General features: G+C 44.1%; 55 protein-coding genes (1 of these 55 only partly in view). 30 read left to right on the plus strand and 25 right to left on the minus strand.

What is annotated here, in order from left to right:
* Positions 1–8 precede the first annotated feature (8 nt).
* The 3 genes from ACYFDN_RS17620 to ACYFDN_RS17630 form a co-directional block, all read right to left on the minus strand.
* Complete coding sequence (locus ACYFDN_RS17620; RefSeq protein WP_483512129.1) at positions 9–575, minus strand: NapC/NirT family cytochrome c; 567 nt, start codon at positions 573–575, stop codon at positions 9–11.
* Between the two features lie 49 nt (positions 576–624).
* Positions 625–2,091, minus strand: coding sequence for a multiheme c-type cytochrome (locus ACYFDN_RS17625; protein ID WP_152781855.1), 1,467 nt, complete (start codon positions 2,089–2,091; stop codon positions 625–627).
* 114 nt (positions 2,092–2,205) lie between these two features.
* Positions 2,206–2,631 carry an NUDIX hydrolase gene (locus ACYFDN_RS17630; RefSeq protein ID WP_483512130.1) on the minus strand — a complete coding sequence of 142 codons (426 nt, stop codon included), beginning with the start codon at positions 2,629–2,631 and terminating at the stop codon, positions 2,206–2,208.
* A gap of 414 nt (positions 2,632–3,045) precedes the next feature.
* Between ACYFDN_RS17630 and ACYFDN_RS17635 the strand changes: the two genes are divergently transcribed.
* Together ACYFDN_RS17635 and ACYFDN_RS17640 are read left to right on the plus strand one after the other, a co-directional pair.
* Complete coding sequence (locus tag ACYFDN_RS17635; protein WP_483512131.1) at positions 3,046–4,161, plus strand: phosphoserine transaminase; 1,116 nt, start codon at positions 3,046–3,048, stop codon at positions 4,159–4,161.
* 81 nt (positions 4,162–4,242) lie between these two features.
* Positions 4,243–5,421 carry a 3-phosphoglycerate dehydrogenase family protein gene (locus tag ACYFDN_RS17640; protein WP_016402651.1) on the plus strand — a complete coding sequence of 393 codons (1,179 nt, stop codon included), beginning with the start codon at positions 4,243–4,245 and terminating at the stop codon, positions 5,419–5,421.
* Here ACYFDN_RS17640 and ACYFDN_RS17645 read toward each other — a convergent pair.
* Together ACYFDN_RS17645 and ACYFDN_RS17650 are read right to left on the minus strand one after the other, a co-directional pair.
* Complete coding sequence (locus ACYFDN_RS17645) at positions 5,418–6,131, minus strand: trimeric intracellular cation channel family protein (RefSeq protein WP_483512132.1); 714 nt, start codon at positions 6,129–6,131, stop codon at positions 5,418–5,420. The genes ACYFDN_RS17640 and ACYFDN_RS17645 overlap by 4 nt on opposite strands.
* Before the next feature lie 50 nt (positions 6,132–6,181).
* Positions 6,182–6,886 (minus strand): autoinducer binding domain-containing protein, encoded by a 705-nt coding sequence (locus ACYFDN_RS17650; RefSeq protein WP_016402653.1) that lies wholly within the window; start codon positions 6,884–6,886, stop codon positions 6,182–6,184.
* A 154-nt stretch (positions 6,887–7,040) separates the two neighbouring features.
* On the opposite strand from ACYFDN_RS17650, the gene ACYFDN_RS17655 reads away from it, so the two are divergent.
* A complete protein-coding gene (locus ACYFDN_RS17655) occupies positions 7,041–7,487 on the plus strand; it encodes a DUF4902 domain-containing protein (RefSeq protein WP_338624754.1) in 447 nt (148 codons plus the stop codon).
* Here the strand turns inward: ACYFDN_RS17655 and ACYFDN_RS17660 are convergent.
* Positions 7,484–8,035 (minus strand): acyl-homoserine-lactone synthase, encoded by a 552-nt coding sequence (locus ACYFDN_RS17660; protein ID WP_483512134.1) that lies wholly within the window; start codon positions 8,033–8,035, stop codon positions 7,484–7,486. The two genes, ACYFDN_RS17655 and ACYFDN_RS17660, sit on opposite strands and share 4 nt — an antisense overlap.
* Before the next feature lie 207 nt (positions 8,036–8,242).
* A complete protein-coding gene (locus tag ACYFDN_RS17665; protein WP_483512136.1) occupies positions 8,243–8,689 on the minus strand; it encodes a DUF6942 family protein in 447 nt (148 codons plus the stop codon).
* A 120-nt stretch (positions 8,690–8,809) separates the two neighbouring features.
* Between ACYFDN_RS17665 and olsF the strand changes: the two genes are divergently transcribed.
* Positions 8,810–10,555, plus strand: a complete 1,746-nt coding sequence (gene olsF / locus ACYFDN_RS17670; RefSeq protein ID WP_483512137.1) for a bifunctional ornithine lipid synthase OlsF — start codon at positions 8,810–8,812, stop codon at positions 10,553–10,555.
* A 7-nt stretch (positions 10,556–10,562) separates the two neighbouring features.
* Here olsF and ACYFDN_RS17675 read toward each other — a convergent pair whose 3' ends face one another.
* Entirely contained in the window at positions 10,563–11,723 is a 1,161-nt protein-coding gene (locus ACYFDN_RS17675) for an aminotransferase-like domain-containing protein (RefSeq protein WP_483512139.1), read from the minus strand.
* 135 nt (positions 11,724–11,858) lie between these two features.
* Between ACYFDN_RS17675 and ACYFDN_RS17680 the strand changes: the two genes are divergently transcribed.
* The 3 genes from ACYFDN_RS17680 to ACYFDN_RS17690 all read left to right on the plus strand — a co-directional run bounded on the left by ACYFDN_RS17680 (position 11,859) and on the right by ACYFDN_RS17690 (position 15,778).
* Positions 11,859–12,752, plus strand: coding sequence for an AraC family transcriptional regulator (locus ACYFDN_RS17680; protein WP_483512141.1), 894 nt, complete (start codon positions 11,859–11,861; stop codon positions 12,750–12,752).
* Between the two features lie 182 nt (positions 12,753–12,934).
* Positions 12,935–14,851 carry a methyl-accepting chemotaxis protein gene (locus tag ACYFDN_RS17685; protein ID WP_483512142.1) on the plus strand — a complete coding sequence of 639 codons (1,917 nt, stop codon included), beginning with the start codon at positions 12,935–12,937 and terminating at the stop codon, positions 14,849–14,851.
* Positions 14,852–14,941: 90 nt separating this feature from the next.
* Positions 14,942–15,778, plus strand: a complete 837-nt coding sequence (locus ACYFDN_RS17690) for a CvfB family protein (protein WP_483512144.1) — start codon at positions 14,942–14,944, stop codon at positions 15,776–15,778.
* 100 nt (positions 15,779–15,878) lie between these two features.
* Here ACYFDN_RS17690 and ACYFDN_RS17695 read toward each other — a convergent pair whose 3' ends face one another.
* The 4 genes from ACYFDN_RS17695 to sigZ form a co-directional block, all read right to left on the minus strand.
* Complete coding sequence (locus ACYFDN_RS17695) at positions 15,879–16,574, minus strand: hypothetical protein (RefSeq protein ID WP_483512146.1); 696 nt, start codon at positions 16,572–16,574, stop codon at positions 15,879–15,881.
* Positions 16,575–16,804: 230 nt separating this feature from the next.
* Positions 16,805–17,980 carry a MalY/PatB family protein gene (locus tag ACYFDN_RS17700; RefSeq protein WP_483512148.1) on the minus strand — a complete coding sequence of 392 codons (1,176 nt, stop codon included), beginning with the start codon at positions 17,978–17,980 and terminating at the stop codon, positions 16,805–16,807.
* Between the two features lie 70 nt (positions 17,981–18,050).
* Positions 18,051–19,541, minus strand: a complete 1,491-nt coding sequence (locus tag ACYFDN_RS17705) for a glutathione synthase (protein ID WP_483512150.1) — start codon at positions 19,539–19,541, stop codon at positions 18,051–18,053.
* A 72-nt stretch (positions 19,542–19,613) separates the two neighbouring features.
* The gene (gene sigZ / locus ACYFDN_RS17710) at positions 19,614–20,153 is read right to left on the minus strand and encodes an RNA polymerase sigma factor SigZ (RefSeq protein WP_338624775.1); all 540 of its coding nucleotides are present in this window, start codon (positions 20,151–20,153) and stop codon (positions 19,614–19,616) included.
* Between the two features lie 201 nt (positions 20,154–20,354).
* On the opposite strand from sigZ, the gene ACYFDN_RS17715 reads away from it, so the two are divergent.
* The gene (locus ACYFDN_RS17715; protein WP_483512151.1) at positions 20,355–21,254 is read left to right on the plus strand and encodes a carbohydrate kinase family protein; all 900 of its coding nucleotides are present in this window, start codon (positions 20,355–20,357) and stop codon (positions 21,252–21,254) included.
* Between the two features lie 84 nt (positions 21,255–21,338).
* Here the strand turns inward: ACYFDN_RS17715 and ACYFDN_RS17720 are convergent, their stop codons facing one another.
* The 5 genes from ACYFDN_RS17720 to lhgO all read right to left on the minus strand — a co-directional run bounded on the left by ACYFDN_RS17720 (position 21,339) and on the right by lhgO (position 26,274).
* Positions 21,339–22,313, minus strand: coding sequence for a DUF4382 domain-containing protein (locus ACYFDN_RS17720; protein ID WP_483512152.1), 975 nt, complete (start codon positions 22,311–22,313; stop codon positions 21,339–21,341).
* A gap of 209 nt (positions 22,314–22,522) precedes the next feature.
* Positions 22,523–23,482: a YbgA family protein gene (locus ACYFDN_RS17725; RefSeq protein WP_483512154.1), complete on the minus strand. Its 960-nt coding sequence runs from the start codon at positions 23,480–23,482 to the stop codon at positions 22,523–22,525.
* Positions 23,483–23,555: 73 nt separating this feature from the next.
* Complete coding sequence (locus ACYFDN_RS17730; protein ID WP_483512155.1) at positions 23,556–24,353, minus strand: S1/P1 nuclease; 798 nt, start codon at positions 24,351–24,353, stop codon at positions 23,556–23,558.
* Positions 24,354–24,370: 17 nt separating this feature from the next.
* Entirely contained in the window at positions 24,371–24,844 is a 474-nt protein-coding gene (locus tag ACYFDN_RS17735; protein WP_016402672.1) for a peroxiredoxin, read from the minus strand.
* 224 nt (positions 24,845–25,068) lie between these two features.
* The gene (lhgO, locus tag ACYFDN_RS17740) at positions 25,069–26,274 is read right to left on the minus strand and encodes an L-2-hydroxyglutarate oxidase (RefSeq protein ID WP_483512156.1); all 1,206 of its coding nucleotides are present in this window, start codon (positions 26,272–26,274) and stop codon (positions 25,069–25,071) included.
* Positions 26,275–26,428: 154 nt separating this feature from the next.
* On the opposite strand from lhgO, the gene ACYFDN_RS17745 reads away from it, so the two are divergent.
* From ACYFDN_RS17745 to ACYFDN_RS17765, 5 genes are all read left to right on the plus strand, one after another.
* Positions 26,429–27,187 carry a sulfite exporter TauE/SafE family protein gene (locus ACYFDN_RS17745; protein ID WP_483512157.1) on the plus strand — a complete coding sequence of 253 codons (759 nt, stop codon included), beginning with the start codon at positions 26,429–26,431 and terminating at the stop codon, positions 27,185–27,187.
* Between the two features lie 31 nt (positions 27,188–27,218).
* The gene (locus ACYFDN_RS17750) at positions 27,219–27,758 is read left to right on the plus strand and encodes a lipocalin family protein (protein ID WP_483512158.1); all 540 of its coding nucleotides are present in this window, start codon (positions 27,219–27,221) and stop codon (positions 27,756–27,758) included.
* A 24-nt stretch (positions 27,759–27,782) separates the two neighbouring features.
* Complete coding sequence (locus ACYFDN_RS17755; protein ID WP_483512159.1) at positions 27,783–28,520, plus strand: ferredoxin--NADP reductase; 738 nt, start codon at positions 27,783–27,785, stop codon at positions 28,518–28,520.
* Positions 28,521–28,762: 242 nt separating this feature from the next.
* On the plus strand, positions 28,763–29,503 hold the full coding sequence (gene xdp1 / locus ACYFDN_RS17760) for an exosortase-dependent surface protein XDP1 (RefSeq protein WP_483512161.1): 741 nt from the start codon (positions 28,763–28,765) through the stop codon (positions 29,501–29,503).
* A gap of 146 nt (positions 29,504–29,649) precedes the next feature.
* On the plus strand, positions 29,650–32,442 hold the full coding sequence (locus ACYFDN_RS17765) for a tetratricopeptide repeat protein (RefSeq protein WP_483512162.1): 2,793 nt from the start codon (positions 29,650–29,652) through the stop codon (positions 32,440–32,442).
* A 54-nt stretch (positions 32,443–32,496) separates the two neighbouring features.
* Here the strand turns inward: ACYFDN_RS17765 and ettA are convergent, their stop codons facing one another.
* Positions 32,497–34,161 (minus strand): energy-dependent translational throttle protein EttA, encoded by a 1,665-nt coding sequence (ettA, locus tag ACYFDN_RS17770; protein ID WP_472588898.1) that lies wholly within the window; start codon positions 34,159–34,161, stop codon positions 32,497–32,499.
* 273 nt (positions 34,162–34,434) lie between these two features.
* On the opposite strand from ettA, the gene ACYFDN_RS17775 reads away from it, so the two are divergent.
* Positions 34,435–35,346, plus strand: a complete 912-nt coding sequence (locus ACYFDN_RS17775; protein ID WP_483512164.1) for a L,D-transpeptidase family protein — start codon at positions 34,435–34,437, stop codon at positions 35,344–35,346.
* Positions 35,347–35,392: 46 nt separating this feature from the next.
* Here ACYFDN_RS17775 and ACYFDN_RS17780 read toward each other — a convergent pair whose 3' ends face one another.
* Entirely contained in the window at positions 35,393–35,659 is a 267-nt protein-coding gene (locus tag ACYFDN_RS17780) for an Lpp/OprI family alanine-zipper lipoprotein (protein WP_016402681.1), read from the minus strand.
* Between the two features lie 248 nt (positions 35,660–35,907).
* Positions 35,908–36,903, minus strand: coding sequence for a ChaN family lipoprotein (locus tag ACYFDN_RS17785; protein WP_483512166.1), 996 nt, complete (start codon positions 36,901–36,903; stop codon positions 35,908–35,910).
* A 303-nt stretch (positions 36,904–37,206) separates the two neighbouring features.
* On the opposite strand from ACYFDN_RS17785, the gene glyA reads away from it, so the two are divergent.
* Positions 37,207–38,460 carry a serine hydroxymethyltransferase gene (gene glyA / locus ACYFDN_RS17790; RefSeq protein WP_016402684.1) on the plus strand — a complete coding sequence of 418 codons (1,254 nt, stop codon included), beginning with the start codon at positions 37,207–37,209 and terminating at the stop codon, positions 38,458–38,460.
* Between the two features lie 617 nt (positions 38,461–39,077).
* On the opposite strand, the gene ACYFDN_RS17795 is transcribed toward glyA, so the two are convergent.
* Both ACYFDN_RS17795 and ACYFDN_RS17800 read right to left on the minus strand, forming a co-directional pair.
* A complete protein-coding gene (locus ACYFDN_RS17795; protein WP_483512167.1) occupies positions 39,078–39,410 on the minus strand; it encodes a ribbon-helix-helix domain-containing protein in 333 nt (110 codons plus the stop codon).
* Positions 39,411–39,484: 74 nt separating this feature from the next.
* On the minus strand, positions 39,485–40,045 hold the full coding sequence (locus tag ACYFDN_RS17800) for a DJ-1/PfpI family protein (protein WP_483512168.1): 561 nt from the start codon (positions 40,043–40,045) through the stop codon (positions 39,485–39,487).
* 354 nt (positions 40,046–40,399) lie between these two features.
* On the opposite strand from ACYFDN_RS17800, the gene nrdR reads away from it, so the two are divergent.
* The 14 genes from nrdR to ACYFDN_RS17870 all read left to right on the plus strand — a co-directional run bounded on the left by nrdR (position 40,400) and on the right by ACYFDN_RS17870 (position 53,923).
* On the plus strand, positions 40,400–40,849 hold the full coding sequence (nrdR, locus tag ACYFDN_RS17805; RefSeq protein ID WP_016402688.1) for a transcriptional regulator NrdR: 450 nt from the start codon (positions 40,400–40,402) through the stop codon (positions 40,847–40,849).
* Positions 40,850–41,983: a bifunctional diaminohydroxyphosphoribosylaminopyrimidine deaminase/5-amino-6-(5-phosphoribosylamino)uracil reductase RibD gene (ribD, locus tag ACYFDN_RS17810; RefSeq protein WP_483512169.1), complete on the plus strand. Its 1,134-nt coding sequence runs from the start codon at positions 40,850–40,852 to the stop codon at positions 41,981–41,983.
* On the plus strand, positions 41,983–42,639 hold the full coding sequence (locus tag ACYFDN_RS17815; RefSeq protein WP_016402690.1) for a riboflavin synthase: 657 nt from the start codon (positions 41,983–41,985) through the stop codon (positions 42,637–42,639). The genes ribD and ACYFDN_RS17815 overlap by 1 nt, the downstream gene beginning before the upstream one ends.
* Before the next feature lie 64 nt (positions 42,640–42,703).
* On the plus strand, positions 42,704–43,816 hold the full coding sequence (gene ribBA, locus ACYFDN_RS17820) for a bifunctional 3,4-dihydroxy-2-butanone-4-phosphate synthase/GTP cyclohydrolase II (RefSeq protein ID WP_483512171.1): 1,113 nt from the start codon (positions 42,704–42,706) through the stop codon (positions 43,814–43,816).
* Positions 43,817–43,919: 103 nt separating this feature from the next.
* A complete protein-coding gene (gene ribH / locus ACYFDN_RS17825) occupies positions 43,920–44,390 on the plus strand; it encodes a 6,7-dimethyl-8-ribityllumazine synthase (protein WP_016402692.1) in 471 nt (156 codons plus the stop codon).
* 15 nt (positions 44,391–44,405) lie between these two features.
* Positions 44,406–44,822, plus strand: coding sequence for a transcription antitermination factor NusB (nusB, locus tag ACYFDN_RS17830; RefSeq protein WP_016402693.1), 417 nt, complete (start codon positions 44,406–44,408; stop codon positions 44,820–44,822).
* 4 nt (positions 44,823–44,826) lie between these two features.
* Positions 44,827–45,804 carry a thiamine-phosphate kinase gene (gene thiL / locus ACYFDN_RS17835; protein ID WP_483512173.1) on the plus strand — a complete coding sequence of 326 codons (978 nt, stop codon included), beginning with the start codon at positions 44,827–44,829 and terminating at the stop codon, positions 45,802–45,804.
* A gap of 24 nt (positions 45,805–45,828) precedes the next feature.
* A complete protein-coding gene (locus ACYFDN_RS17840) occupies positions 45,829–46,308 on the plus strand; it encodes a phosphatidylglycerophosphatase A family protein (protein WP_483512174.1) in 480 nt (159 codons plus the stop codon).
* A 390-nt stretch (positions 46,309–46,698) separates the two neighbouring features.
* A complete protein-coding gene (locus ACYFDN_RS17845; RefSeq protein WP_152781802.1) occupies positions 46,699–48,288 on the plus strand; it encodes an ABC transporter substrate-binding protein in 1,590 nt (529 codons plus the stop codon).
* Positions 48,289–48,346: 58 nt separating this feature from the next.
* Positions 48,347–49,357, plus strand: coding sequence for an ABC transporter permease subunit (locus ACYFDN_RS17850; RefSeq protein WP_016402697.1), 1,011 nt, complete (start codon positions 48,347–48,349; stop codon positions 49,355–49,357).
* Positions 49,358–49,370: 13 nt separating this feature from the next.
* Positions 49,371–50,273, plus strand: a complete 903-nt coding sequence (gene dppC / locus ACYFDN_RS17855; protein WP_483512175.1) for a dipeptide ABC transporter permease DppC — start codon at positions 49,371–49,373, stop codon at positions 50,271–50,273.
* Between the two features lie 10 nt (positions 50,274–50,283).
* On the plus strand, positions 50,284–51,264 hold the full coding sequence (gene dppD / locus ACYFDN_RS17860; protein WP_483512177.1) for a dipeptide ABC transporter ATP-binding protein: 981 nt from the start codon (positions 50,284–50,286) through the stop codon (positions 51,262–51,264).
* A complete protein-coding gene (locus tag ACYFDN_RS17865; protein WP_483512178.1) occupies positions 51,261–52,295 on the plus strand; it encodes a peptide ABC transporter ATP-binding protein in 1,035 nt (344 codons plus the stop codon). The genes dppD and ACYFDN_RS17865 overlap by 4 nt, the downstream gene beginning before the upstream one ends.
* A gap of 98 nt (positions 52,296–52,393) precedes the next feature.
* Positions 52,394–53,923: an ABC transporter substrate-binding protein gene (locus tag ACYFDN_RS17870; RefSeq protein ID WP_483512180.1), complete on the plus strand. Its 1,530-nt coding sequence runs from the start codon at positions 52,394–52,396 to the stop codon at positions 53,921–53,923.
* A gap of 4 nt (positions 53,924–53,927) precedes the next feature.
* On the opposite strand, the gene dxs is transcribed toward ACYFDN_RS17870, so the two are convergent.
* From dxs to ACYFDN_RS17885, 3 genes are read right to left on the minus strand one after another with little or no spacing between them, the layout of a single operon-like run.
* Entirely contained in the window at positions 53,928–55,796 is a 1,869-nt protein-coding gene (gene dxs / locus ACYFDN_RS17875) for a 1-deoxy-D-xylulose-5-phosphate synthase (protein ID WP_016402702.1), read from the minus strand.
* A gap of 34 nt (positions 55,797–55,830) precedes the next feature.
* Positions 55,831–56,718, minus strand: a complete 888-nt coding sequence (gene ispA / locus ACYFDN_RS17880; RefSeq protein WP_483512181.1) for a (2E,6E)-farnesyl diphosphate synthase — start codon at positions 56,716–56,718, stop codon at positions 55,831–55,833.
* Positions 56,715–56,960, minus strand: a complete 246-nt coding sequence (locus ACYFDN_RS17885; protein WP_483512182.1) for an exodeoxyribonuclease VII small subunit — start codon at positions 56,958–56,960, stop codon at positions 56,715–56,717. The genes ispA and ACYFDN_RS17885 overlap by 4 nt, the downstream gene beginning before the upstream one ends.
* 223 nt (positions 56,961–57,183) lie before the next feature.
* Between ACYFDN_RS17885 and pomA the strand changes: the two genes are divergently transcribed.
* Positions 57,184–57,308, plus strand: the start of a protein-coding gene (pomA, locus tag ACYFDN_RS17890) for a flagellar motor protein PomA (protein ID WP_221074381.1). Its footprint extends 640 nt past the window's final position; the window shows 125 of its 765 coding nt (coding positions 1–125); its start codon is at positions 57,184–57,186; the stop codon falls past the right edge of the window.

Raw genomic sequence — 57,308 nt, forward strand, 5'->3', positions numbered from 1 at the left:
TAAAGGTCTTATTCGATTACGATCCGCTTGTGGGTTAAGCCTTGGTGGCAGTCTACGCAGGTTTCTCCGCGGGCGGCTATTTGCTGGTGATTTAATCGCGCGCGCTGTGGTTGTTTGCTTAAATCAAAGTTGTCACCTTGGTGGCAGTGTCGGCAGTTGGCTGAGTCATTGGCTTGCATATCACGCCAAACGGTTTCAGCAAGGGCTGGCCGGTGCTCTTCGAAATTTTCCTTGGTTATGGTGCCTACCATCATGTGATAAATATCGGCGGTGGCGGCAATTTTTACCTGTAGCATTTCAAAGTATGGGTGTGGTACGTGGCAGTCGGCACAGGTGGCGGCGATGTTGCTGCCGTCGCCGTAGTGACTCGATGCCTTGTACTCTTGCACAATAGTGTCCATTTTAAGGTGGCAACTAAAACAAAACTCGTTAGTACTGGATAGTACTAAGCTGCCTTGCACAGTTGCTAAACCGAACACTAATACAAATACACCAATGGGTATCCCAACAATGAGTGGCTTTTTAAGCCAAGCCCATAGCTTTTGCCACCGAGTCTTCTGCTGGTTATTTGTCATATCAGCATCCTCTTTTAAAAGAGGGGAGCATTACTGCTCCCATCGGTGGCTATTTGCTTTCGCTTAAGTAACGGGCTTTAAAGGCCGCTTGTGCTTCTTTTCTGGCTTTTTTAACTTCTTCCGGTTCGTTGCCACTAAACCAAGCGTGTTCTGGGCGGTCTAGTATTTCGGCAAGAACAGCGCGGGCTTTTTCTGCACCCTCGGTATTGCCGTTGTGTTCGGCTTTTTCTACCACTTCTAGGAATTGTGGAACTAACTCTATGTAGAAGCGTTCTGCGACTTCATACATGCCGTGCCATTGCACGTAGTCTGGTGCTTGCATGGCAGCGCCGTGACGAGCTCTGCGTCCTTCGTGGTGCCATAAGTAGAACCAGGTCCATTCTATCTCTTCATCAAAGCCAGTTTCGGTTAGCATTTTTTCACTCTTCAACACATCCATTAAGTCTTTACCTGGACGGGCGAATTTGTCGTTGTATAAAACAACCAGTGAATCAAATTGTTGGTAGAAATTGTCGATCATCGACTTAGTATGGCAAGACTCACAGACGTTCTTCATGTCGTCGCGGCGTGCTTCCCAAGACTTAACTTCTTTACCTTGGGCCTTCGCTTTAGCATCAATTTTTTCCGAGATTGCTGGGCGCAATGTCCATGAAATGCGGTTGCCAACATCATGGGTGACAGGCAGTTCGCGAGTAGCTGACATATGACAAGTGGCACAGGTTGGCGCGGCGTCGTAATCTTCGCCAACAATCCACTTGGCCGAGTCCAGATTCATCCGATCAACGTTGGCGTAGAAGTTAATGCCGTGTTTAGACTCTTCGTAAACCTCTTTTTGAGGGTGGTCTGGACCTAGGTGACACTTACCACAGGCTTCTGGTCTGCGCGCTTGCACCATCGAGAATTCGTGACGTTGGTGACAAGCTGTACAAGCGCCAACCGAGCCATCTGGGTTAATTCGTCCAATGCCGGTGTTGGGCCACGTAGTGGGGTCTAAATCACCGTTTTCCAGCACTTTCACCTCTGAACCGTGACACTGCCAGCAGCCATTAACCGCAGCGGGAGACTGGCCATTAAAGGTGAGTGCTCCTTCCACTACCTCTGCGAGGAAGTTATCTAGTGAGCCAATGATCTGCCCAGCTTTTGCGTGGTGGCTTTTAGCGAACTCGTCAACTTCTTGAGTATGGCAATTAGCACAATCGGTAGGTGAAACAATCACCGAGATGGTGTGTCCTTCGTGAGTGATGGCGTCTTTGTCTTCAGGGTTTGCTTGGTGACATTCGTAGCACCCTACGTTGGCTCCGTAGTGTTTCGAACGGCCCCATTGTGCATAAATTGATGGGTTTTTGTCTTTGTGACATCCGGCACACTCGGCGCTTTCTTGGCTGAGCTGCTTGAATGGTTTTAGCACTAAGGCTTTGGGTTCCGCATTACTTGAAAATGACAGTATTAAACACAGCGCCGCTGCCAAGGTGAGTATTGCGGTAATAACACTAGAACTACGGGGATGGTTATCCATATTTGTACCCTCTTTTTGCTTCCTGCTAGAAGTTCTTGTTGTTCGCTTTTTGAGCAAATTAACCATAGTAAAAATATGGTTAAGAGGGTATGTTCTACATCAACTTTATGTGATTTATTTGTAAATAGGGTTGATAGTTTGTTGAGAAAGCTGTTTAAGTCCTTGCTTTACCGAGGTAAAAGCTATTTTGTCTAAAGGAAGGTTTTTTAGATTGTGCCATTGCCAGCCTGCCACATCATCTCTTGCTTGTGGTGATATTTTGTTGTCTAGCAAGTAAACAAAAAAGCTGTCGCAAGTATGATAAAGCACTTGGTTGTAGGTATATTGATTAGCAAATGAGCCAAAGTAGCTAAATTTTTCGGTGGCTAGTTCAAGCCCAAGTTCTTCATTTAGCTCTCGTTGTAAGCCCTGTTCTAAGCTTTCACCATATTCGATGAATCCACCCGGTAAGTCCCAGTAGCCTTTTTGCGGAGCAATGGCACGCTCTACCAGTAATAGTTCTCCTTTATAAATGAGTAAGGCGCCAGCGGTAGAAGCCATATTGTGAAAGTAGCTAAATTGGCATTGTTCACAAGCCCATTGTTTAACATCGACTTGCTTGAATGTAGTACTGGAGCATTGAGGGCAATAAGTAAGGGCTGGCAAGCTATGTTCGCTTTTTGAAGTTGGGACTTTGTTAAATACTACCCAGCTTTAGGTCTTAAATGAAGTCAAGGATTTGGGCCTTAGTGTTATATGGTGGATTAGTATCTCTATTTAGTTTTAAGCGTTGCTCACCTCTACATATGCTCTGCAATTATCTTGATAATTAGACTATTTACCTTTGTTTGTATTGAAGTTTTCACCAGCGTTTAAAATTGGTGTCAGGTCATTTTATGGTCTAGCTCTCTCGCATATACTGCTTTTAGATATTATTCAATTGCCTAGTTAGGCAGCTACTTACAAGGATCGTTAATGAAACCGCAGTTAAAACCCAATTGCCCAAACTTTTCATCTGGGCCTTGTGCAAAACGTCCGGGCTACGCGCTTAGCCAGCTGAACATTGATGCGCTTGGTCGCTCTCATCGCAGTAAAATTGGTAAAGCTCAACTAGGCGAAGCGATTCAACTTACCGAGCAATTATTGGAGTTACCAGAAGGTTACCGAGTGGGCATTGTTCCAGGCTCTGACACGGGAGCGATGGAAATGGTGATGTGGTCGCTTTTAGGTCCTAAGCCACTAGATATTTTTAGTTGGGAGTCGTTTGGTAAAGGGTGGTTCACCGACGTGAGCAAGCAGCTAAAGCTTGAGCAAGTTAATCACTACAGCAGCGATTACGGCCAGCTACCAGACATGAACCAAGCTAACCCTGATAATGATTGTATTTTTACTTGGAACGGCACTACATCTGGTGTAGCCGTGCCAAATGGTGATTGGATAAGTTCGCAACGCAGTGGTTTAACTATTTGTGATGCCACTTCCGCAGTATTTGCCATGCCCATGCCTTGGGAAAAGCTTGATGTTGTGACTTACAGCTGGCAAAAGGCTCTGGGCGGTGAGGGTGCTCACGGGGTGATTATTCTTAGCCCACGAGCAGTAGCACGATTAGAGAGCCACCAACCAAGCTGGCCAATGCCTAAAGTATTTCGATTAACCCAAGGAGGGAAACTCATTGAAGGTATATTCAAAGGCGAAACGATTAACACGCCGTCGATGTTATGTGTGGCGGACTATATCGACGCCCTCAAATGGGTTCAATCGTTGGGCGGAGTCTCGGCAAGCATCAGCAAATCCCAACAAAACCTCGAAGTCATAAAACAGTTTGTTGCCGACAACACATGGATCAACTTCTTGGCTAAGCAGCCTGAAACCCTATCAAATACCAGTGTTTGTTTAACTTTAGATGCTTCAGCTGATCAGGTTAAAACCATTATCGGTCTGTTAGACCAAGAGCAGGTTGCTTTTGACATAGGTGCTTATCGAGATGCTCCTGCAGGCTTGCGCATTTGGTGTGGCGCCACTGTAGAGAAAGAAGATCTAGAGCGCTTTATGCCTTGGTTAGCTTGGGCTTATAAGCAGGTGTGCCTATAAGTTTGTAAAGATTTTAATATTCTATTTTCGTGCTGCAGTTTGTCACGAAAACACCGTAATTGTTGTTTAGGGAGAAGCTGTATGCCGAATATTCGGACCATTAATAATATTCACCAACAAGGCTTGGCATGTTTTAAGGAGCGTTACCAAGTGGCTGAAGGGCAGGAGGCACCAGATGCCATTATGCTCCGCAGCGCTAATTTACATGACTACGATTTTCCAAGTGAAGTTAAAGCCTTAGCGCGTTGTGGTGCGGGGGTAAATAATATTCCCATCCAGCGTTGTAGTGAGCAGGGCATCGTTGTGTTTAATACGCCTGGCGCCAATGCCAACGCCGTAAAAGAGTTAGTCTTGGGGGGAATGCTACTAAGTGCGCGTAACATCGCCGCCGGTTTAAGCTTTATTGAAGGCTTGAGCGAAGATATGGATGCAAAAGCTTTACAGCTTAAAGTTGAAGCCGAGAAAAAAGGCTTTGTTGGCTCTGAGCTCACCGGTAAAACGCTAGGAGTAGTTGGCTTAGGTGCTATTGGTGCTGAGGTGGCTCATGCTGCTCTTGGTTTAGGCATGAAGGTGGTTGGTTTTGACCCTGCACTGAGTGTGCAAGCAGCTTGGCGCTTATCTTCAGAAGTTGAGTGTGCTGATGAGCTAAAAGATCTTTTAGCTGCGAGTGATTATGTCACTATTCATGTGCCTGCTAACAAGCATACCCAAGGCTTAATTAATAGCGATAACTTAGCATCTATCAAACAAGGTGCTGTGTTGCTCAACTTTGCACGAGGCAGCATTGTAGACGAAGATGCCTTGCTTACCGCCTTAGCCAAACAGCAGTTATCTCAATATGTTAGCGATTTTCCGAGCCTTGCTTTGCTAAAACATCCTAAGGTACTTAGTTTGCCACACCTAGGCGCAAGCACTAACGAAGCCGAGCAAAACTGCGCCGTAATGGCAGCACGCCAATTAATTGATTTCTTGGAAAATGGCAACATCCATAATTCGGTTAACTTTCCAAACATTAAGTTAAGCAGAACTGAGGGCTACCGTATTGCCTTTGCCAACGACAACGTACCCAAGGTACTAAGTAATGTATTAGCCTTGCTCTCAGACATGGATATCAACGTGATTGATATGCTGAACAAGAGTCGCAATGATATCGCTTACACCTTGATGGACATTGCAACACCAGCCACCACAGAGTTGCTAGAGGCGATTGCCAATGTAGAGCATGTATTCCATGTGAATGCTATTGGTGAACACGCTTAAGATTTATGTTGTTGTTTACGTATTTCCCGGTTTTGTAGCTTGCTAAGTGTGAAGCTGGGAAATCTTAAATCGAGTTCTATAGCCAGTACCCGTAACAGAAAAGCTGCGGCACTAGATAACAAGATATTGTAGACCTCGTTAATACCAAAATGACTTAGCACTACGTAAGATAAGCTTCCCAATAAACACGCTGTTACGTATATTTCAGGCTCAAAAATCACCAGCTTCACTTGTATCATTAAATCGCGAATTGCAGAGCCTAGAGTGGAGCTGATTACCCCCATTAAAATAGCAATAAGCGGCGCTACCTCGTAACTTAAGGCCTTGCTGGTACCCAACACTGCAAACAAGGCGATGCCCGCTGCATCCATCCACAATAAGATTCGGTCAATTTTGATTACCCAATGAGCAAAAAAATAGGTCATCACTGAAGCGACAATACACACCGTGAGGTAGTTAGGATCGGCAATCCAGAAGATTTGATCAGTTCTAAGCAATAAATCGCGAATAGTACCGCCGCCTATGCCAGTGACAATGCCAACAAACACAAAAGCAAGGATGTCTAACTCGCGCTTAGCCGCAGCCAGCGCGCCAGTAAGCGCAAAAACAAATACTGCGATTAAGCCTATTAGGTATAAGGTGGAGTGGAAATCTAAATCAAGAGTCATGCTAGTTAAGGCTGGTGAGAGACAGACTAGATTATAGTGCATATTAGCCCTGAGACTTTGATTTCTAACGTTTGAGCTGCTTTTTTTGGGGCTTAGATTAGCCCCATAAGTGCCGCTTTTACGGTAGCGGCAGTTTTATTAACCACGTCCAACTTACGCATCGCCTGGCTGATGTGAAAGTTTACTGTACGCGCGGTGATATTGAGAATGGTAGCAATTTCATCGGCAGTTTTGCCATCGGCTGTCCATTTCAACATTTCTAGCTCTCGTAAACTTAATTCTGGCATCTCAAGCTTCTCTTCGGTAATTCGAGATGCAAGACCGTGGTGAGTTACTTGGGTTAACCACAGTAATTGATAGCGATAACGCACTAGCTCGGCTGGCGTGAGCATTTCAGAAGAGCGGGCTAGGGTTAACATACCTACTGTGCCATTGGCTTGGCGAGACGATTGCGCCCAGCCATACTCAAGGCCAAAGGCGCGAGCGTCTTCCATTAGCTCTGGCGTTTGGGAGAACACTTGGTCACTCCAAACTATCGGTAGTTGGGACGTCATCCCATGGTGCACCGTAGGATCAACCGCCAAGTAGTTTTTCTCTTGGTAGGTATGTTGCCAAATGGTGGGGTAGTTATTGAGCATTTCGGTGCGAGGAGCAGACAAGGGATAAGGAACTCGCAAGCCATAAGCACAAAAGTCAAACCCTAAAGCGTTGGTGATTTTAGATAATTCTTGGAAAAAGGCCTCACTAGAGCCTTGGGTTTCCAACAAACAGAACTGTTCTTCTAACCAAGCTTCCATGACAGCTTTATCTTCTCCTAGTTATGCAAATACTGCGCATAATCATTTTTCCGTAGAATTACCAGTATAACGCAACTGTTAATGTTGACAATTGATGCTTAGACCTCACAATGCTTTCATTGAGGGGAAGCTCAAATAATTAAAAAATAAAATTATGAAAACACAGGCAAGTGTACAGAATGTAATCGAATCACATCGCTATCAGGTTGTTCCCTGCAGTGATGGTTTGGTGAGGTTGTCAATTGAGCAGCTTAATGTGCTCGCTTTTAGCCATATTATTTCTGGCTTAGACAATATTAGTAGTGAAGAATTTAATAGTGAACAGGCTATTTTCAGTGGCTATACCGAATGGCTATTTGAAAATGTGTGCGCTATCACCCTAGGGTGGGACTGGCATTGGCAATGGCATAACGGCCGGATGCAATGTCGAGTAAAAGGCCTACCACGCAGTAATATTCAGTTGCAAGAAGAGGGCTTTGATGTGAGCCCACGTCGCAATGATGAATTGTTGTTAGAGGCTATTGAAGTGATGGCTTGGCAAGCAACAACGGCGGAAGCGATAAAAAATCGCTACCGCGAATCGCCAATGGTAATGAGTTAAGCAATATCTATGTAGCAGGCAAATAGCGCGTAGCCATTCACAATTTGAGGTGGACCGGCACGGTGGTAGCGAAAACCTGCATTGCGTAGCATTCGCTCTATACCTAGCGGAGAGACAGAGATTAAGCGCTTAGCACCTTGTTTTTTTGCGCACTCAATAGAGGCGGTGAGCAAGGCTAAAGCTTCACTCGACATAAGTTGAGTTGGCGCTTGGTTATGATTATCAAAGTCTACTGCAGCAAAGCGCGAAAGTTCCCAAACGTCGTGTTGCTTGGGACAAGGAAGGCCATTTAATAGCTCTGGAAATACTTCTTCCAGTAGGTAGGGTTTGGTGGTCGGCAATAAACGAGCGCAACCGCTAATATGGTCTTGTTCGTTTTTAGCGATAACATAAACGGTGTCATCGCGATCAAATTGGTCTTGCTCTATGCCATCAGGGGTATCGAGTTCCCAGCCAAGCATTTCTACAAACACTTGATGACGGTAGTTGTTTAGGTGTTGAAATGTAGTTGGTGAAAGTTGTTCTGCAACGCCGTTAACAAAGTCCATTAGCATCTCTCCCTTAGTGATGATGCTATGAGTACAATCCAGTGCGCACTGTTTTTAAACTGTTAAACCTAACAGCTAGCTAAGGACGTAATAATCAGCTATGGCTTTGTTTTTGTTGGATTTATCAATTGAGTCTTAGTTTTTGTTCTAATATAGCTGCTTAAAAAATAAACTTATTATAATTCAGTTGACTAGCTAAATTTTTATTTAACTTTGATGAAGACGCGCCCTACATTCGCTAATCATGCTATTGGGGAATTGTCGGTAGTCTGGGTAAGGGGTAAACAAAATATTTGGCCTTAAATAAATCCATTTTTTTTGATTTATGGCACTTTTTTCTACAAGTGCCGTGTCAAATCGTTGCCAGTTAGCTTTTCCTGCCACCACGTGTATTTGCGCAGATTTGACTAAAACCTGCTTAAAATTAATTTGCTGTTTAAGCAGTAAATCTTGATGCAAATAACTTCGCCAATCTTCATCAGGTGCACAAAGCTTGGCAAAGATAGTTAGCACTTTACGCCAATTATTATTGTTGTTTTCTAGAATAGCCTGGCTTAGTTCAGCGCCCTTTAAATCTTGATGATTATTTGGCAGAGAGGGAATTTGGGTATTGAGATAGAGTACGATTTGCGGATTTTCGCTACCTAATTGCACTTAACAGTCCTTGTTATTTATCCACTTTCTACGTGTGAGAGTGTCATGCAACTGACACAAAATTGTTGCTTCTTTGTCATCTTCTGCTTCTAGCCTAACGGCGAATACAGGGAGAGAGCAATGATTTCAGCACAGCAGGTACTTAATCAACATTACCCCAGCCTAGCACAGCATCCGCGTCGTTATTCCTTGGCTAAATGGTTTTTTTCTAAAGTGTTGTTTGAAGACGAATTCCAAGCCTTTGGTGAAAAGCACCCTCACTTAAAAGGGGTGGCTTTTATCGATCAAGTATTCACCGAGCTTAATGTTAGTTATCGCGTTAGTCAGAATGAGCGAGAGCGCATTCCAAGCGAAGGACGAGTGATCATTGTAGCTAACCATCCAATAGGTTCGATAGATGGCCTTGCTTTGCTGCACTTGGTTAGTCAGGTACGTAAAGACGTTAAAATTGTTGCTAATGAAATTCTCTCCGCCATTAAGCCACTTGACGATTTATTACTGCCAGTAGACAACATGCGGGGCAATAGCCAGCGTAAGCAGCTTAATGCCATTAAAGCGCTATTAGATAAAGAGGGGGCAGTGATTATTTTTCCTGCCGGTGAGGTCTCTCGTTTAAAGGGCGTTAAGGTAAAAGACGGAAAGTGGACCAAGGGCTTTGTGAGCATAGCCAAGAAAACCAACACTCCCTTATTGCCTATTTGCGTAAAGGCTAAAAACAGCAAGTTGTTTTACTTTTGCTCTTTTGTATATAGACCTTTATCTACTTTGTTATTGGTAAAAGAGCTGTTCTTTCATCGTAATAAAGTGTTCTCGATGGTGGTGGGTGAGCAGATCCCAGTAAAGAGTTTTGGTTTAAGTGGTCTAGATCGTTCCACCCAAGCTCAGTTAATCAAAAAGCACCTTTATCGTATTGGCAGTAACAAAAAAGGCCTGTTCCAAACAGAGGCCGCGATTGCTCATCCAGAGCAGCGCCTTGCCTTAAAAAAGGCGATTAAGCAGTTAGAGAAAATAGGCGAGACGCCAGATGGAAAGCAGATTTGCATTTGTTATGGAAACTCTCAACCTTTAGTTTTGTCTGAACTTGGCCGCCTACGAGAGTTAGCCTTTCGCGCCGTAGGTGAGGGCACCGGTCGACGCACCGATACCGACAAATACGACGCAAACTATATGCATCTTATATTGTGGGACGCAGAGCAACTTGAAATTGCCGGAGCTTATCGTTTTGCCGATACTAAACGCTTAATCGAAGATAAGGGAATTGGCGCGCTATATAGCCAATCACTATTCGAATACGATGAGAAAAACTGTGACTTTTTAGCTTCAGGTATTGAGTTAGGGCGCAGCTTTGTGCAACCCAAATATTGGGGCAAACGCAGCTTGGACTACTTGTGGCTGGGTATTGGCGCATTTTTATCTCGCAATCCACATTATCGATACTTGTTTGGCCCAGTGAGCATTAGCGCCGCAATGCCAGAAGCTGGCAGAGACTTGCTGATTCACTTTTATCAAACTTACTTCCCTTCGAACAAAAGCTATGCGCGTTCGCGCCAGCCTTACCAGCTGGCCAAGCAACTAAAAAACAGCATTCATATGTCTTTCAGCGGTGATGATTATAAAGCTGATTTTGCTCAGCTAAAAAGTGCATTGGCAGCAATGGGGACCGCAGTGCCAACGCTTTATAAGCAATACACCGAGTTATGTCACGCCGGTGGGGTTCAGTTCATCGATTTCAATGTCGACCCAGAATTCAACCAGTGTATTGATGGCTTGGTATTGGTTGATTTACATCAGCTAAAAGAAAAGAAAAAAGCCCGCTATATCGACACCCACATTGGTGAAGAGTTGATGTTGGTTGAAGCGAAATAAAGGCGCTCTATTTGAAAGGCGAACACTGTTGCAGTGCCTTTTTTAAGCGGCATACTGCCTGCTCCAGCTGAGGCTCTGTTAAGGCAGTGAAGTTTAGTCTAATTGCTTGGTAGTCTGGTGTATGCTTGCTTGGCCAAAACTCATCACCCGGCACTATTGCTACCTTTTGTCTTAATGCAGCCTCTGCTAAGGACATTGCATTGTGGTGGGGGAGCCTTGCCCAGATAAACATGCCTCCTTGAGGGACATTAAATTCTAAGTTATCGCTAAGTTGCTGCTGCAAAAGCGCTGCTAAGTAGTCTCGCCGAGTTCGGTAAGTATTGGCCAACTTATCCAAGTGCTCAGCAAAAGAAGGGTGGCGAACCGTGGCTAATAGCATCAATTGCATGGGCTGAGCGGAATGTAAATCGCTTGCTTGTTTCACTTTAATTAGCGGTGCGAGTAATGCTTGTTTGGCTCTTACATAGCCTACGCGCATGCCGGGTGTGGTAATTTTTGAAAAAGAGCCGAGATGAAATGCTGCATAACTAGACAGCTCGCTTACCGTGGGAAGTGGCTCACCTTGGTAGCGAAGTTGGCGGTAAGGGGCATCTTCTATAAGTGCGACTTTATATTTGGCTAATAGGCTGGCAACGGCCTTTCGTTTGCTAAGGCTCCAACAGTGGCCGCTAGGGTTTTGAAAATCTGGCACAGCATAAAAAAGCTTTATTTTGTAGTTAGCTAGCTGTTGCTCTAGCTGGGCTAAATTGGGTCCGTCAGCTTCTGCTATCACGGTATGTATCTCGGCTTCTGCTAAATCAAAAACCTGCAAGGCGCCTAAATAACTAGGGGCTTCACACAAGACTTTATCCCCTGGGTTTAAGTAACTTCGAGCGATTAAATCCAAAGCTTGTTGTGAGCCTGTAGTAATTAATACCTCCTCCGCGGCGCTGTTATCTTTTAGTAGCCATTGGCGAAGTGCAGTTAAGCCTTCGGTGGCACCATATTGAAAGATGCTAGGTGATTGAGCCAACTCATCAGCTGCTTGCTTTAAAATATCTAGCGGAAACAATTCTGCATCGGGTAAACCGCCAGCAAGAGAGAGCATATCAGCTTGCTGAGTCACCTTTAAAATGTTGCGTATATATGATGGTTTAGTTTGTTTAACTCGTTTGCTCACCGCTAACATGGCCATTTACCTACTTAGTAAAAACTGCTGACTATCATTGCAGAAGCTGCTGTGGCAATGCTTTAGCGTTTATGTGCAATGACTTGTCCATATGTGCTATTTTGAGAAACTGACGGTGGGTCTTCAAGGTATCGAATGTCTTTAAGCACAGATGGAATGCGGGTAAATCGAATCAACGATGCCTTGTACTATATTCACCAACATATCGCGGAGCCCTTAGATGCGAGGCAATTGGCTAAAGTAGCTGCGTATTCCCCCTATCATTTTCATCGTTGTTTTAAGCAAGTGACCGGCGAAAATGTTAATGAGTATATTCGCCGTGCGCGTTTGGAGCGTTGTGCAAATTTATTAATGTTTTCACCCGGCCTCACCATACAAGAAGCATCACAATGTTGTGGTTTTTTGTCACCGGCGTCGTTTTCTCAAGCTTTTAAAAAGCACTTTGCCTGCTCACCTACACAATGGCGAAACCATGGTTATAGTAAGTTTAGTCAAGCTAATTACCAACAGCATTGGAGCGATGACTTACAACAGCGAATCCTAAATGCCAAGGTGCTACAAATGCCTGAGGTTAAGGTGCAGCGCTTGCCTGCCCAACCAGTCGCTTATGTGAGGCACCATGGCTACGGTCGTTCAATTCGCCAAGCCTATGAAAAACTACAAGTTTGGGCTGATAGTCAAGGCGTGGAGTGGCAAGTAAACAAGTTATTAGGTCTGTATCATTCTAATCCTGATATTGTTCCGGCTCCGCTCTGTCACTATGTCGCTTGTTTAGCGGTAGATGGCCCAATAATACGTCGAGGTGGTATTAGTGCCTTAACGATTCCCGAAGGCATGCATGCAACCTTACATGCCGCTGGAGAATATGGGGATTTGTTACCAATATTGCATAAATTTTATATGCAATGGCTGCCCAATAGCGGTTATCGTTTAGGGGATACGCCCGCTTATGTACGCTACTCTCGATGTCAATTTATGGATCCAAATGAACGCTTTGAGTTACAGCTTTGTATACCGATAACATTGTAGTTAAGTTGCTGTAATTGTTATTTTTCATTTATATATCAAATGCTTTGCTATTTTTAACACAGTTATCAATGTAATATTATTGTCATATTTTAGTCATAAAATCTTCGCCCAAATTAGCGCCTAATAGGCCTGTTAGGGATTGCCGCAGAGCTAGTTTTAGCCAATCTGCGAATGGAGTTTTTATGCGAGTATCACGATTCTCTAGACTATCTGCGATAGCATTATTTGCCGTAAGTGCGGTGTTAATTGCAGCCTTATATTTTTCTTTAGTTGAGTTGTCGAGCTCCAATCAGCAGCTACAAAATTATCAATCTCTTAAATCTCAATTTAATAGCCAGCTGGTGGCTAAGGTAAACAATTACTTAAATACCGGTAACGCATTAGAGCTTAGTGAAGCTGAGCGTTTGCTGCTGGAACTGGTAGAGCGCTCCAATCAGCAGCATTTGCCTGGCTTGGCTGAGCTGTTAAATCAGCTACATATTGCCTTGCAAGACCGTTATTTAGCACTGGGCAAACTCAGCGGTAATGAGCAAGGCTTGTTGATAAATGCAGAGCGTGAAATGCTTGGTTGGGCAGACAGTACCGTTGACTACGGCTTAAGCGCTCAAGCAGCCAGTTCTCGTGACTATATTCAACAAGGTACAGAACTTCTTAATGCTTTAGTTAACTTGTCGATGCAGCGAAGCCGCTATTTTGCTGACCCTAGTGCTAACAGCAAATCTGCTTACGACGATGCATTTTTGCGGGTAAACAAACATGCAAAAGCAATTGATGCTTTACCATTGCTGGGGGTGATGAGCGAAGTTGAATTTGATGAGTTTGCCTTAGGCGACCCCGAAGAAGCTGTCGATTTAGCCGAAGAGATAAAGAGCGAGTTAGTAAGTTTAACTCAGCGCTACCCAAGAGAGCTGCAATCGACTAATGCTTTAATCGAACAACGGATGGTATTACGCAGCGCATTAGCGGCCGACATTGAGTTACTTACCCAGCAAATATCTCAAGCAGAGCAGGGTGTTATTAAGCAGCGAGATGGGGTTACTCAAACAGTTAAAATCACCCTATACAGTGTTGCGGGCTTAATTTTGCTAATTGCCATCGTAATGCAAGTTGTGATGCAAAGCACCGTATTAAAACCGCTTCGTGAACTGCGAAATGGCTTTGCCTCACTGGTTGAAAACGGCAGCATCGAGCGATTAAAAGTACGCCGAAATAATACTGAGATTGGCGAAATTGCAACCTTTTTCAACCAGCTATTAGCAAAGCAAGAAGACTTAGAAGAGCTTAAAAACAAGCAGCTATCTGTGGTATCTAATTCACTCGATTCGGTGACTAAACAGGTACGTGAAGTGTACTTAACCTCAGAGCAAACCGATCACCAAGTAGCTGAATCTCAATTGCTGATGGAGCAACTGCGTTCATTAACAGAGCAGCTTAATCAGGTATCTAGTGACGTAGAGCACAATGCCAACGCTACCCAGAGCGCGATGAACGAATCGCAGCAAAATGTAGAACAGGTGATGAATGCCAGTAAGCGCACCAGTACCGCGGTCACCGAAGGGCGAGAATCCCTGGCTACCTTGGTTAAAGCGGTAACTGATGTAAGTGCAATCTTGGATGTTATTCGTAGTATTGCCGAGCAAACTAACTTGCTCGCCCTAAATGCTGCTATTGAGTCAGCCCGAGCCGGTGAACATGGCCGTGGTTTTGCCGTGGTGGCAGATGAAGTTAGAACGCTATCAATGCGCACCCAAACTTCACTAGAAGAAATAACCGGTATTTTGAATCAGCTAAAACAGTCTTCGACTAGCCTAGAGTCAAACATTGGTGGAATAGAAGAAGCCAGTGAACATCAGCAGGCTATTTCTTCTAAGCTTATGGAAACCACTCATCAGGTACGTGAGCAAGCAGAAACTTCTGCTCAAGTGGCACATCAAGCCAGTGAGTATATTCGTGAACAAAGTGAGCATGTAGGTAGCTTCACTTCCAAAATGAGCACGGTGAAAACGCAAGTAGAGTCGGCCTACAAATTAGCGACTAAAATTGAATCGGATGTAAGCCAGCAAGTCTCTACTATTGTTAACGCATTAAAGCCAGCCTAAGCCAATTAAGCCAAGTGCATCTCGGCCTTTGCATGCTATACTCGCGCATTGGCTCATACTGAGCTTATCGAATGTGAAAAGAGAGATAAAATGCTAGAAATTGGACGCCTTAATCAACTAGCCGTGATTGAAATGGCTGACTTAGGTGCCTACCTAGAAGGTGGCGAGTTCGGTGATATTTTGCTTCCAAGCAAAGAGCTGCCTGCTGATTTAAGCATTGGTCAGCAAATAGAGGTATTTGTTTACCGAGATAGCCAAGGTAACCTATTAGCGACCTTACAGAAGCCTTTGGTGCAAGTAGGCGAATGCGCTAACTTGCAGGTGAAGGACATTAACGATGTTGGCATCTTCCTCGATTGGGGCCTAGACAAAGATTTATTTTTGCCTTTCGGTGAGCAACAGCAGCCAATGGAAGTTGATCGTCATTACGTAGTGTATGTCTACTTAGACAATGAGCAACGCATTACCGCCAGCAATAAGCTTGATCGTTACATCGATAAGTCAGACCACAAGTATAAGCGTGGCGACAAAGTTGAGTTATTGGTTGCTGGGCGTACCGAGCTAGGTTACAAAGCCGTGGTAAATAACAAGCACTGGGGCGTACTGTATTACGATCAAGTGTTTAAGCGTATTCGCGCGGGTTATGCTGGTACTGGTTATATTCAAAAAGTACGAGAAGACCAAAAGCTAGACGTAAGTTTAGAGCCCATTGGCATACAAAAAGCCATTGATATTGGCGACACCATTTTAGCTAAGCTTCGCGAAGAGCAAGGCTACCTGGCTTTGAGTGATAAAAGTACCCCGCAAGCCATTTCAGCTATTTTTGGTGTAAGTAAAGGTACCTTTAAAAAAGCGATTGGTAAGCTTTATAAAGAAGGTTTAATCACCATTAGTAAAACTGGCATAGTGTTAAACGACAAAGAATAGTGAACGTTTTTTATTAGCCAGATTAGCCCGCAACTTAGCGGGCTTTTTTGTCGCTGGCATATAGCGTTGAGTGACCGTAATTGTTATACGAAGATGGGTTTTACTTGGGCTCCATGCTAGGCAATGGCTCCTCGTTAGAGATTGTTAAATTGTCTAAATTAATTGTTGCTGAATAAGCGATATTGTCGCGTTGAAATACGATGATTACAGAGTCCTTGCCGACAGTTTTGTACCCATTTACAAAGTCGATATCTTTTAGTAATTCAAGGTATTCTTGGCCATTTGGCTTCGATATAGCCACTGTTTTTAGATCAGATGATGTTAACGAATTATTGTTATTAGTGTCCGACTTAACCACGTAATAAAGAATGGCTTTAGTTTCTTTGGTTTGCTCTGAATAAGAGGTACTTGGTAACTGATGAATGCTTGTAATTAAGTAGTCATTTTTATCAAATAACCAATACTTACTATTTGTTTCCACATTAATGAAGAGGTAGTTTCTGGTTGACGATGCCGACTTGCTGTATGACGCTGTGCTTATATTTTGCTCTGAATAGAGTGGGACCATTATTACGCTAGATCCATTAATGCTTATTAGATTTCCTAGCCGCCACTTTTCTTTATCTTCCTGTGTTTCTTCAATATTAACAATGTTTCTTACGTTTCTATCACGTGTAATGTCTTGGTAGATTGTAATGGCAGCGAATAGGCTTAGCGCTAGACCTACAATTCCAACTAACATAATTACAATGGCATTAAATCGCCATATTTTTTTGAAGAGTTTGCTTTCTTCCATCTTCATTCCTAAGTGAGCTTGCGTCTTTTTTATGTGAATAAAGCTACCACTAAGCTATTAATTAAAAAAGAAAATACTATTTAAACGCTCAGAGCTTTCCTCTCTAGCTGTTTGCCAGTTTGCCAGTTTGCCAGTTTGCCAGTTTGCCAGTTTGCCAGTTTGGCTATTTAGTCATCATAAAGGCAGAGCTTGGTAATTTTAATCGCCGGCCTCTGCCTTTATCTAAATGATTAGCGATATTGGCTAATTGATGTTTTGAGTTGCTGCAGTGACGCTTGGACTTTTTCTAACGGTGAGGCAAAGTTCATCCGATAATAATTTTCGTTTATTTCACCAAACCAGGTGCCGGGTGTTAGCGCGAGTTTAGCATGCTGGCTTAATAGCTCTTTTAATTGCTCTGGGGCTAAGTTTAAGCCGGAGAAATCAAACCATATTTGATTGGTACCTTCGGGTAGAAAGGCTTTAACTTGGGGGAGTTCCTTGGCCATAAATGCCATAATCCAGTTTCTTACTTCTTGGGTATAAGCCAAAAACTCTTCGAACCACTCTTTGCCATGCTGGTAGGCTGCAATGGTGGCATACAAACTAAATGCATTGCCGTGGTCTAGTGACATAGACACCGAGCTTGCTTTGATTTTTTCTCGTAAGGCTTGGTTATCACTATAGATATAGCCATTAGCAATGCTATTTAAGCCAAAGTTTTTAGCGGGGGAGCCAATAATGGTGAGGCTGTTGTCGTAGTTTAACGAGGCCATGCTGGTGAACCTTGCACCTTCAAACACGATGTCAGCATGAACTTCATCACTTATAATCATTACTTGGTACTTTTTGGCAATGGTAACTAACTGTTGCAACTCTTGTTTAGTCCACACTCTACCTACCGGATTATGAGGGTTACATAACAACACCATGCGCACTTTGCCGCTGCTTAGCTGTTGCTCAAAATCTTGGTAATCAAATAGGTAACGATCTCCCTCTAGCTTAAGCGGGCTAGTCACAGCTTTGCGTCCGGCAGATTCAATTAAACGGCGAAATTGGTGGTACACCGGAGTTTGAATTAATACGCCGTCGCCTTCTTGAGTAAAGTCGCGAATTAGCAATGCTATTGCGCTGAGTACCCCTGGAACTTGCACAAAATGATTAGGGTTTAGGTCAAGCTGGTGGCGCTGTTGATTCCAATGAGCAATCGCCTTAAATACGGTTTGTGAATCAAATTCGTAAGAGTATTGCTCACGGTTTACTAATTGCTGCATAGCTTGGCTAATTGGAGAGGCAATGGGGAAATCCATATCGGCTATCCAGTAAGGTGTCAGCTGGTCGCTGCCATAAATTTGCTTTAGCATTTTACTATCATGCTTAATGAATTTGTCGCTAATACCTTGGTGGCTCGGGGTGGTTTGAAACATTAAGTTTTCCATTGATTTAGGTTGATAGTGTTAGGACGCAGCCTTAACCAAAAAGACGCAAGTTTTTAGCTTATGCGTCACTTAATACCAAGGAATCTAAAATACCTTTACCGCTGTGGATCCCGCCTTCGTTCTCACTCGCGGGTTTACTACGAATAAGATAGCCAGCATATCCGTTTAGCGGTGTTGCTGGTTCTTCATCGTAATAAGCACTAAATAAGCCTATCTCGCTCACCAGATCGTCGACGTGGGTTTGAGTGCTATTACGCACTGCGATGGTGGGGACTTCGCGTTCGTGTGGATATAAGCGCTGCATTAAAGCCCAAGCGTCATACTCATGAGGGGCTAACTGTTCAAGTTTATTAGCTATTTCTTCACCAAAAACGCAATGTCCACCACCTTCTCCTTGGTTTTTTAGTACCCATTCTTGCTTATCTGCCTGCCTATTAAACCAGCCGATGGTTGCTTGGTTTATTGGCTTCATATCTGCCAAGACACTTTTGATTAGCTTGGCATCATCTAGGTTTAACCCCCAGCGGGCATAGTCTTCTGCTGGCATGGTTGTTAGGAGCATTTGCATGGTTTTACTGGTGGCGAGTTGCTGGCTAAACGTGGCGTTTACGGCTACTTTGTGTTGCTCGATAAATAGCCTAGTTTGGCTAAGGGTTTCGCAGCAAACTCTTTCGCTGCGTGTTGTTGAGTAGTAGTCAGCGTATTGGTAACCGGCTCTAAGATATACCACATCAATAGCGCCTACGTCCTTTAACAGTAGGCGTTGATTATCGCCGCTGGATAATTGGGTACTAAGTTGCTCGAAGGTGCGCCTTAGGGTGCGAATCCCTTGTTTCTGTAGAGCTAGTTCCAGAAGGTGTTGGTCGTACACATTGTCTTCATTTTCTTGTACCACCATTAAGAAGGTTGGTTTACTCGCTAAACCGTCTAAAGATGCTTGAGCACGTGATTCAAAGCTTGCTTTTATGCTGTTGGCTGCTTTAGCGATCGCAAGGGCGAGCTGCTCAATGGCTTGGTTTTCTGCCGGCGTGGCGTGCTTATTTTCTAGGTAGGTATGGTAAAGCTGAGGCCATTGATTTTGTATAAAAGCATGCAGCTCTGTTGCGCGTTGGCCAAACGGCGCCATGCCTGCAGCAATACCATTAAACTCGATAACTTTTGGACCATGTTGTCGGTCGTCCATAAAATCGGTACGCATTATTAGCAGCGGTTTTCTAGCAGGTGATAAGCGATGTGCTGCGTCACCATGGGCTTGGTGGTGCAGGGCTAACAAACGTTCAAAAAAGGGCTCCGCTTTTGCCATTTTAGCGAGCGACGACTGAAGAAAGTCGTGATCTTCTGACACATTGTTAATTAGCCTTGTAATAAGAGATGTGGCTCTACGTAGGCGTTCGAATACTTCATGCGGCATAGTTATTGGCGCAATACTAAACGGACAATGCCTGGCAGAGTTATCAGCTTGACGAAAAGCTACGCCATGCATAATGGCCCATTCACTTATTTCTTGGATCATTTGAGCTGAAATAATAGGGCGCGTTGTATTGGGCATGTATTCTCCAAAGTACTCGTGGGAACGAGCATTTATTTGTTTGTTAACCGCTTTGTTGCAGACAAACAGCATTTAACATTTACTTGATGAGCTTGTCTTTTTTGGGGAGTAGTCGGTGATGCCCTCTTGTCCTACTTCAAAGTCACAGCAAGCCATCATTTGTTCTCTAAACTTCACTCGGCTTCTTTGTACTCGGCTTTTAGCGCCAGAGAGCGATAAACCGAGCTGTTCGGCGATACTTTGTTGTGAGTAACCTTCTAACTCGGCTAAACGAAGCGGTGTGCCGTATTTTTCGGGCAGTTCATCGATGAGAGGGCGCAGGCACTCTGCTAACTCTTTACGGGCTAGACTACCGCTATCGTGATCTTCTGCGACCAAGTCTTCAGGCAATTCTTCATAGGGTTTCTGCTGGCGATAAAAATCCATAATAGTGTTATGGGCGATACGATATAACCAGCCTTTTAAGCTGCCCTTTGACTTAAGTTGATGCAAATTGCTACTGGCCTTGATGTAAACATCTTGCAAGATGTCATCGACAGCGTGGCTGTCATTTATCCGCTTGCTAACATAGCTTCTAAGCTGGGCTTTGTGGTTTTGCCATTCAGATATCATACAAACAGGGTCTCAAGGTTAAAAATCTTTGATTACTTTTAGTAAGACTAAGCAATTCACTAAAAGACGCAAAACTTTCTGATTTTTATTAAGCCTGCAGGCAACAAAAATTACTTGGGTCGCTCTATTGAGCATTTAAGCTTGTTGTTACTTATTGATGTGTTAGCGTTATTCATCACGCATATTCAATGAGTTAGCTTTATGACACGTATTTTGGTTGCGGGTTTAGTCAATATTGAGACCACCCTAAAAATTGAAGGCTTTCCTCAACACTACTACCCAGTGACTTACCCTTTTGACGGTATTCAAAGCAGTGTGTCTGGGGTGGCATTTAATGTGGCTAAAGCGCTTGCTACCCTGGGTGATGAGGTTGACTTATGCACGCTGCTGGCACCAGATATGGCAGGAAAACAAGTGCAACAAGCCATAGCTCAAATACCGAAAGTTAAACCTTGTATTGAGCTAACTATGCAAGATACACCACAGTCGGTTATTTTGTATGACCCAGAGGGTCGGCGGCAAATACATGTAGACCTGAAAGATATTCAGCAACGCAGATACTCGGAACAAGGCTTTAAGAAACAGCTTATACATAGCGACGCAGTTGTTGCTTGTAACATTAATTTTGCCCGGCCAATTCTAGAGCTGGCTAAGCAAGCTGGCAAACTAATTGCTACCGATGTACATACCCTAGGTAACATTGAAGACGAATATAACCAGCAATTTCTTGCCATGGCCGATGTGCTGTTTTTGAGTGACGAGCAAGTAAGTGGTGACTATCATCAGTTTATTTGGCAGTTGGTGGAGCGTTATCACAACTCGGTTATTGTGATGGGATTAGGCAGCAACGGTGCTTTGCTGTATACCCAACAGGCAAATTCCATTCAACATTTTCCCGCGACAACAACACGACCCGTGCTTAATACTATTGGTGCTGGAGATGCGTTATTTTCATGTTTTTTACATTACTACTTGTTAGAAAATAACCCAGAAAAAGCGCTCAGCCGGGCAATGGTGTTTGCGTCTTACAAAATTGGAGAAGCGGGCGCTGCTTCAGGCTTTTTAAGCCATCAGCAGCTAGAAGACTTGGTTTCTACCTAGCAGCTGAAAATTTAGTGAGGTTAAACTGTAAAAGTGTGATGCACTTACAAGCCTCGGTAAGCTTATAAGTGCATTTCTTGGGGATTAGATGTTTTCTACAAAGTTATATTCAGTTGTTTCGCCTGATACTACAGAGATAGTGGCCTGCTGCTCACTTGGGTCTGCAATCATTACAGCATCATAAATTTCTGGGTCATCATCTATCGCACTACAACTAAACGCCAGTAAATAGTCTGCAGCAGGTAAGTGAGCAAAACTGTAGGAGTATTCACCAGTTTCACTATCTAGTTGAACCATTTTCGAAGCGTAAGGCTGAACGACATTCGCGGGAACCTCGGTGTCTATTTCTGGATCAAACTCATCACCAAGTACAGACTCTTCAGCAATAGGGCTGGTGTAAAGGTAAATAACATTCCCTGTGTCAGCGACACATTCACCTGCAGAGAGAAGGTTTGGGTCTACAGTGCCCGAGACATTGCCAACCGTGGCATTGTCAATAATAGTTACGCCATGAGGTTTTAAGTTGTAGCTAGCGCCGCCAGCGGTGCTCACTAACGATTTTCTCAAGTTGAAGTCGATAGTATAGGCCTGAGTTCCCTCTGTAGTTACTGTAAAGCCACCTAAACGAAGTTTATTACTTGGCGTTTTTAACGGTAGTACGGCATTTGATTCTTCTACTACGTTGCAGTGTTGAGTATCACCATTTTGATTTTGCGGGCATTCGTAGGTGTTAATGATTAACTCGCTGTATTCGCCTACAGGTAACTCTGCATCGCTTAGCACTAACAGGCTGTCACCATTTTGGTAATCAAGTAAGTTGATGCTTATCGGATCGCCATTTTCATCTTCAATTGGTAATTCGATATCATCTTGGTCAGTACGCTGTAAGGTTAACGAAGCGTAGCTTACATTTACTTCTTGGGCGCTATCGACAGGTGCGTCTGCGATGGAAAAGGAGACCAATGCTGTAGTGGGTTGAGTGTCGGAGTCATCGCTACCACAGGCGGTAAGCCCAAGGGTTAACGAGGCAATAAGTGATAGCTTAAATATATTATTCATATTTTTCTCTTGTTAGCGTTTAGTCTAAATTTTGCGTCGTCTAGTTTTAATGTTTCGCCTTTGAGTATAGTTTTTTTGGCGAATGGCGCTAATTTAGCACAGTATTTGCTGGCAATGAGTAACAATATGTAAGTTGAGAATTTATTGATTGGGATAGTTAAAAAAGCCCAATCAGTAATGATTGGGCAAACAATTGCAGTTAGGAAATATTATAAACTGTAACGTAGCTTTAGCTCATTGGGGTGAGGGGCTAGGTAAGCTTGCTTCGCAACATAGTGGTTCGGATGCTCTCGCAAGTAGTGCTGAATAAGGCTAATTGGCACCAGTAAAGGCAATAAACCTTCGCGATATTCATGAATACGTTCGGCCAGTTCTTCACGTTGTTGGGCTGTGATTTCTCGCTTAAAGTAACCTTGCAAGTGTTGTAATACATTACAGTGGTTTTTGCGGCTGCAGTTATGTTTCAAAATTTCCATAAAACCTTTGATATAACTAGCGAAACCTTCTAGGTCTTGATTACTGCTAATGTTGGCTAATAAAGGGCCCAGTTCGCGGTATTTGGCAGGGTGGTGCGCCATCAATAAGTATTTATATTTAGCGTGAAAGTCCTGCACTTTAGCCACGGTAAAACCTTCGTGCTCTATGGTTTTCCATTGGTGATAAGCAAACACGCGATTAACAAAGTTTTCGCGCAGTACGGGGTCATTTAAACGGCCGTCTTCTTCTACTGGCAATAAAGGATAGGCTTTCATTAATTCGGCCGTAAATATACCAACACCGTCTTTGGTAGCGTTGTTTTTAGCCGGTGAATAAACGCTGACTCGTTCCATACCACAGCTAGGAGACTTTGCACATACAACGTAACCGCTATGATGGCTAAGCTGTGGTAAGCGGCGTTTAGCGTATTGTTGCATTTTTTCGGTAACATCAAAGCTGCCGTCACTGGCTTGAATGCTTATAACGTCTTCTTGCTGAACTAAACGAATGGTTTTTCTTGGGGTGCCCATGCCTATAGCCATTTCTGGGCAAGTGGGTTCAAAATCAAAATACTTGGCTAATTCGATGCGACAAAAGCGCGATTGTTTGTGTCCGCCATCGTAGCGCACTTCTTCACCTAATAAGCAGCTACTAATACCTACAGAAATTTTGTCGCTAGAAAATTTATTCATGCTGTCAGCTCCTTCACATTATATTGAGTATAACGTTGCTCAAACAATTAGGATCACTTAGAACATAGCATTTCTATAGCTTGTTATTAAATATATGATTTAGCTTGTCGGCTAAGCGTTTGCCGGCACGAACAATTTGTAGCTCTAAAGTGGGGCGATGTTGGTTTGCGTAGTTATCGGATAAGTTTTTATCGCCAAATTGATAAACAGCCGGTAATAGTTCACGGCTTTGATTTAGCCATTCTTCATAGTGAAAAAGCGGGTCGTTGCTAGGATATTGGCGCTGAAGTTGCTCGGCATATTTGCCCAAAGACAGCTTGTTACTATCAAGTAGTTGGCTATCCCACACCCGATGTAGATTTGAGCTTTTTCCATACCAACTAACTGAGACCTTATTACCGCCACGATCGTTTGCGTAACCCACATGCAAGGGTTGATGAATGTCACCGACAAAGTGAATATAAAACTTTAGGGCTTGTTGGCGCTCTAACTTACTTATATTCGGCTGCTTGAGCTGCTGTTCAAAATACTCCAGTTGGCTGAGTACATCTCCTTTGGGGTTTCGCTGGCTTTGCTCAAGTGACTGCCCTTTGGGAATATTAATGTAGTGCCAGGGGCCTGTGTGCTTCCAAGCTTTTTGTTTTCTCGCATAGTCTGCCCATGTTGCAAGTACTACCATACTCTTGCCATCAACTATTTTTTCGATGTGTTTTTGGCTTTGCGGGTCGAGTTGTTGCTGGGCAATATAAGCGATTAGTTGATGCCCTTTCATGCCAAAGGCGAAACAGCTTTGAGACAGTGAGAATAGGCAGATAAAAACAATACTAAATCGCACTGCCACTAGATGTTGAGCATTTAGACGACTTAGCATTGCTAGTTTATTGATGTTTATAGTTGACTAAGAACATGTTCGGCCTTGCTCACCTCAAAGGATTTAGGTGGTTCTACATTTAGCTGAGTAACCGTTAAGTTATCAATTATCATTGCGTAGCGCTGCGAACGTACCCCGCCAAAACTGGCGGTGTCCATATCTAAGCCTAGTGCTTTAGTAAAACTGGCATCGCCATCGCCCAACATCAGTATATTTTCTGCGTTTTGCGCTTCGCCCCATGCTTGCATAACAAAGGCATCATTTACTGATACACAGGCAATAAGATCTACGCCTTTGGCTTTTATTTCGTCAGCCAGTACCACGTATCCGGGGAGGTGGGCTTCAGAACAAGTGGGGGTAAACGCACCGGGTACTGCAAATAGAACCACTTTTTTGCCCGCAAACAGCTCATGGCTGGTGTGATTCTGCATACCTTGTTGATTAAGTTCGGCTAATGGGGTGTCTGGAATAACTTGCCCTAGTTCTATCATTTTGCACTTCCTAGTGAGTAGTAAAACCAAGCTATTGCTTGCTTAGACGTCTTAGCCTAGGAGGGAAAGGAGCTTAGTGCAAGTGGCGTAGCAAATAACAACTTCAAGCTTTGCACTAAGGTGTTTAAGCTCAGTTTGTTGATAAGAGATAGCCAAGCTTAATGCCGCTTAAACTAAAAAGAGCAGCCGATTGGCTACCCTTGTTAATAGCTAAGCTTAGTGACTTACTTCAATGGACTTAAATCTTGCTCTAGCTTATCGCAAATATACCTGCCAATTGGGAAAGCGGAAGTGGCCGCGGGTGAGGGCGCATTACATACGTGTAAGCTACGCGGGCTGCTTGCAAATAAAAAGTCGTGAACCAAGGTTCCATTTCTTAACACTGCTTGAGCCCGAATGCCGCTAGGATAAGGGCGAAGGTCATGAATGTTTAAGCTAGGGCAGTATTTTCTTACCCGCTGCAGATAACCTGATTTAAACATGGAGTCTTTGGTTTCGCTGAGACCGCTACGAAAATGCTGTTTAGCCACTTTCCAAAAACCCTTGAAACCGAGCATTTCTTTGGTGTCGGCAAGGTTAAAGGACCCCTTGTTGTAACCCTCTCTGGACCAACCTTGTACGGCGTTGGGGCCTACCGTCACGCTGCCATCTATCATCTTAGTAAGATGAACACCTAAAAATGGTAAATCAGGGTTAGGGATGGGGTAAATAAGGTGTTTAATTAGTTGGTTATGACGAGGTTGTAATTGATAGTATTCGCCTCGATAAGGAACAATTTGAAAGTCGATATCTAGCTTAAGCATGTTGCATAGGCGGTCGGCCATCAGCCCTCCGCAGGCAATAAGGTATTGGCTACTGATTTGACCATGCTGCGTATCAATCAATATCTTATCGGTTTGTTCGCTCAATCCTGTTACTTGGTGAGACAGCAAAATTTCGCCGCCCGCTTGTTGAAATAACTCGGCCAGTTTTTGGCAGATTTGAGGATAACTAACGATGCCGGTGTCTTTTACTTGCAAAGCACCTAAGCCAACGATGTTAGGTTCTATTTCCTGCAGTTGTTTGGCGTTAAGCGGTTTTACCTTAATGCCATTCTGCTCACAGCGTGTGGCGAGCGCCTGCATATCACTCAATTCTTGTTGATTAGTGGCCACGAGTAGCTTGCCGCATTGCAAGTAAGGAATGTCGTGCTGTTGGCAAAAGCTGATGGTGTCTAATAAACCCTGCTTACAGAATTCGGCTTTTAGGCTGCCTGGCTGATAGTAAACGCCAGCATGAATTACGCCGCTGTTATGGCCTGTTTGATGAAAGGCGAGTGAAGATTCTTTTTCTAGCAGCACTACTTTGACGCTAGGTTTTCGCTTAATCAGTTCTAAAGCGCTGGCAAGGCCTACGATGCCTCCCCCAATAATGCTGTAATCGTAGTTCACTGAACCATTCCTTTTACTACTTATATCCATATAACGTTAAGCTTAATTCTGGCATAGAAAAATTTCAGCTTAGACTAAAGATAAAAATCTGCTACTGAATAAAGCTTGCGTCAGTGATAAGGTCAAACTTACCAAAGGGCTAATGAGGCGCTAAATGGATTTCACAATTTATCATGGATTTTTGTTACTCACAGTAGGATTATTTGCCGGAGTTATCAATACCTTGGCGGGAGGGGGATCGAATCTAACACTTCCTGCGTTAATGGTAATGGGGATGCCAGCAGAGGTTGCAAATGCAACCAATAGGGTGGGTATATTTTTGCAGTGTTTAACTGGTGTATTGGGCTTCAAAAAACACGGTAAATTGGATACTGATGATGTCGCCCCTATTTTATGGCCAACCTTAGTGGGTGGTTTGGTTGGCGCAGTAGCGGCCTCTTATGCTCCTTCGTGGATCATTAAATATTTGTTGCTTGGCGCCATGCTGGCGATGGCTGCACTAATGCTAATTAAACCTAGTGTTGTTGCCCCCGAGGCAGGAACTGAAGCGCGTAAAATGAAAGATACTCCCTCGGCTAAATGGAGCTTGGCTATCGCCGGTTTTTACGGCGGCTTTGTACAAGCTGGGGTCGGGTTTATTTTGGTTGCCGCGTTGGCTGGGAGTTTGCGCTACGATTTAGTCAGGGCTAACGCGCTTAAATTAGTATGTACCATTGCTTTTACTAGTGTGGCCTTGGTGGTGTTTATTGCACGGGACCAAGTGTTATGGCTACCAGGGTTGGTATTAGCCATAGGTTACATTATTGGTGCACATTACGCGGTTAAATTTGCCATAAAAGCTGCCGCTAATACGCTTAAATGGTTTTTGTTTGTGATGACCTTAGTAGGCTGCGTAGCCGCATTGTGGTTTTAGATCTTATAGCGGCAATTTAAAGGAAGGTAGTATGCAAAAAGTGTTAATTATCATTGCTATGCTAGCATTGGGTGCTTGCAGTTCTAAGCCTGAAGGGATTGAACCTGTTCAGAATTTCAATTTAGATAAGTACTTAGGCGCTTGGTACGAAATCGCCCGCTTGGATCATTCATTTGAGCGCGGCATGAGTCACGTTACTGCAACTTATACCCTGCGTGATGACGGCAAGGTATCTGTTCTGAATAAAGGCTTTTCCGAGCAAGACCACCAATGGTTTGAAGCAGAAGGTGTGGCGCAGTTTGTTAGTGAGCCTGATGTTGCGCACTTGAAAGTGTCATTCTTTAGGCCATTTTACGGCGCTTACGTGGTGTTTGCTTTAGATGAAAAAGACTATCAATATGCTCTAGTTGCGGGGCCAAACCGAGACTATTTGTGGTTGTTAGCGAGAAGCCCCGAGCTATCTCACGCCATTCGTACCGATTTAGTACATCAAGCTAAAGAGCTTGGATTTGATACTAGCGAACTGATTTTTGTAGAGCACCACGGTGATGTGATAGCGTCAAAAGAGTGAAGGCGTTTTACAACAGGAGCAACTATGTGGACTGAAGGTAAAGTAATTCAACGTATTGATTGGAACGATGAACTGTTTTCTTTACGCATTAAAGCAGAGATAGATCCTTTTGTGGCGGGGCAGTTTATCAAGTTGTCTGAAATGCGAGATGACAAGCGTATTGCCCGTGCTTACTCGCTGGTTAACCCTCCTAACACCGACTATTTAGAAATATTGGCTATTAAGGTGGAAGATGGGCTGTTGTCACCCAATTTACACTTATTGCGAGCTGGCGATAGCATTGAAGTTTCAACTGCGGCAGCAGGGTTTATGGTACTAGACGAAGTCCCTCTCGCTAAGCACCTTTGGTTAATTGGTACGGGCACCGGAATAGGCCCATTTTTCTCAATGTTAGAAACTCCAGAGCCTTGGGAGCGATTCGAGAAAATTGTGCTGGTTTACGGTGTACGAAAAGCTAAGGACATTGCTTATCAAGAGCTGATTGATAAGTACTTAAATGAGCAAGCGGATAAATTTGTCTTTCAAGCCATGGTAACCAGAGAAGATTGCGTCGGCGCACTCAGGGCCAGGATCCCAGCTGCACTGGAAGCGGATCAACTAGAGGATGCAGTAGGGCTTAATCTTAATGCGCAAGACTCCCAGGTGATCATGTGTGGTAATCCGCAAATGATCACTGATGCTCAAAGCATACTTGAGAATAAAGGCTTAAAGAAAAACCTTCGACGAAAGCCAGGACAAGTGACGGTAGAACGCTATTGGTAGTGTGTTTTTTGAGCGTAAATGTTACTCTTTCGTATAGAAGTTTTGTCACTTATTTGATGTATTGATTAGTAATAAGCACAAAATCTCAGCAATTGTTGTCGGTATTTTTTACAATATGACAATAATAATTTAAATCTATTATTTAAGTTGCTGTATATAAAGAGTTATTTATATTGGCTTGCTTTTTGCTTTAATCTGCTCAGTGATATTAAAAATATACATACTGCTATTTTGGGGGCACTGTGTTTAAACAAATTTTATTAGTAGCAAGTTGCGCGGTTTCGTTGTCTGCTTTCGGCTCTACTCAGACTTGGGACTTCAGCACATTTACCGAAAGCGGAAGCGGTGATGGGAATACCTTCAGTGGTAACGGCCTTACTCTTTCAGGCTGGTCTAATACCGACGGCGGCGCTCAGAATATCGAAAGTGGCGAGCTAGATTACGCAAACGGTTATGGTTTAACCTTACAAAACCGTGATGAAGGTGGTGGCTCTCCAGACCATGCAATCGACAGCTACAACAATCGCGATTGGAAGAAAGATTATGACATGGTTTTACTTAGCTTCGATGAAGCAGTAAACCTTGCTGGTTTCTCGTTGGGCTGGGCTAAAGAGGGTCGTAACAGGGAGGCTGATGTAACTGTATTAGCATACTCTGGTAACGATACTCCTACTTTAGCTGGTAGTAACTGGGGAGACGTGGCAAGTGCTTGGTCAACTGAAGCTCAGGTCGACGATGCTAACTCATACGCATATCAATCAATCAGCTCTAGTGCTTCTTCTAAGTACTGGTTAATTGGTGCATACAACCCAATCTTTGGAGATATGGGTTTCTCAACCGCTAACGATGCATTTAAGTTGGCCGGTGTTAAAGCGAATAGCCCTCAAGTACCAGTTACCAGCGTGCCAGAGCCAGGCACAGTCTTAATGTTTGCTGCTGGTTTATTTGGCATCGCATTACGTAGCAGAAAGCGCCAAGTTTAAACCAATACTTCCTTTTCCTGTTTAATCAAAAATACGAAATACTCTGTATTTCGTATTTTTTTGTCTTTTTTTTACTACCTGTTCATTAGATACTGTTTAAGGCTTAATTGACTAGCCCTTGAAGCAACAAGGAATTAGCTTTGATAATGAACAAATCTTTAGTAGCTCTGTGTTTACTGTGCGTAACAAATCTTAGCTTTGCTGATCAGCAGGCTAACGAGTACGAACTCGCCGTTAAAGCCTTTCATAGTGGAGAAGAGAATGAAGCCTTCATCCATTTAAAAAATGCACTAAAAGCTAATCCTGAACACCTTTCCTCAAAGCTACTGCTCGCCAAAGTTTATTTTAACGCAAATAACTTAGGTTCTGCTGAGAAACAGTTAGAAGAGGCTTTAGCCTTAGGGGCCGACATTAACTTGGTGTTGCCATTGCTTGGCAATATTCTAATGTTGCAGGGGAAAACTAACGAACTGCTTGCGTTTGAAGAGCGAATTAATGAGTTCTCTAAGCCGAGTTTGTTTGAGTGGAAGTTATTGCGTGGTCGAATCTATTTGAAAAGTGCTCAACCAGAATTAGCACGTAATGAATTTGAGCAAGCTACTAAACTTATGCCGAATAAGCCAAGTGCGATGAATACCTTGGCAACCTTATATTTAAGGCAAAAAGAATACGTACTTGCAGAGCAGTGGATAGAGCGCTCATTACAAATAGCCAAAAATAATGAGAGAACATGGTTGTTGAAAGGGGATTTAGCAGCGAGTCAGAACAACTTAACCCTCGCCTTGGAACACTATCAAACTGCCTATCAACTTGATCCTCAAGACCCAAAAATCTTGCGAAGTTTAGTGATGACTCACCTTAAACTCAATCAGACTGAGCAAGCTAAACGCTATTTAAAGCAGATCCAAGAACAAACGCCCAATGATCCCACGGCGATATTGATCGGTGCGACTTTGTTTGCCGGTGAAGACAATACCGAAATGGCCGAGCGAGCCTTAGCGGATTTATCTCAAAAGGTCTCAGCTGCAGAAACTGAGGAGCTAACAGACGCAAACAGCTTGCTATTTATTCAGGGGGCGTCGGAATTTATTCTAGAAAACGATGAGAAAGCCCAGCAGTACTTAAGTCAGTACTTGCGTCAAAAGCCCAGTGATCTCGGGGCAACCCGAATGCTGTCTAAGCTCTACCTTCGTAATAATGAGTCCTACAAGCTGCAGTTACTTTTGCAAGATAACTTCGATTACATTATTCGCGATTTAGGCTTGTCGGTTCAACTAGTGTATTTGTACATTGACGCTGGTAGGCTACGTGCGGCTCAACAAGCTTTTGAGCAAATTAGAGCCTACCATAGCGATTCAAATTACATGGTGATTTTGGATGCTGAATTGGCTCGGGCAAGTGGTGAGTCCGAGCGGGCCTTAAGTCTGTTGGAAGAGCTTCCTTTTACCGAGGATAACGCGCCGATAAAGTGGTTACAGTTGAAAGGCGAATTAGCTTTAGAACTGAACAAGTTTGACCAAGCTAGCCCGGTAATTGAGAGTTTAATTGCCAGAAACATAAACAATGCTAATGCGCAAAATTTAATTGCTGCTTATTACATTAAAACTGAACAAGCAGAATTGGCACTGCGTTATCTTGATGAAGTGTTAGCAACCAACCCCAATAATGTAGGTGCTAGCTTTAACAAAGCAGTGGTCTTGAGAGCGCAGGGCAGCACTGAAGAAGCACTACAAATCTTAGACACCTTGTTAGCAGTAAACAAACAGCACACGCCAAGTCACCTTTTGGCTGCTCGCATTCACCTTGAGCAAAAAAACTATCTAGAAGCGACTGAACAGCTTGATAAAGTTTTGCTATACGAACAAGACAATCGCCAGGCGCGCGAGCTAAAACTTGATACGTATATGCAGACAGCACAATGGTCGAATGCCTTAGCCGAAGTTGAGAAGCTAAATCGAGAGTATATTTTGAATGAGCGTTACTTAAGTGCTTATGCTGAAATTCTTATTCGATTAGAGCGATACGAAGACGCAGACTACCCCTTAGGTTTATTGGACAGTATTTGGAAAGAGCAGCCAAATAAGTTAATAGGCTTAGCCAGAATGCAAGCCCAAGCCAAGCAGTTAGCAAATGCTAAGAGTTCTTTATTGAAGTCTCACCAGTTGGCGCCGGAAAATATGTCAACTTTGATCCTGTTAACTAAAGTAGAACTGGAACAAAATGACTTGGAAGCTGCGGAAAAGACGGTGGCGGATTTAGCCAACAAATTTGGTGAAAGTAGCCAGTTATTTCTCCTGCAAGGCGATATTCAAATGCGCAAAAGCCAGAAGGAACAAGCGCAGCAAAAATACAGTAAAGCTGTAGAGTTGAATGCGTTTAATCGAGAGGCGGTAGTGCGTTTGTATCAACTGGCTAAACAAGGCATTGCCGATGATGCTTTTCATCAACAAATGGAAGGTTTAATTACTACTGCTGCAGAGTTGGCTTGGCATAAACGTATTTTGGCTGATAGCTATTTGCACCATAAGCAGCTTGTTAAAGCTCAACAACACTATGAAGACTTACTCGCCTTGCCAGCATTAAAGCAAGATCCGGGTATTTTGAATAATTTAGCAAATATTTACTCTGGCCAAGACTTAGATAAAGCTTATCAAACCGTTGCACAGGTAGTAGAGCAGGGTGCTAAAAACGCCGCTATTTTGGACACTATTGGGTGGATTGAAGTACAGCGTGGCAATGTTGACCAGGGTTTAGTTTACTTACGAGAAGCCTACACAATGAACGCATCAGATGCCGCGATTCGCTATCACTTGGCATTCGCTCTTAGTAAGTTGGGGCGCAAGGCCGAGGCTAAAGCGGAAGCAGAAGCAGCTGTGGAATTAGATCAGCAATTCTCTGAGTATGAAGACGCTAAAGCATTACTGGAGAGCTTAGGCTAATCTCCTTGGAGGAATAAAAAAGGCCACGTAAGTGGCCTTTTTTGTTACTCATACTTAGCTAATACGTTTGTATTTTATGCGGTGAGGCTGAGCGGCTTCTTCACCAATGGTTTCTTTTAACCAAGCTTCGTACTCGGTAAAGTTGCCTGCGTGGAAGTTAACTTGTCCTTCGTCGCGGTAATCTAGAATGTGAGTGGCGATACGGTCTAAGAACCAACGGTCATGCGAGATAACCATGGCACAGCCAGCGAATTCTAAGAGTGCGTTTTCTAGCGCTCGTAGTGTTTCAACATCTAAGTCGTTGGTTGGTTCATCTAGTAGCAGCACGTTGCCACCAGTTTGAAGTAACTTAGCCAAATGCAAACGGCCACGTTCACCACCCGATAGCTCTCCAACACGTTTTTGTTGGTCACCACCTCTAAAGTTGAATCGACCAACATAAGCGCGACTTGGTACTTCGATATTACCAATTTTTAGAATATCGGAACCGCCAGACACTTCTTGCCATACGGTGGCTTTATCATCCATCGCATCACGGAACTGATCCACGCTAGCTATTTGAACGCTTTCGCCAACTTCTACGGTACCTGAGTCTGCTTTCTCTGCTCCGGTAATCATCTTAAATAGAGTCGATTTACCCGCGCCGTTAGGACCAATAATACCTACAATCGCTCCCTTAGGAATGCTAAATGACAGGTCATTAATTAGTACTCGTCCATCATAAGCCTTGCTTAAGTTGTTAACATCAATAACCTTATCACCTAGGCGCTGCGCAGCTGGAATGAATAGCTCGTTGGTTTCATTTCGGCTTTGGAAACTTTGAGTATTAAGCTCTTCAAAGCGAGCCATACGAGATTTACTTTTACTCTGACGGCCTTTCGCATTTGAACGAACCCATTCCAGCTCTTTCTGAATCGATTTCATTCGAGCTTTTTCTTGAGAGGCTTCTTGGTTCAAGCGGTCTTCTTTTTGCTCTAGCCAAGAAGAGTAGTTACCTTCCCATGGAATACCTTCACCGCGGTCTAATTCTAAAATCCAGCCTGCTACGTTATCGAGGAAGTATCGGTCGTGGGTTACCGCCACAACAGTGCCTTCATAGTCATGTAAAAATCGCTCCAACCAAGCTACAGATTCTGCATCTAAGTGGTTGGTAGGTTCATCAAGTAGCAGCATGTCTGGTTTTTCAAGCAATAAGCGACACAGCGCTACGCGGCGACGTTCACCCCCAGAAAGCTTCTCAATTTTTTGGTCCCACTCTGGTAGGCGCAAGGCATCGGCTGCGCGCTCTAGTTGATTCTCTAAACTATGTGCATCATGAGTGGCTAAAATCGCTTCTAGTTCACCTTGCTCTTTAGCTAAGGCGTCAAAGTCTGCATCGGGTTCTGCGTATTCGGCATAAACTTGGTCTAAGCGAGTTTGGGCATTTTTTACCACTGCTACTGCTTCTTCAACCACTTCGCGAACCGTTTTGTCCAAGTCCATTTGAGGTTCTTGAGCAAGGTAACCAATTTTGGTTCCTGGGTTAGCACGAGCTTCACCCTCAATATCGGTATCAATACCCGCCATAATGCGTAGTAGGGTAGACTTACCAGAGCCGTTTAAACCGAGTACGCCAATTTTAGCGCCGGGGAAAAAGCTTAAAGAAATATTTTTAAGAATATGTTTTTTAGGGGGAACGATTTTACCAACGCGGTTCATCGTATAAATAAATTGGGCCATTTGCCGTTCCTTTAAGGGTCTATACTCGAATTTTTGTGTCGCTAAAGCATACACCCAAATTCGCTAATTTTATCTTTCGCTATGATACTGGCTTCGTAGATGGAAGCTAGCCTTGTAAGCCACTTTATGCGGCGGTTTTTTGATGTTGCATAGTGAAGCAGCATAAAGCGGTACTATCTGCTTGTTTTTAACAGAGATAGCCAGCAGGGCTTGTCGAATTTCTAAAGTAATAGTGGTATGTTGGAATCATCACAATTTGACACTGCAGATTAAATGAAACAGATTTTATTGGCCTGTGTTGCCCTATGTATGGCATTTTCAGTTTCAGCCTTAACTTACGATTTACCCGAAGATGGGAGTCGCCTGCTGGGCGGAAACCAATGGCACAGAGTGCAAAAAGGCGAAACTATTGCACTTATCGCCGAGCGTTATGGTGTAGGTTTTTTAGCGGTAATGGCGGCGAACAAAGGGGTAGACCCTTTCTTACCAGAAGAAGGTACCGAGCTTCTTATTCCCACTCAAATTTTGCTGCCCGATGTGGAGCGCAAAGGGGTGGTGGTAAATCTTGCGGAATTGCGTTTGTACTACTTCCGACCAAATAGCACCGAAGTAGATGTGTTACCCATTGGCATTGGCCGAATTGGCCGCGAAACGCCAGAGATGAGCACTTACATTAGTCAAAAACGTGAGCAACCTACTTGGACACCTACTCAAAATATTCGTAATGAATATGCGGCCAAGGGAATTATTTTGCCACCGGTTGTACAGGCAGGGCCAGAAAATCCACTGGGTGAATATGCCCTGCGTTTGGCTTACGGTAATGGTGAGTATTTAATTCATGGCACCAATAAAGAGTTTGGTGTTGGCCTGCGTGTTAGCTCTGGTTGTATACGTTTGTTTCCCGACGATATCGAATACCTGTTTTCGCAGGTTAATCTGAAAACGCCGGTGAGGATCATTAATCAATCGATTAAACATTCGCTTGAACCTAGTGGTGAGTACTTATTAGAAGTGCACCAGCCGCTTAATCGCTCTGAAGAAGAAGTGACCCAAGCAACTACCTTACAATTGAGTCGTGATGATATTAAGTTTATTACGCAAGCAGGAGTTGACTCGTCGGTGGTGAATCAAGCGCTGAAAAACCAGCAAGGCATTGCTTTGTCGGTAGGAGAAAATCGAGGATAAAAAAAAGGTGATGCTTAGCATCACCTTTTTTTACATCGCTTTAAACTTACTTAGTGTAAGAAGATGCGATGTTGTCGATACGTTCGTTAGCGCGCATCGCTTCAGCTTTAGCTTGGTCAGCACTCATTTGAGCTGACTTAATGTCGCCACTCAAAGAGCTTTGCTCTGCACGAAGAGCTGCAACTTCGTTTGATAGTGCATCAACTTTGTCGCTTAGAGATTGTACGTTGTTTTCTAAAGCGGTAGTGTTTGAAGAACAACCCGCTAGTAAAATGGTAGAAGCAATAGCGCCTGCAACTAAAAACTTATTCATGGTAAGTCCGTCCTTTATATTCAATTCTAACGATTGTTAGCAATCGTTGATTCGTTTAAGCAAAGCTATTCACTGCAATTGAGTGAGCCGCTGGTATGATTATGGCTCAATATGAGCAAGCTGCAAGCGTTTGTTAGTAAAACCAAAAAAAAATAAGGCGAATACAGTTATTTAAGTTGATTTGTTAACATTTATTTAACAAAGGGCGTCGCCGCCTAGAGACATTTTAAATAACAGCTAGCTAATTGTTAGTTAGCGCTTTTACACTGCTTACTAGATTGTTTCTTAATATGCTTAAATTCTGCTTGCTGATTGGCTTTGTTTTGATAACGCACAGGCAGGCTTTTTACCACAATTAAGTAGTCACCCAATGCTTGTTTTTGTTGCTCGCTTAATTTAATAAACTCACTGTGGTTTATCGCCACTAAAGAACTAACTTTTTTACCTTCAAGACGTTGTTCTACTCTTGAGTAGGTGCCTTGTCGTTGTTCAATATGAAAGTTGCCCACCGTGTGCATCACCTGTTGAGTAGTTTGAGACTGCAGTTGCAGAGCGATAGATTCTGCCATTGTTTCGTCCCAAGCTAACATGGCAAAAAAGTGATTTTTGCTTTGTTCGCTATCGCCATGGTGGGCGTTGCCAAACAGTCGCTGTTGGTAGGCCGGATCGTTGGTTGTAAAGTCTTGGGCAAGTTTGCTGCGTTCAGATTCTTCTAAGCCCTCTAAATAACCTAAGCCTTGCTGACCAATACAGCGAACATGCTCGCGGGGCGCATTGGCTGCTACAACCGTAAGTTGTTTATCTTTGGCAAATTCAACTAGCGGCCGGTAATCAGAGCGGTAGTTATCCCAGGCTTTGGTTTGATTGATAAGCCATTCTTCACCTATTTCGTTGGCTAGGTAGCTATCTAATATAGCTTGTTGGCTGCGATTAAATTGCTCCATCGATAAACTAATTTGGTTTTGTTGCTGATATAGGGCTTCCAATAAACGCAGCTGTGCTAAGTGGATAGCGGGATGACTGTGGTATTCGCCAAACAGTATCACCTGAGAATCAGCCAGTTGCTTGGCAAGTGATTGGGTGTTTTCAACAATTTGTTGGTCGTTTGGGTTGTACAGTGCGTAGTCATAGTAAGTCTGCAATTGAATATCTGCAGATGGCGTTGCTTGCTCTTTAGGCGGAGTAGCGCTGCAAGCCAATAGAAAGAAAAGTGACAAAATGAGGCCTGAGAGGCGAAGTGACATAATATAAACTCTAATTGTAGATGATAATCATTATCATCTTAACCTTTGTTGGGCTGAGATGTAATGCTTAAATTAACGTGAATTTATTTCATAAAGATCAAAGCAGCTAGTGAGAAAATTGCAAATTTAATAGGCTAAACGCACACTACAGCTTCCAAGGCAGCTAGCGTTTTATTGTTACATTTGTTCATTTGAATAGCGTTAATGGTAAAAAATTTTGCTGTGATCTGAAAAGGACTCAGGTTAGAATGCGCCTTCGAAAAATCACCCACCAACATGTAACAAAAGAGTCAGGAGATACTGATGTTAAAGCGTGATATGAATATCGCCGATTACGATGCCGAATTATGGCAAGCCATTACTAAAGAAGAAGTTCGTCAAGAAGAGCACATTGAGCTGATTGCTTCTGAGAACTATGCCAGCCCACGAGTAATGGAAGCGCAAGGCTCTTACCTTACTAATAAGTACGCCGAAGGATACCCAGGTAAGCGTTACTATGGTGGTTGTGAGTATGTAGATAAAGCAGAAGTACTAGCCATTGAGCGCGCCAAGCAACTATTTGGTGCCGACTACGCAAACGTGCAACCACATGCTGGTTCACAAGCTAACTCAGCTGTATTTATGGCTTTGCTTAAAGCAGGTGACACAGTGCTAGGCATGAGCTTAGCTCATGGCGGTCACTTAACTCACGGTGCAAGCGTAAGCTTCTCGGGTAAGATCTACAACGCCGTTCAGTACGGGATTAACCCAGAAACTGGCGAGTTAGACTATGCAGAAGTTGAGCGTTTAGCCAAAGAACACAAACCTAAAATGATTATTGCTGGTTTCTCAGCCTACTCAGGTGTGGTTGATTGGCAGCGTTTCCGCGATATCGCAGACGAAGTAGGTGCTTACCTGTTCGTAGATATGGCGCACATTGCTGGTTTAGTGGCAGCTGGCTTGTATCCAAACCCAGTGCCAGTTGCAGATGTAGTAACAACTACTACTCACAAAACACTAGCTGGCCCACGTGGTGGTTTGATTTTGGCGCGTGCCAACGAAGAAGTAGAGAAGAAGCTTAACTCTGCAGTATTCCCAGGTGGTCAAGGCGGTCCTTTGATGCATGTTATTGCTGCAAAAGCGGTAGCGTTCAAAGAAGCGATGGAGCCAGAGTTCAAGCAATACCAGCAAAACGTATTAGATAATGCCAAAGCTATGGTAGCTGTACTGCAAGAGCGCGGTTACAAGATTGTGTCTAACGGTACAGAAAACCACTTGTTCTTGGTTGATCTCATCGACAAAGACATTACTGGTAAAGATGCCGATGCGGCACTAGGTCGTGCAAACATCACAGTAAATAAAAACTCGGTTCCAAACGATCCGCGTTCTCCATTCGTAACCAGTGGTTTACGTATTGGTACTCCAGCAATTACTCGTCGTGGCTTAGATGTAGCAGCTTCTAAAGAGTTAGCTGGTTGGATTTGTGATGTATTAGATAATTTACAAGACGAAGCGGTAATTGAGCGCGTTAAAGGCCAAGTGTTAGAACTTTGCCAGCGCTTCCCGGTCTACGCTTAAGTAAGCATGTAAACGTCAGGGATTGACGAGATAAAAGAAAGGAGGCTTTATGCCTCCTTTTTTGTATTTTTTTGTTAGGGTCTGTTGATTTTTGCTGATGGTTTTTACAGCAATTTATTAGCCATTTAGGCAAGGCAGTGAGTGTGCAGTTAAGTGGGCTTAATAATCACTCGCTAACGCTGAATAAATGGCTAAGAAATGGTGCCCGAAGGGTTCGGATAAGCGAACTTTACTCTTTGTTGAGCACTTCTTGCTTAGCCCACTAGGCTTCTAAGTGCTCGCCGCGATTAAAGCCCGCTTATCTCGAACAAAACTTCAACACCAAAGATCAACAGACCCTAGTTTAACTACGGATTATTAAGACTAAATGTGAATAGGAACACAAACCAAGGAGGGATAGGCTGGGTTTTAGCCTGAGAATTAGACAGTTGGTACTGAAATTGCTCAGTTTTTAAGACCTAATTGATAAGTCAAATTACCAGCGCTAAAGGGTAATTGCAAAAGAGAGAGAATCACCATGGACATGAATCCTGTGGCTAGTGCAAAACGATTAATGATTATGCAGTTTGTAATTTGGGGCAGCTTTATGTTGTTCATCATTTCTTAATGTTGGCACATTAAAGATATCCGTTGGCAATGGAATTGCCTGATTCCGCTTGTTTAAGCGAAGGATTAGTGAGTGTTAAGCGCTTGCCTTGATTAAGGTGAGTAGTACAGGCCACTCTAAGTAAAGAAGTAAAATTACCTACCTTTTCTTCTCGCTGTAATACCTCATGGTAAATTTGTGTTAAAAAGCCCGCCAAACTAAGGTTAGCCTCATCGGCTATTTGCTCCAGTAGCTGCCAAAATATTGCTTCCAAACGAATACTGGTTACTACGCCATCTAAACGCACCGACCGAGACTTCAATTCAAACAATTCCGCTTCGGCGCCAGAATAAATTTCACACATTGGCAATCCCACCATGATCAAACCGAAGTCTAATCATGGTATACAAAATCAACTTTTGCCGTTTCAATTTAGTATTAAGCCAATAGCTTATTGAATTGCGCTAGCCATTGCGGGTGAGCAGGCCAAGCTGGTGCGGTGACCAAGTTCCCATCGGTAAGGGCTTGGTCAACGGCAATATCTGCATAGTCGCCGCCAGCGGCTGTGACTTCAGGCGCACAAGCTGGGTAGGCAGAAATGTGTCTGCCAGAGGCAATACCTGCCGCCGTTAATAGCTGTGCTCCATGGCATATTGCCGCTATCGGCTGTTGTTTAGCGGCAAAGGCTTGAATTATGTCTAATACCTTAGCATTTAAGCGTAAGTATTCCGGGGCACGCCCGCCGGGTAATAATAGCGCATCAAATCCCTCGGTATCGATGTCAGCAAAATTGCCGTTGAGGGTGAAGTTGTGCCCCGGTTTTTCGGTATAGGTTTGATCGCCTTCAAAGTCATGGATGGCGGTTTTAATTTGTTCGCCAATGCGTTTCTCTGGACAGGTTACGATAACTTCGTGACCTACCATTTGCAGTGCTTGAAATGGCACCATTAACTCATAATCTTCAACAAAATCACCTGCAATAATCAGTATCTTCGCCATGACGCTTTCCTTAACAAGTTATTTACATTTCTAGTGCAGCCTAACTTGAGCGGTAAGCTAAGCGGTAGTAATTGGTTACTACGCAAACGCTATTTGCTTATATATCAAGCTTAACTTTAAGCTAATCAGACTCTTAACAAGCTAAGGGCTAAACAGTAAGTATTTGGCTCAGTGATTAAACTGAGAGCTAATTCTCATTTTTTCTTCCTTTACTAAGTTGGCGCCATTCTATTTAAACAAAGCCTTACCTAAATAAAGGAATTGTGGGCATTTTCGATAGTTACGCTTTAGCTAACCTGTACCTCTGACGGTTTAGCAGATAAAATTGCCGGATACTCGAATAAGGGATCGCCCATGCATTGTCCATTTTGTTCTGCTCATGAAACCAAGGTTATTGACTCGCGTTTGGTTGCCGATGGCCACCAAGTAAGAAGGCGTCGTGAATGCTTAGAATGCCATGAGCGCTTCACTTCTTTTGAAGTGGCCGAGTTGGTAATGCCGCGGGTGATTAAAGGCAATGGCATTAGAGAGCCTTTTAACGAAGAGAAAATGCGTGCTGGTATGATGCGTGCGTTGGAAAAACGCCCAGTAAGCGTTGACCAAGTAGAGCAAGCGGTCAACAAAATTAAGTCGCAGCTGCGGGCGACTGGCGAACGTGAAGTTGCCACTAAGTTCATTGGCAAGATTGTTATGGAACAGTTGATTGGCCTAGATAAAGTGGCCTACGTGCGTTTTGCTTCGGTTTATCATTCCTTTGAAGATATCAAAGAATTTAGTGACGAAATTGCTAAGTTGGAAAAGTAAGTGAGTTTTAGCGTTCAAGATTGCCAGTTTATGGCAAAAGCCATTGCTCTCGCTAAGCGCGGAAGATATACCACTGCACCCAATCCAAATGTGGGCTGTGTGTTGGTAAAAGATGGTCAGATTATTGGTGAAGGTTTTCACCGTAAAGCCGGTGAAGGGCACGCCGAAGTGAATGCAGCAGCGGATGCCAAGCAACGCGGTTTTAGCCTCTTAGGAGCGACTTGTTATGTCACCCTTGAGCCCTGCAGCCATGTAGGCAGAACGCCCGCTTGCGCCACCATGTTAGTTGAGCAACAAGTGGCCGAAGTAGTGATTGCTATGGTTGACCCTAATCCACAGGTTGCTGGGCGCGGGATTAAGCACCTTGAAGAGGCTGGCATTAAAGTTCGTACCGGTCTAATGGAGCATTCTGCGCGTGCGCTTAACCCCGGATTTTTGAGCCGTGTTGAGCGTAAACGTCCTTTTGTTCGCTTGAAACTTGCTGGTTCTATCGACGCTAAAACAGCCTTAGCCAATGGCGAAAGCAAATGGATTACCTCGGCTCATTCTCGCTGCGACGTGCAACGAGAGCGGGCCGCTAGCCATGCTATTTTGTCCACCGCTACCACGGTTATTCGCGATAATGCCAGCCTAAATGTGAGATTTAATGAGCTCGGTAGCCTTGCAGAGCAACTTGATGAAACACTGCTGCGTCAGCCATTGCGGGTGGTTATTGACCGTAAACAACGCTTAGCAGAAGCAGCTCAAGACCTTAATATTTATAAAAATAGTGAGTCTTTGTGGTTGGCTGGCCATCAAGCACAAACGCAACTGCCAGCCGCAAAACAGCTGGTGATTGAAGACACGCCAAACTTTTTGCCGCAATTAATGCAGCAGCTAGCTGAAGCAGAAGTTAATGATATTTGGGTTGAAGCAGGAGCTAATTTTGCTGCAGCCCTGATTCAAGCCAACTTGGTTGATCAGCTTATTTGTTACCAAGCCGGTTTATTGATGGGAGCCGATGCTCACAGTTTAGTGGGGCTTGAGGGCTATCAGTCGATGAGTGCGTTAAATTCTTGGCAATGCCTTGAAACTCGCCGAATTGGCCCCGACATTAAAACTATCTGGATCCCGCAAGCACAGGGCACACATTAATGTTTACTGGAATAATTGAAGCCCTAGGCAAGATTTCTCGCATTGAAAAACGCAGCGGTGACGTACGATTAAACATCGCCAGCGCTGGTTTAGATATGTCGGATGTTAGGCTTGGCGATAGCATCGCGGTAAATGGTATATGTTTAACCGTGGTCGATTTTAGCAATGAGCACTTTTGCGCCGATGTATCTACCGAAACGTTAAGTTTAACTTCACTGGCTAAATGCAAACAAGGTGACAAAGTTAACCTTGAAAAAGCCATGCTCGCGACTAATCGCTTTGGTGGTCATATTGTCAGTGGTCATGTTGATGGCTTAGCAGAGGTAGTAAGCATTAGCCCCAGCGCACGTGCGATTAATATTTGGCTAAAGGTTCCTAATGATCTGGCGCGTTACATAGCCCATAAAGGATCAGTAACCGTAGATGGCATTAGCTTAACGGTGAACGAAGTACAGCAGCAACAGCTACGTTTAACCATTATTCCCCATACCGCCGAGCAAACAACCATTGGTGCTTGGTCGCCTGGGCAAAAAATTAACTTAGAAGTTGATGTTATCGCTCGCTATGTGGAGCGTTTAATCGGCTATGCTGATGAGAACACTAACGATTCAAAAATAAATACTGCATTTTTGGCGCAGCACGGCTTTATGAAATAGCTCGCCCAATCAAGATGCGCTAATAACAATAAATACTATCCCCAAAGGTAAGAAAGGTTTTGCTATGTCACTAAGCAGTATCGAAGAAATTATTGAAGATTTACGCCATGGAAAAATGGTGGTGCTAATGGATGATGAAGATCGAGAGAATGAAGGCGATCTCATCATGGCAGCCGATATGGTAACACCAGAGGCCATTAACTTTATGGCTACCTATGGGCGTGGATTGATTTGTTTACCCATGACTAAACAGCGCTGTCAGCAACTAAAGTTGCCGCTGATGGTAGATGTAAATACCGAGCAGTTTGCTACTAATTTCACGGTATCTATTGAAGCATCGCAAGGCGTGACTACCGGAATTTCTGCAGCAGATCGCTCGCGCACTGTGCAAGCAGCCGTTGCCCGTGATGCTAAGCCTAGTGACATTGTTATGCCTGGGCATATCTTTCCGCTAATGGCGCAAGAAGGTGGGGTACTTACTCGCGCTGGACATACTGAAGCAGGAACTGATTTGGCAAGGTTAGCTGGTCGAGAACCAGCAGCTGTGATTGTTGAGATCCTTAATCAAGACGGCACCATGGCGCGTCGCCCAGATCTTGAGGTGTTTTGTAAAGAACACGGGTTAAAGATGGGCACTATCGCCGATCTTATCGAATACCGTAATAACAACGAAACCACTATTGAGCGAGTCGCAGAATGTAAAATGCCTAGCCGCCACGGTGATTTCAAGCTGATTACCTACCGCGATACCATCGATGAAAAAGTTCACTTTGTTATGCAAGCCGGTGAGATAAAAGAAGATGAAGCCACGCTGGTACGCGTGCACTTGCACAATACCTTTAGTGATTTATTAGGCAGTGACCGGGCTGGAAAGATGAGCTGGCCGCTGGATAAAGCGCTAGAAAAAATTGCTCAAGAAAATGGCGTTCTGGTGCTACTTAGTACCGATGATAAGGCTGATAATTTGATTGAGCAGGTTAAAGCCTTTGCTTTGCAAGATCGCGGTGAGACTCCAGCCCAAAAGCAAGCGCACAGTGCTTCACGTACTGTTGGAGTAGGCTCTCAGATTTTGGCCGACCTAGGTGTAAGCAAAATGCGTTTATTAAGTTCACCTAAGCGGTATCACGCATTATCTGGCTTCGGTTTGGAAGTGGTTGAGTATATCGACCAAGAATAATCTGAGTTTTAGTGAGAAATTATTTTATTAAGGGCCTAGCAGATTAGTTGTGCTAGAATAGCGCGATTTTTTTGATGGACTCAAAGAAAAGGCAGAATTAAGTATGAAAGTAATTGAAGCAAATTTAGCTACACCAAACGCTAAAGTGGCTATTGTTATCGCTCGTTTTAACAGCTTTATTAACGAGAGCTTGTTATCTGGTGCTGTGGATACGCTAACTCGTCAAGGTGGTATTAGCGATGACAACATTACCGTTGTTCGTGTACCGGGCGCAGTAGAAATTCCACTGGCTGCTAAACGCATTGCAGCAAGCAAAAAGTACGATGCTATTATTGCTTTAGGTACGGTAATTCGTGGTGGCACTTACCACTTTGAATTAGTGGCTAACGAATGCCACAAAGGTTTAGCTCAAGTTATGATGGAATTTGATATTCCAGTAACTTTTGGCGTGCTTACTACTGAGTCTATCGAGCAAGCGATTGAACGCGCTGGCACTAAAATGGGTAATAAAGGTACCGAAGCTGCCCTAAGCGCTTTGGAAATGATCAATTTAGTTGATCAGATAGAAGTTTAATTTGAGGAATTCTCTGTGAAACCAGCTGCACGTCGTAAAGCTAGGCAATTTGCTACTCAAGCAATTTATCAATGGCAGGTGACCAAGGACAGCGTTGCTAACATCGAACATCAGTTCTTAACCGAACAAGACATGAGTAAGGCCGATGTTCCGTATTTTTCTACTCTGCTGACTGGCGTAGTAGCAAACAGCGAAAAGTTAGATGAAGCGATGAGCTCTTCGCTTTCTCGTAAGTTAGAAGAATTAGATATTGTTGAACACGCAATTTTGTTGATTGGTGTTTACGAGCTATTAATGGTGAGCGATGTGCCACCTAAAGTTGTAATTAACGAAGCGATTGAATTAGCTAAGTCATTTGCCGCTGAAGATAGCCACAAGTTTGTTAATGGCGTGCTAGATAAAGTACTACGTTTACAGCAGTTTAAGTCTTAGTTGCATGTCTTCTCAGCCTCCTTTGGGTGAATTTGATATCATCGAAAAGTTCTTCCAGCGCAGTGCTTCACGCCCCGATGTTTTATTGGGTGTCGGTGATGATGCAGCGCTGGTAACTGTTCCCGAGAATAACCAAATTGCTATTTCTACCGACACCTTGGTAGAAGGCGTACACTTTTTCTCAGATATCCCACCTCGTGCGCTTGGTCATAAAGCGCTTGCTGTTAATTTAAGTGACATGGCAGCCATGGGGGCAGAGCCGCGCTGGGTGACCTTAGCGATCACTTTGCCGGACATTGACGAAGCGTGGTTAGCCCAGTTCAGCAAAGGCTTTTATGACTTAGCTGAATACTTCAATGTCGCCTTAATTGGTGGAGACACCACCAAAGGCCCTTTAAGTATTACCGTGACGGTTCATGGCGTAGTACCTGAAGGTAAAGCCTTGCGCAGAGACGGAGCCAAGCCTGGTGACTGGGTATATGTTACTGGCAATATTGGTGACTCTGGTCTTGCACTGGCGCATCTTCAAGACAAAATCAGCTTAAACCCTCAACAGTTAGAGCTAAGCCTAAAACAGCATTATTACCCGCAACCTCGAGTGCTTGCTGGCTATGGTTTGCGTGATATAGCCTCTGCAACCATTGATATCTCAGACGGTTTATACAACGATTTACAGCATATCCTCAGAAAGAGTCATTGCTCGGCGGTACTAAACCTAGATAGCCTGCCACTTTCAGAGACCATGAATGAAGCCGTTGGTGTAGATCAAAGTATTGCTTTAGCACTAAATGGTGGCGAAGATTACGAGCTATGCTTTACTGTGCCTGAATCTAATAAAGGCTCAGTCGATACTTCTTTATCCTTTAGCGGAATACAGTTTACTTGTATCGGGCAGTTAGCGCCTGGCCATGGCGAGATAAAGCTAAAATATCAAGATAAACCTTATCAAATCGAACCCACTGGGTGGGATCACTTCAACTAATCCTAGCGAGTAGCGAGAACTGCAATGGATAAAGCTTTAGCCAAATTAAGCTTACGTAACCCTTTACACTTATGCGCACTTGGCTTAGGTAGTGGCTTAGCCCCCAAAGCACCGGGTACTTTTGGTACCATAGCTGCCATTCCTTTGTATTTACTGCTAACGCCATTACCTGTTTGGGCCTACGTGGCAGTACTACTGGTAAGCTTTGTTTTTGGTGTTTGGTGCTGTCAAAAAGCGAGTGATGCGATGGGTGTGCATGATCATGGGGCGATTGTGTGGGATGAGTTTGTTGGCTACTGGATTACCATGTTCATGGTGCCGCTATCTCCCCTTAATGTGCTACTCGGTTTTATACTATTTCGCTTTTTTGATGTTTTGAAGCCTTGGCCCATCAAAATTTTGGACAAAAAAGTGCACGGTGGCTTTGGTATAATGATAGATGACGTATTAGCCGGTGTGTTTGCAGCTATTTCTTTGCAAGTTGTGCTGTTTGTCCTCGCTTAACTGAGCATTCTCTCTGCTTGCCAAATTTGTTCTCCCCTAAATTTAGTTAAATCTGCTTATGCAAACCTTGCATAAGCTTATTCTTTATTGCATAAATATGACATTATATCGAATCCTTAATCACTATCACTGCCTTCTGTGATTTTTGGATTATAAAATCCTGTTTATGCTATTTACAGTGGCAGATAAAAATACTAATTTATTACGGGCAAAAAGCGGATCAGGCTTGATTAAGTCTTGCTCAGTTCACAATTGTTGTTTGAATAGCGACATTTGCTAGTGCAGGGTCTAGATTTATCAAGAACAATAATTATTAGTCTATTCGCAAACACACCGGAAATGCAGCCATAACGGTTGCATACATGACAAGATGTCACACGGAGAATCATAATGAAGAAAGGATTGGCGAAGCTGTCACTTGCACTTGTAGCTAGTGCGGTAGCTGTGGGCGTTCAAGCGCAAACATTTGTCTTCTGTTCAGAAGGCAGTCCAGAAGGTTTTAACCCAAGTTTATATACAGCAGGAACCACTTTTGATGCGTCTTCTAAGACCATCTTTAACCGTTTGGTTGAATTTGAAGTAGGTACAACCAATGTTGTTCCAGGGTTGGCAGAGTCTTGGGATGTTTCTGAAGATGGCCTAGAGTACACCTTTCATTTACGCAAAGGCGTAAAGTTTCACAGTCAGAAAAAAGGTTTCAAACCTTCTCGCGAATTTAATGCTGACGACGTAGTGTTCACGTTTGAACGCCAAGATGACCCTGAGCATCCTTACCATAAAGTATCGGGTGGTTCTTACGAGTACTACAGCGGTATGGGTATGAACGACTTGGTTAAAGAGATCGTTAAAGTTGACGATTACACGGTTAAGTTTGTACTAAGCAAGCCTGAAGCTCCGTTTATTGCAAACATGGCGATGGACTTTGCATCTATCTTCTCTGCTGAGCAAGCTGATGCGATGTTAGCTGCCGGTACACCAGAGAAACTAGACTTAGACCCTGTAGGTACTGGTCCTTTCCAAAAAGTACAATACCAAAAAGATTCAATTATTCGCTACGTAGGTAATGCTGATTATTGGCAAGGCGCGCCTAAGATTGACCGTTTGGTATTCTCTATTACACCAGACGCATCAGTACGTTACGCCAAGCTTAAAGCTGGCGAGTGTCACGTAATGCCTTATCCAAACCCAGCTGATGTTGAGCAAATGCAAAAAGATGCTGACATCAACCTAATGAGCCAAGAAGGCTTAAACGTAGGTTACTTGGCATTTAATACCCAAAAAGCACCATTTGATAACGTTAAAGTTCGCCAAGCACTTAGCCTAGCGGTTAACAAGCAAGCGATTATTGATGCGGTATTCCAGGGTAGTGGTAAAATTGCTAAAAACCCAATCCCACCAACAATGTGGTCTTACAACGAAGATACCGTTGATTACCCTTACGATCCGGTTAAAGCAAAAGCCTTATTGGCCGAAGCTGGTGTGACCGATCTTAAGACTAACATTTGGGCAATGCCAGTACAGCGTCCTTACAACCCTAACGCACGTCGTATGGCGGAAGTGATTCAAGCTGACTGGGCAAAAGTAGGCGTACAAGCTGAAATCGTTAGTTACGAATGGGGTGAATACCTTAAGCGTTCTAAGCAAGGTGAGCACGATACCGTGTTACTTGGTTGGACCGGTGACAATGGTGACCCAGATAACTTCCTAAGCGTATTACTAGGCTGTGATGCTGTTGGTGGTGGTAACCGTGCTATGTGGTGTCATAAGCCATTTAACGACGTAATCACTAAAGCTAAACAGATTTCTGTTCAAGCTGAACGTGCACCACTGTACGAAGAAGCACAGTTAATCTTTAAAGAACAAGCTCCGTGGGTAACTATTGCTCACTCAGTGGCTTACAAGCCAGTTCGTAAAGAAGTTCAAGGCTTTAAGATTGATCCATTAGGTGGTCACCACTTCTATGGCGTGTCGCTAAAATAAATATACTTAAGGGGCTGGCAACAGCCCCTTTCCTTCCTTCAGACACAGAGCTGTAGTTATGTTCCAGTTTATTATAAAAAAATTGATGTTGGTGATACCCACCTTCATCGGCATTACTCTTTTAACCTTTACTTTGATTCGCTTGATTCCTGGCGACCCAATAGAAGTAATGGCAGGTGAAAGGGGCGTGTCTCCTGAACGTCACGCAGCCTTGCGTGCCGAGTTGGGCTTAGACCAACCCTTGTTGGTCCAATACTTTGATTATGTGAAGAATATTGCGAGTGGCGATCTTGGACGTTCATTAATCACCAAGACGCCTGTAACCGAAGAATTTATGACCTTGTTTCCTGCCACTGTAGAGTTGGCTACCTGCGCAGCAATCTTTGCGATATTAGTAGGCTTGCCCTGCGGGATTATTGCTGCTGTGAAACGGGGTTCCTTATTTGACCACTCGGTCATGACCTTTTCTCTCACCGGCTATTCCATGCCCATATTCTGGTGGGCCTTGCTGTTAATGCTGGTGTTCTCAGTGAACTTGGGGATAACCCCCGTGTCCGGGCGGCTCGATGTGACCTTCTGGATAGATGAGGTCACCGGTTTTATGTTGATTGACACGCTGCTCTCCGACGAAGACGGCGCATTTCTATCTGCACTACATCACCTAGTTTTGCCAAGTATCGTATTGGGCACCATTCCAATGGCTGTAATCGCCCGTATGACCCGCTCATCAATGCTTGAAGTATTAGGCGAAGACTACATTCGTACCGCTCGCTCAAAAGGCATGGCGCCAATGCGAGTAATTGTAGTGCACGCGTTGCGTAACGCTCTTATTCCAGTAATTACAGTAATTGGTTTGCAGGTGGGCATTTTGTTATCGGGTGCGATTCTTACCGAGACAATTTTTGCTTGGCCGGGCATTGGTAAATGGTTGATTGAATCGATTGGCCGACGCGACTACCCAGTTGTACAAGGGGGCATTCTGATCGTGGCTACCATTATTATTGTGGTGAATTTGATTGTCGATATTCTTTACGGCGTGGTAAACCCACGGATCCGTCACGGCAAATAAGGAGGAGTGTATTATGTCTGAACAAACAACGACTCCAGCCACCACTGGACCACAAGTACAAACGCCGTTACAAGAATTTTGGGGCTACTTTAGTCAAAATACCGGGGCTGTCATTGGCTTGGTATTCATCGCAACAATGATTGTGGTGGCTTTGCTGGCAAATGTGATTGCGCCGCATTCTCCCATCGAACAATATCGTGATGCCTTGCTGCTACCACCGTTTTGGGTAGAGGGGGGTACCACCGCTCACCTTTTGGGAACTGACGATGTTGGTCGCGATATCTTGTCGCGTCTAATTCATGGTGCGCAACTATCATTGTTTATTGGTTGCTTAGTGGTAACGCTGTCCTTAGGTATTGGCGTTATTTTGGGGCTAATTGCTGGATTTTTCCGCGGCTATGTTGAAACCATCATCATGCGCGCGGTAGACATTATGTTGGCCATGCCAAGCTTGTTATTGGCAATTGCAATTGTGGCTATCTTAGGTCCAAGCATTTTTAATGCAGCTATGGCAATTGCCATTGTATCTATGCCGCACTATGTGCGTTTAACCCGCGCATCAACCATCGCAGAGTTGAACAAAGATTACGTGATTTCTTCACGGGTTGCTGGTGCTGGCTCACTGCGTTTAATGTTTATTACAATTCTACCTAACTGTACTGCACCGCTTATCGTGCAGGCTACTTTGGGCTTCTCTAACGCTATTTTGGATATGGCTGCACTGGGCTTCCTAGGTTTAGGTGCTCAACCGCCAACACCAGAGTGGGGAAGCATGCTGGCCGATGCCTTGCAGTTTGTACAACGTGCTTGGTGGGTAGTTACCTTCCCAGGCTTAGTGATTCTGTTAACGGTATTAGCCTTTAACTTAATGGGCGATGGTTTACGTGATGCCCTTGATCCCAAGTTGAAGCAGTAGGAGAAGCCTTGTGTCTTTATTAGAAGTGAATAACCTTACTGTTGAGTTTGGTGATGGAGATAATCCATTTCGTGCGGTGGACCAAGTAGGTTACAGCGTAGAAAAGGGTGAAATTGTAGGTATTGTTGGCGAATCTGGCTCGGGCAAGAGTGTTAGTTCTTTGTCCATCATGGGTTTGATTGACTACCCGGGAAAAGTGACTGCCGACACCCTTAATTTTGAAGGGCAAGATCTACTGGCCATGCCAGAGGATAAACGTCGCGCGATTACCGGTGCTGAGATCGCGATGATTTTCCAAGAGCCAATGTCGAGCTTAAACCCGTGTTATACCGTTGAATACCAAATTAGCGAAGCCCTTAAAATTCATCAAAGCGGTGACAAAAAGTGGCGTCGTAAACGGGTAATCGAGTTACTTGAGCAAGTAGGTATTCCAGATCCCGAATCGCGCTTAAAAACCTATCCGCATCAGTTGTCGGGTGGTATGAGCCAGCGGGTGATGATTGCCATGGCGATAGCCTGCGATCCAAAACTGTTGATCGCCGATGAACCAACCACCGCTTTGGATGTAACCATTCAAGCGCAAATCGTTGATTTGTTGTTGGATCTACAAAAACAGAAAAACATGGGCTTGGTGCTGATTACTCACGATTTAGCATTAGTGGCTGAGTCTGCTCACCGTGTGATTGTGATGTACGCAGGACAAGTGGTAGAAACCGGACCAGCTGAAGAGATTTTCTCAACGCCGAAACATCCTTATACCCAAGCCTTGCTCCGTTCACTGCCTGAATCATCGGCAGGTAAAGAGCGTTTAGACGCACTACCTGGTGTGGTGCCTGGTGCGTTTGACCGACCAGTTGGTTGCTTGTTAAACCCGCGTTGCCCTTATGCCACCGAGCGTTGTCAAAACGAACAGCCTGCAATGCAGGGAGAAGGAATGCGTCAAGTGCGATGCTTTACACCACTGGATGAAAGCGGGAGACCAAGCGCATGAGTGATAGCATTATGAAAGCAGCGGCTTTAGATGCTGCTCCAGTAGAAGAAATTACGCAAGAATCGGTATTAGCGGTAAACGGGGTCAAGAAGCATTACCACGTAAAAGCCGGTATGTTTAAACCAGACGCCACTGTAAAAGCCTTAGATGGTGTGAGCTTTAAGTTAGAGAAGGGTAAAACGCTAGCAGTGGTTGGTGAGTCAGGTTGCGGTAAGTCGACTTTAGCTCGGGTACTAACCATGATCGAAACGCCCACTGCTGGTGAGCTTTGCTTTGACGGCAAAGATATTCTTAGCTTAGGTAAAGATGCCGCTAAAGCCTTGCGTCAAAAAATCCAAATCATCTTCCAAAACCCTTATGGTTCGCTGAATCCGCGCAAAAAAGTAGGGACCATTCTCGAAGAACCTTTGGTGATTAACAGTGATATGAGCAAGGCCGAGCGAAAGCAAAAAGCTTTAGCTATGTTAGCCAAAGTGGGCTTACGCCCTGAGCATTACGATCGTTACCCACACATGTTCTCTGGTGGTCAGCGTCAACGTATCGCTATTGCACGCGGTTTAATGCTTGACCCTAAGGTTGTAGTAGCCGATGAGCCCGTATCGGCGCTAGACGTGTCTGTGCAGGCGCAGGTGCTAAACCTGATGATGGATTTACAAGATGAGATGGGCTTAAGCTATATCTTCATTTCGCATGATTTATCAGTAGTTGAGCACATTGCAGATGAAGTGATGGTGATGTATTTAGGCAAGGCGGTAGAATATGCTTCTTGTGAGGAGCTGTTTGCTAATCCCAAGCATCCTTATACTCAAGCGCTGTTATCAAGTACGCCACGTTTAGACCCTAGTCATCGCCGCGAGAAAATTAAGCTAGAAGGTGAACTGCCTTCGCCACTTAATCCACCTAAAGGCTGTGCTTTTCACGCACGTTGTCGTTATGCCAATGAGCGATGCAATAAAGAGCAGCCAAGTTTGGTAAGCGAAGCTAATGCGCAAGTTGCGTGTTTTGCTCGAGAAGAAGGGCGAATCGCTTAACTTGCACGCTATCCAATCAAAAAGCGGGCTTGTCCCGCTTTTTTTATTGCGTCATCACGTGTAAGTTAGCAGCATTAATCGTTTTAAGGTTCAAGACGTTGGCGTTGTTAGCAAAGTTGAAAATCAAATCCCTGCCTATTACTTTGTTGTTGCTTGTAAGCCTTGGCGCTTGGCAACAAGCTAAGGCCAATACTCTGGTTTGGGGAACCGCTTTTCACGCCGAGCCACAGCAACTTGTTGATGAACTGGATGCCAATAGTAATTTTATTAATCACTTGTTGTTCGACCCCTTATTTTTACTTGATCAACAAGGGCGTATTGCGCCACGCTTAATCACCAAGTGGAAAATTATTTCTCCCACACAGATTCAGTTTGAATTACGCAGTGGCGTAGTGTTTCACTCTGGTAATACACTCACTGCCGAAGACGTAGAGTGGACCTTCCAACAACTTTCTCAGCAAGCTCATTTACATGCGTTGTTTGCACCTATTAAGAGCTTAAAGGCGCTTAATACCCTGCAATTCGAAGTTCGTACTTATCGGCCTTTTTCTGAGTTGATTCAACGTTTGAGTTTTATTTTTCCAGCAGATAAGCAGTTTTACACCGCTGAAGAAAACACCAATTCACCTTTTGCTGTATCGGGTACTGGCCCTTTTAAAGTGAGCCGTTATGTGCCGGGCATTGTTACCGAATTTGAAATTCATTCAAGCTACTGGCGTACTAATCGTAGCAATGTACAACGGATTAAAGTGGTGCCGATTAAACAAGCTGAAATGCGCATGGCTAGCTTGTTTTCTCGCGATGTTGATATCGTAGATCACGTGCCAGAGAACTACGTAGAGTTGCTCAACAAAGATAAGCAATTGTCGGTGATACAAACTGAAGGGTTAAAGTGGTTAGCTATTGAATTAAACCAGCGTAACCCAGCCTTAGACAATCGTAGAGTCCGCCAAGCGCTAAACTTAGCCATAGATAATATTCGTTTAGCCGAGGTGCTAGGGCCTTATGCTTTGGCTTCTACTCAGCTAAGCATACCAGGGCAAGCCGGTTACAATGCCGAGCTGTTGCCGCGTTATAACTTGTTATTGGCACATCAATTGTTACAACAAGCGGGTTACGAAAAAGGTTTTAAACTAACCATGGCTGTACCTGAGTCATTATTTGGTGACCAATCTAAAGTGGTTTCACAGTTGGTGTCGATGTTGGATCGGGTGAATATTGCTTTGCACCCGCAATGGTTAAGTGATCAAGACTACCAGTTGGCAGTGGATAGTTGTTCAAGTGACTTAGTGTTAACACGTAGGCAGGGAGATGCGGGCAATGTGTTGTCTATTGCGCGGGCGATGTTTCTCAGTGAGGGGGAACCAATTACCGATGAGGGTGGACCTTGTAAAGCCTACCAAAATGATAAAATTAGCCAACTTATTCTGGCCGGCGAGCAAGAGCTAGATGAGGAGAAACGCGCTAAAATTATTCAGTACTTAGAGCAGCAAATCTATCAGGAAGCAGTATTTGTTCCCTTATACTGGCAGCGAAAAATTTGGGCCTTGAACCAGCGGATTGATATAAAGAATATGAATCGGGCTAGTCCATTCCCATTGTTTGAGCAGCTACAGGTACTCGATTAGTCGCTTAAGCTTGGCAAAAACGTTCAATTTTTTGTTGAATGCCTTTGCTATCTAAACCGAGTAAGTCATAAATTTGTTCTTGGCTACCTTGTTCAACAAAATTATCGGGTAAGCCAATGTTTAGTACTTTTACTTGGTTAAGCTGCTGAGCAAATAAGAATTCGTTTACTGCAGAGCCTGCGCCGCCTTGTATTGCATTTTCTTCTACTGTCACTAATACATCATGCTCGGCAACCAGGGCTTTAATGCACGCTTCGTCTAAGGGCTTAACAAAGCGCATATCAACCAAGGTTGCATCTAGCTGCTCGGCCACTGGCGCGGCTTTGCACAGTAAACTACCAAAGTTAAGAATGGCGATTTTCTTGCCTTCTCTTATGACCCGAGCTTTACCAATTTCCATAGCGGTCATTTCGCTATTTACCGGTGTATTATCGGCACCACCACGCGGGTAGCGCACCGCTGCTGGGCCTTGGTGCAAGTGGCCGGTGTAGAGCATCTGCCTACATTCGTCTTCGTTAGCTGGTGCCATAATCACTAAGTTAGGCACGGTGCGTAGGTAGCTTAAATCAAAAGCACCTTGGTGAGTTGGGCCATCGGCCCCAACAATGCCAGCACGGTCAATGGCAAACAAAACCGGTAAATTTTGAATCGCTACATCGTGAATTAGTTGATCATAGGCGCGCTGTAAAAAGGTACTGTAAATCGCAACAACCGGTTGGTAACCGGCAATTGCTAAGCCTGCAGCAAAGGTTACAGCATGCTGCTCGGCAATGGCCACATCAAAGTATTGTTCTGGAAACTCTTTAGAAAAGCGCACCATGCCTGAACCTTCACGCATGGCAGGTGTAATTCCCATCAGCTTTTTATCTTTGGCTGCCATGTCGCATAACCAGTCACCAAAAACTTTAGAAAATGTAGGGGCTGCGCCTTTGCTTTTAGGCAAGTTGTCTTGGCTAGGGTCAAATTTAGGCACCCCGTGATAGCCAATTGGATCTTGCTCTGCGGGTAGGTAACCTTTACCTTTTTTGGTCATTACATGCAGAATTTGCGGGCCTTTTAAGTCGCGCATATTGCTTAAGGTGCGCACCAAGCCTTTCACATCATGGCCATCAATTGGGCCAATGTAATTAAATCCAAACTCTTCAAATAAGGTACCCGGCACTACCATGCCTTTAAGGTGTTCTTCCGCTCTGCGAGCGAGCTCTTTAATCGGTGGCATGCCACTCAGTACTTTTTTGCCGCCTTCACGTAGCGACGAGTACAAAGAGCCAGAAAGAATATTGGCTAAAGAATTATTCAGTGCGCCAACATTCTCAGAAATCGACATCTCGTTGTCATTAAGAATCACTAACATGTCGTTATGAATAGCACCAGCATGGTTTAGTGCTTCAAAAGCCATGCCTGCGGTCATTGCGCCATCACCAATTACAGCAACCACTTTACGGCCTTGCTGTTCTTTTTCAGCCGCAATAGCCATACCTAAGGCGGCACCAATAGAAGTGCTTGAATGGCCTACGCTGAGCACATCGTATTCACTTTCGCCGCGCCATGGGAAAGGGTGCAAGCCTTTAAATTGGCGAATGGTCGACATTTTTTCACGGCGACCAGTTAAAATTTTGTGCGGATAAGCTTGGTGGCCTACGTCCCAAACCAGTTTATCGAACGGGGTGTTATATACGTAATGCAAGGCTACCGTTAGCTCAACAGCACCTAAACCTGATGCTAAATGGCCACTCGATTGGCTGACACTGTTAAGAAGGTATTGGCGAAGTTCGTCACACAGCTCAGGTAGCTGTTGTTGCTCAAGCTGGCGAAGTTGCGGAGGCAAGTCAGCCAGAGCAAGTGTAGGGTAATCTTTAATATTCAGTGTCATATAAAATGCTTATCATTATTCTTATTGTTGACGACTAGTTGTTTCGATGTACGACATAATCAGCTAATAAGGCTAGCAACTCACTATTGTAAGGCAAACTCTCTAAGGCTTGAAGCGCTTCTTTACCTAGGTTTTCAGCTTTTTCTATGGCGCCTTCAAGGCCCAGTAAACTCGGGTAAGTGCTCTTATTTAGGGCCTGATCTGAGCCCTGTGGTTTACCTAAAGTGTCGGTATCACTAATTATATCTAAAATGTCATCACGAACTTGAAAGGCTAAGCCTAACGCATCTGCATAACGAGCTAAAGCCTGCTGCTCATTTGCTTGTTCAATCTTGCCACAAACAGCGCCTAACATTACCGCTGCTTTGATAATGGCACCGGTTTTGTGTTGGTGCACTCTTTCTAGTTGCTCTAGGCTAACCTGTTGGTTGGTTGCCGCAATATCTAATGCTTGACCACCGCACATGCCGTTATAACCAGCCGCTTGGCTTAGTATTTTAAGCATGGCCACCTTTTGTGCATCGCTGGCCGGTGCTTCAGCAATTAAGCTAAAGGCGAGGCTTTGTAAGGCGTCGCCCGCTAGTATTGCGGTGGCTTCATCATAAGCAATATGGCAAGTAGGCTGGCCACGGCGCAGCTCATCATCATCCATGGCGGGTAAATCATCATGAATCAACGAATAGGCGTGAATGCACTCTACAGCCGCCGCTGCAGCATTAAGTATGTCTTTGGGCGCATTGTTTAATTGCCCAACCAAATAAACTAACAGCGGTCGTACTCGCTTACCGCCTAGCAATAGGCCGTGACGCATGGCTGCTAGTAGTTTGGGATCATTAACAACTTGATAGGTTAAAACACTGTCTAAATGGGTGTTTATTTGGGATTGGTAGTCAGCAATGGTGCTAGCTAAACTAGAATTCACTCAGAAGGCTCCTGCACTAAAGGTTCTAGTGAATCGCCATTTGGCCCTTGGCGAAGTATCTCAACTTGCTGTTGAGCCTGCTGCAACTTAGCTTGGCCAGCATTGGCTAAACTGATGCCGCGTTCAAATTGCTTAAGAGAATCTTCGAGGCTTAGCTCACCTTGTTCAAGCAGCTGAACAATGTCTTCAAGTTCATTTAAGGTTTCTTCAAACTTCATCTTTTCTGGTTTTTTTGCAACCATGCTAGAGCCTCTATCAAGCGTATTCTGGCGCAAAGTTACCTTAGCCGTATGGGTAGGTCAAACTTGCGACTCAAGTATTTTAATATTGGCCGATAAATATAGAAGAGCTTGGTAGGTCAAGATATTGAAATGAGAACACAAAATTACCTTCGATTCTGTTTTGCGAGTAGACTAGTATTAGTTTAATTAGAATCTCTAGGCTACAGGTTAAAAGGAAAAAGCAGTGGATTTAGCAACGCTGATTGGGATTATCGGCGCCTTCGCCTTTGTTGTTATGGCGATGGTGATGGGTGGCGGAATTGAGATTTTTATCGACATTCCCTCGGTACTAATTGTTTTTTGTGGCTC

Source organism: Agarivorans sp. D1326, from assembly GCF_056958115.1.

What these genes read in the sequence shown, in the direction of transcription:
- ACYFDN_RS17720 (WP_483512152.1), bottom strand. Translation starts at nt 22,313, where the DNA reads ATGAATAATATATTTAAGCTATCACTTATTGCCTCGTTAACCCTTGGG.
- dxs (WP_016402702.1), bottom strand. Translation starts at nt 55,796, where the DNA reads ATGACACTGAATATTAAAGATTACCCTACACTTGCTCTGGCTGACTTG.
- ACYFDN_RS17785 (WP_483512166.1), bottom strand. Translation starts at nt 36,903, where the DNA reads ATGTCACTTCGCCTCTCAGGCCTCATTTTGTCACTTTTCTTTCTATTG.
- ribH (WP_016402692.1), top strand. Translation starts at nt 43,920, where the DNA reads ATGAAAGTAATTGAAGCAAATTTAGCTACACCAAACGCTAAAGTGGCT.
- ACYFDN_RS17635 (WP_483512131.1), top strand. Translation starts at nt 3,046, where the DNA reads ATGAAACCGCAGTTAAAACCCAATTGCCCAAACTTTTCATCTGGGCCT.
- ACYFDN_RS17815 (WP_016402690.1), top strand. Translation starts at nt 41,983, where the DNA reads ATGTTTACTGGAATAATTGAAGCCCTAGGCAAGATTTCTCGCATTGAA.
- ACYFDN_RS17675 (WP_483512139.1), bottom strand. Translation starts at nt 11,723, where the DNA reads ATGTTAGCGGTGAGCAAACGAGTTAAACAAACTAAACCATCATATATA.
- ACYFDN_RS17735 (WP_016402672.1), bottom strand. Translation starts at nt 24,844, where the DNA reads ATGATAGAACTAGGGCAAGTTATTCCAGACACCCCATTAGCCGAACTT.
- ACYFDN_RS17780 (WP_016402681.1), bottom strand. Translation starts at nt 35,659, where the DNA reads ATGAATAAGTTTTTAGTTGCAGGCGCTATTGCTTCTACCATTTTACTA.
- ACYFDN_RS17655 (WP_338624754.1), top strand. Translation starts at nt 7,041, where the DNA reads ATGAAAACACAGGCAAGTGTACAGAATGTAATCGAATCACATCGCTAT.
- ettA (WP_472588898.1), bottom strand. Translation starts at nt 34,161, where the DNA reads ATGGCCCAATTTATTTATACGATGAACCGCGTTGGTAAAATCGTTCCC.
- sigZ (WP_338624775.1), bottom strand. Translation starts at nt 20,153, where the DNA reads ATGATATCTGAATGGCAAAACCACAAAGCCCAGCTTAGAAGCTATGTT.
- ACYFDN_RS17715 (WP_483512151.1), top strand. Translation starts at nt 20,355, where the DNA reads ATGACACGTATTTTGGTTGCGGGTTTAGTCAATATTGAGACCACCCTA.
- ACYFDN_RS17745 (WP_483512157.1), top strand. Translation starts at nt 26,429, where the DNA reads ATGGATTTCACAATTTATCATGGATTTTTGTTACTCACAGTAGGATTA.
- ACYFDN_RS17630 (WP_483512130.1), bottom strand. Translation starts at nt 2,631, where the DNA reads ATGGCTTCTACCGCTGGCGCCTTACTCATTTATAAAGGAGAACTATTA.
- ACYFDN_RS17695 (WP_483512146.1), bottom strand. Translation starts at nt 16,574, where the DNA reads ATGGAAGAAAGCAAACTCTTCAAAAAAATATGGCGATTTAATGCCATT.
- ACYFDN_RS17700 (WP_483512148.1), bottom strand. Translation starts at nt 17,980, where the DNA reads ATGTTTCAAACCACCCCGAGCCACCAAGGTATTAGCGACAAATTCATT.
- ACYFDN_RS17750 (WP_483512158.1), top strand. Translation starts at nt 27,219, where the DNA reads ATGCAAAAAGTGTTAATTATCATTGCTATGCTAGCATTGGGTGCTTGC.
- ACYFDN_RS17850 (WP_016402697.1), top strand. Translation starts at nt 48,347, where the DNA reads ATGTTCCAGTTTATTATAAAAAAATTGATGTTGGTGATACCCACCTTC.
- ACYFDN_RS17755 (WP_483512159.1), top strand. Translation starts at nt 27,783, where the DNA reads ATGTGGACTGAAGGTAAAGTAATTCAACGTATTGATTGGAACGATGAA.
- ribBA (WP_483512171.1), top strand. Translation starts at nt 42,704, where the DNA reads ATGTCACTAAGCAGTATCGAAGAAATTATTGAAGATTTACGCCATGGA.
- olsF (WP_483512137.1), top strand. Translation starts at nt 8,810, where the DNA reads ATGATTTCAGCACAGCAGGTACTTAATCAACATTACCCCAGCCTAGCA.
- ACYFDN_RS17765 (WP_483512162.1), top strand. Translation starts at nt 29,650, where the DNA reads ATGAACAAATCTTTAGTAGCTCTGTGTTTACTGTGCGTAACAAATCTT.
- ACYFDN_RS17645 (WP_483512132.1), bottom strand. Translation starts at nt 6,131, where the DNA reads ATGCACTATAATCTAGTCTGTCTCTCACCAGCCTTAACTAGCATGACT.
- ACYFDN_RS17690 (WP_483512144.1), top strand. Translation starts at nt 14,942, where the DNA reads ATGCTAGAAATTGGACGCCTTAATCAACTAGCCGTGATTGAAATGGCT.
- ACYFDN_RS17685 (WP_483512142.1), top strand. Translation starts at nt 12,935, where the DNA reads ATGCGAGTATCACGATTCTCTAGACTATCTGCGATAGCATTATTTGCC.
- nrdR (WP_016402688.1), top strand. Translation starts at nt 40,400, where the DNA reads ATGCATTGTCCATTTTGTTCTGCTCATGAAACCAAGGTTATTGACTCG.
- ACYFDN_RS17705 (WP_483512150.1), bottom strand. Translation starts at nt 19,541, where the DNA reads ATGCCCAATACAACGCGCCCTATTATTTCAGCTCAAATGATCCAAGAA.
- ACYFDN_RS17620 (WP_483512129.1), bottom strand. Translation starts at nt 575, where the DNA reads ATGACAAATAACCAGCAGAAGACTCGGTGGCAAAAGCTATGGGCTTGG.
- dppC (WP_483512175.1), top strand. Translation starts at nt 49,371, where the DNA reads ATGTCTGAACAAACAACGACTCCAGCCACCACTGGACCACAAGTACAA.
- ACYFDN_RS17660 (WP_483512134.1), bottom strand. Translation starts at nt 8,035, where the DNA reads ATGGACTTTGTTAACGGCGTTGCAGAACAACTTTCACCAACTACATTT.
- ACYFDN_RS17650 (WP_016402653.1), bottom strand. Translation starts at nt 6,886, where the DNA reads ATGGAAGCTTGGTTAGAAGAACAGTTCTGTTTGTTGGAAACCCAAGGC.
- ACYFDN_RS17885 (WP_483512182.1), bottom strand. Translation starts at nt 56,960, where the DNA reads ATGGTTGCAAAAAAACCAGAAAAGATGAAGTTTGAAGAAACCTTAAAT.
- ACYFDN_RS17725 (WP_483512154.1), bottom strand. Translation starts at nt 23,482, where the DNA reads ATGAATAAATTTTCTAGCGACAAAATTTCTGTAGGTATTAGTAGCTGC.
- thiL (WP_483512173.1), top strand. Translation starts at nt 44,827, where the DNA reads ATGTCTTCTCAGCCTCCTTTGGGTGAATTTGATATCATCGAAAAGTTC.
- ACYFDN_RS17775 (WP_483512164.1), top strand. Translation starts at nt 34,435, where the DNA reads ATGAAACAGATTTTATTGGCCTGTGTTGCCCTATGTATGGCATTTTCA.
- ACYFDN_RS17795 (WP_483512167.1), bottom strand. Translation starts at nt 39,410, where the DNA reads ATGTGTGAAATTTATTCTGGCGCCGAAGCGGAATTGTTTGAATTGAAG.
- ACYFDN_RS17840 (WP_483512174.1), top strand. Translation starts at nt 45,829, where the DNA reads ATGGATAAAGCTTTAGCCAAATTAAGCTTACGTAACCCTTTACACTTA.
- ACYFDN_RS17640 (WP_016402651.1), top strand. Translation starts at nt 4,243, where the DNA reads ATGCCGAATATTCGGACCATTAATAATATTCACCAACAAGGCTTGGCA.
- ACYFDN_RS17680 (WP_483512141.1), top strand. Translation starts at nt 11,859, where the DNA reads ATGTCTTTAAGCACAGATGGAATGCGGGTAAATCGAATCAACGATGCC.
- glyA (WP_016402684.1), top strand. Translation starts at nt 37,207, where the DNA reads ATGTTAAAGCGTGATATGAATATCGCCGATTACGATGCCGAATTATGG.
- ACYFDN_RS17865 (WP_483512178.1), top strand. Translation starts at nt 51,261, where the DNA reads ATGAGTGATAGCATTATGAAAGCAGCGGCTTTAGATGCTGCTCCAGTA.
- ACYFDN_RS17730 (WP_483512155.1), bottom strand. Translation starts at nt 24,353, where the DNA reads ATGCTAAGTCGTCTAAATGCTCAACATCTAGTGGCAGTGCGATTTAGT.
- ACYFDN_RS17845 (WP_152781802.1), top strand. Translation starts at nt 46,699, where the DNA reads ATGAAGAAAGGATTGGCGAAGCTGTCACTTGCACTTGTAGCTAGTGCG.
- ACYFDN_RS17625 (WP_152781855.1), bottom strand. Translation starts at nt 2,091, where the DNA reads ATGGATAACCATCCCCGTAGTTCTAGTGTTATTACCGCAATACTCACC.
- ACYFDN_RS17800 (WP_483512168.1), bottom strand. Translation starts at nt 40,045, where the DNA reads ATGGCGAAGATACTGATTATTGCAGGTGATTTTGTTGAAGATTATGAG.